This is a genomic window from Microcoleus sp. S36b_A4 (assembly GCF_036700645.1).
Classification (GTDB): Bacteria; Cyanobacteriota; Cyanobacteriia; order Cyanobacteriales; family Microcoleaceae; genus Microcoleus.
This window is the reverse complement of the sequence record NZ_JAUBPI010000026.1, coordinates 1-57671: the sequence shown is the minus strand read 5'-3', so window position 1 is coordinate 57671 and position 57671 is coordinate 1. Positions and strand designations below refer to the sequence as shown.

Here is a 57671-nt window from a genome sequence, read left to right as displayed (position 1 = left end):
GGAGAAACCCTGTTTTTCAAGCGATATCCCTAGCCCTCACTTGTCGTATGTTCGTGTAAAAACCCGGTTGATGCGTCCACTGTTTGACAAAATAGGTTTCCCAATCGTGCTAAAGAAGATAGAGTTTTACCGATATAAATTTAGTTAGCTGCCTGAGTTTTAAATTTGTTAATAAAAGGCGATCGCATGAAAAAGTTCCCAAAAGAGACTGCCACTTCGGGGCAAAGTATATGTAGCGTCCCTGCCCAAGTTCTGTATAAGTAATTACCGTAAAAAACTTCTTACACAAATTATCAAATTATCCTAGAAAGATCAAAGGAATACTCAAGGTTGAGCCGCCTATATCGTGCAAACCTTGACTCCTAAGCAGTAGCAGCAACTTCGTGGTATGTATCAAGCGATTTCGCGTACAAAAAATTTCATGTTATGAAGGGATCATTTTTCCTAAGTTTGCAATTCCAGATGACAATCGGTGTGCTGTTGGGGCCCGGCCGCCGATGATTGTAGCGGTATGTGGGCCAGTTTTCATGCAGCTAAAATTATGCGATCGCCAGCAAAACCCAACCTAGAATTAAAATCAGATGCCTTAACGAGAAGCATCTTCCGGTGGGAAGATATGAACGGTCGATTATTGCACAGCATCAGTCAAGAGCTCAGTACAATCAGCATCAATGCCAGCAAACACTTGTCGCTGCTAGTTGGCATCAACCGCAGCTATAGCCACATATACCTTGCCGAATTTTAAAATTTGTCAGGGTACATTATCGCCCGCGGCAGTGGCACGCCGCCCGGATGATGGGGGGAGAGATTAATCTGGAGAGTGAGTTGGGCAAAAAGTCAATTTTTACTGTAGAATTGCCTGCGATTGTCGCTGAAAAAGCAGCTAGTTAAAAAGAATTTCCCAACCAATAGTTGCTAGGGCTAAATCTGCGATCGCGTGGCTGATATAACTCGACCAAAGCGAACGGTAAGTCACATAAGAGTGCGACCAAATTATCCCGGCGGCGAAGACAGCTAATGAACCTAATAGCACAGCCTGCCAGTCGCTGTAAGCTGCTATTACAAAAATGTGGTGGAGGGTGAAAAATAGCGAACTCAGAAATATTGCTTTTGGGCCCGGTATGAGAATCTGGCACTTGTTGCAGACAAACCACCGCCAAGTAAATTCTTCAATCAGCGAGTTAACTAGCACAAAATATGCTTCTACAATCAAGTAAATAGTAGGGCTGCTAATACCTAATTGGTACGATTTTTCTTTAGCAACTACAGGATCGATCCACTGCTGACCGAAAAGGCTATAGATACCCAGAATTACGGCAAACATGAATATTCCCCAAATAGATCCAGCCAGCAATTCTTGGCGCTTGGGCAGGGATAAACTGAGCTTTTTGCGATCGACAAAAACAGACCACGCGATCGGAAAAACCAACAACCAAACTTGACACAAGACAGACAGTGTTTGTCCCCAGCTTCCCGGGGCAATATACAAGCCTGCTATGATACCGATACTAGCGGCAGGGACAAGCAGTGTTAAAGCCAATAGTGCTGAGTTGCGATCGCCCATGTCCAACATTTTTCACGCTTCATTACAAAATTGGATTAATACCAAAGGTAAAAAATTGCGACGGCGGAGAGATTATACCATTTTCAAGAAACAATGCAACTTTATGCCCAAATTCCCAACCCTTATGCAGTTAGTCATTCTCAAGGTTTTAATATAAAATCTAAAAGGGGAGGAGTTTTGTGCCGCTTATAAAAGTGGCGCTTATTTGTTGCAAATAAAAATATGCAGTTGCACAAAATTGAAGACTCGGCCGCGAAAGCTGTTCCGGTTGTAACAAAATCTTTATTCAAGCACAATTTGAGAATCTATTTGCATTTGCCGCTCCAAATACCATATTATAATCTAATCCCTAGTAGCTGTGTATTTTGGCTGAATGACGATCGCAATTGACTTTGGAACTAGCAACACCGTCGTCGCTCGCTGGAATCAAGTCCTCCAGCAGCCCGAAACTTTAAAATTACCGGGGTTGTCGGCAATCTCGGCTCAAAATCCGCCCCTAATTCCCAGTTTACTCTACGTTGAGGACGCTGCTCAAAGTAAAGTCATACTCGGTCAGCAAGTCCGCGACAAAGGCCTGGATTTGAGTGGAGATTCTCGGTTTTTTCGCAATTTTAAGCGGGGAATTGGCACTTCTGTTCAGGGTTTTGTGCCGGAACTTGACGGGCAACTTATTACTTTTGAACAAGTAGGTGAGTGGTATTTAAGCCAAATTGTGAACTCAATTCGCGAACTGCCTTTGCCGATCGACTCTTTGATTTTTACAGTGCCTGTAGATAGTTTTGAAGCTTACCGCCATTGGTTGGGCAAAGTGTCACAATCTCTGCAAGTAGAACAGGTGCGAATGTTGGACGAACCTACGGCGGCTGCTTTGGGTTACGGTTTAGCCGATCGCGAAAATCTGTTAGTAATTGATTTCGGCGGCGGAACTCTAGACCTTTCTTTAGTGCGTTTGGACGCTTCCACCGACAAAAAGCCCCTCGGTTTTATTCTTAAGTGGGGCGAAAAGTTATTAGCTGAATCTTCAGCGCAAAAAACAAAAGTTGCCCGGGTTTTGGCTAAAGCCGGACAAAATTTAGGCGGTTCTGATATTGATAATTGGCTAGTTGACTATTTTGTTAAAACAAAAGGGCTGGCAAAATCTCCGATTACAACGAGATTAGCAGAACGGTTAAAGATTCAGTTATCTTTAGTAAATCAGGCAGTTGAAGTTTATTTTGATGACGAAAATTTTGAGAGTTACGAATTAGAATTAGACAGAAGTCGTTTTGAATCTATCCTCGCGGAACATCAATTTTTTGACAAACTAGACGACTGCATAAATCAAGTATTGCAGCAAGCGCGGCGCCAAGGCTTAGAAATTGGCGATATTGATGCAGTTTTGCTAGTTGGCGGTACTGTACAAATTCCCGCTGTCGGGCGTTGGGTGCAGCAATATTTCGATCCGGCAAAAATTTGCTGTGACAAACCCTTTGAGGCGATCGCCCAAGGTGCTCTGCAACTGAGTCAAGGCATAGAAATCAAAGATTTTCTCTATCACAGTTACGGCATTCGCTACTGGAACCGCCGCGACAATTGCCACAGTTGGCACAGTTTAATCAAATCCGGCCAATCTTATCCGATGAGCGAACCCGTAGAATTAGTCTTGGGAGCTTCTTTAGAAAGTCAGCCAAGTATAGAATTAATTATCGGCGAATTGGGAGCGGAAACTGGTGGCACGGAGATATATTTTGACGGCGACAGGCTAATTACTCGCCAACTCGCGGGTCAAACATCGGTACAGCCCTTAAATGATAAAGAAGGTGCACGCAGCATCGCTCAATTGACGCCGCCTGGGTATCCGGGGAGCGATCGCATAAAAGTTTTGTTCCGCGTTGACGAACAGCGCTTTTTACGCATTACGGTGGAAGATTTGCTGACAAATGAAACTTTGTTAGAGGATAAACCCGTGGTGCAGCTAAGTTAAGCATTCCTGAACGCATAGGAGCTCAGAAACCGGGTTTTTTACGAAAATCCTTCGTTGCAGCCCGCCGATTAAGTGAAAAACCCGGTTTCTTTGATGGAGTGTGTCCAAAACTAAAATTATTAAAAGCAGATGAACTACAAACTAGAATGTCCACTCTCTCCAGAACTAGAAAAGTATCGCGACAGAATCGAAGCTACCATTAAACCTTACATCGAAATTCAAACCCAGAATAATGATGACGTTAATTGGTGGCAGAGTAAATTTGGGGGATTGCCCTATTTACCTAAAGGCTTTGAATATCCCAAAACTTGTGACGGTAAATATTTATTTTTGCTAGCGCAACTCAACTTTGATGAAATACCGCCTTTAGATGGTTTTCCCGATCGGGGTATCTTACAGTTCTATATAGCTGACGATGACCTATATGGTTTAAATTTGGACAATTCTGCCAATGCAGATAATCATACAATCGAAGACCAATTCAAAATAATCTATTTTCCTCAGCCCGACTTCAAAGTTGAAAACATCATTACCAATTATGATTTTTTGCCGGAACCAGAATATTTTCCTGTTCAGGGCTGTTACGGCTTGCAATTTACTAAAAAATATGCGCCGATTAGTACAAATGACTACCAATTTACCGAACTTTTAGGATCGGAAATTGAAGAGTTATTTATGAACTCTGAAATAGAGGATGAGTACCTAGAAATATCACAACCCGTTGGTCATAAAATAGGTGGTTATCCTGATTTTACACAAGAGGACGTAAGAAAATATAGTAATACATCTGAGCAAAAACAAAAGCTAGACATTCTTCTATTGCAAATGGATACCGATTGCAATGAGACAGTAGATATCATGTGGGGAGACACTGGTGTAGGTAACTTTTTTATTGATGAATCAGCACTCAGAGAATTAGATTTTAGTGAGGTTTTATATAATTGGGATTGTGCTTGAAGGCAGTAATGAAGTAAGCAAGCTAAAAAAACCAGAACTGATGAACTCCGATCGAATAAACCGGGTTTTTGACCGAATCTACGGCTGTAACGCAGTATTTCCCAAAAAAACCCGGTTTCTGACCATCGGTGCATAAGTTCTAATAATGTTCGACTATGCCCGATGCCCGATGCCCAATTCCCAATTCCCTAAACCTGAGATTTGTGCACAACCACGGGTGTTCCCACCGAGGCCCATTCAAATAGCCATTTAGCGTGATTGACAGCTACATTTGTGCAGCCGTGAGTAACGGGATTGCCAAACAAATTGTGCCAGTAAGCGCCGTGAATTGCCATGCCTCCGTCGTAATACATTGTATAGGGAACGTCGGGTACGTCGTAGTCCGGCCCAGTCATTCTAGTAACGCGGTGTTTGGTTTCAACGGCAAAGGTTCCCGTGCGGGTGGGAGTCGATGATTTGCCGCTGGAAATAATCACGGCGTAAACGGGTGTATTTCCTTCCCAAGCTATTAACCTTTGTCTTGACAAATCTATTTCTATCCAGCGTTCGCTGGATTGCTGCAACAGCATAATTTTATTGGCAATTATGTTGTGCTGTTCGCTGGCAAATGCGGTCATTGAACCGCCGCAGAATGTAGCAAAAGTGAGGGCGAAGCCGGCACAGAAAGTTCCAGCGCGACGGAAGTAAGTTGAGTTAATAATCCTGTTCATTTCTCACACCTCGTACTATTTTAGATTTTAGGTTTTAGATTTTAGATTGGCTTGTCCTATTTTAGATTTTAGATTTGAAATGTTGGATTGGGAAAGTGGACTTAACAAGTTGTTAAGTTTTGGGCGAGAGTTCGGGCAATTTGGACGATCGCCCGCCAATCGCGATTTTCCACTAAGTGTTTAGGAAATAAGTCTCCGGCTAAACCCACGGCGATCGCCCCGGCGTCAATAAATACTTTGGCATTTTCCAGCGTCACCCCGCCAGTGGGAATTAAAGGAATGTTTCCCAGGGGGCCTTGCAGGCTTTTCAGGTAAGCCGCGCCTCCCAAAGCCGATATCGGAAATACTTTAACGCAGGTAGCGCCTGCTTGCCACGCCGTCACAATTTCCGTGGGAGAAAAAGCACCGGGGACGATCGGCACTCCGGCGTCAACTGCTGTTTTAATCATCGCTAAATCGGTGTGCGGAGTAAACAGAAATTGAGCGCCGCAGTCTATTGCTTGTTGCAACTCTTTTAAGTTTAATAAAGTGCCGGTACCAATACTCAAAGTAGGAAATTCTGACCGGAGTTTGGCAATTAATTCAGCAGCTTTGTGCGTGTTCCAAGTGATTTCAATAAACTGGATTCCTCCTGCTGCTACCGCTTTTGCCATCTGGGAAGCGAGTTCTTTTTCGGAGGAGCGGATAACTGCGATCGCGCGGTGTTTTTTTAGTAGTGTCAGCCAAAATTGATGATTCATACAATTTTAGATTTTAGATTTTAGATTTTAGATTTCAGCGTGCTCAGTCGAAGGATTTTAAATTGGGCAGATCCCAAATTTGAAACTCCTATCATTCTGACTCGCATCTAATTTTAATACAGGTTGCTAACTTCGATATATGGCAAATTACAATATGTGCGACGTTCAATTTTTAACGGACAATCTAGGCAACAAAACCGCTGCAATTGTTGACCTCAAAAACCACATAGATTTTTGAGCTGACGGCGTTGCTGATTTACGGTAGGAAAGGGTAAATATGCAAATCATAGAAACCAGTATCTATAAAGCTTCTGGATTTTCAACTAATTTTTTCATACCCTGATTAAGCAACGCCGAGCTGACGTGCTGGCTGAATGCGGCGAACCGACAGACTTTCTGTTTTTATATCAATTCCTGTTGTATCGGAATGATGAAACCGCAGAGGAAACAGAGGATACAGAGAAAGGGAAGAGAGAGATGAATAATTCCGATGCCAACGGATTTGATATTAGTTGAGTCTTAAGGCTAAAAAATCGCCTTACTGCTTGACTTCCAGTACCCAGACGATATCTGGGAGGATGTTGAGGACTGTCGGATTATTGAATATAGAAAAGATGAAAGAAGATTTCCCTGGGAATAATTTAAGCCCCAGCTTGAGGGAAAGCGTATGTTGAATGTCTGATTGCTTGGCTATTCTTTAGATTAAATCTAAAATCCAAAATTTAAAATCTAAAATCGCTCGATCGCGCTCATAAAAAAATCGGGGCGATTCCAGACAATCCCAGAATCACCCCAATTATTGATTTCAAACTTTAGATTTCATCTAAAATCCAAAATCCACAATCCAAAATTGATTAGGCGATCGTCGCCATTTTCACATCGCTATTAGCTAATAAATTTTGCAATTCATCCGCATCCACAGTTTCCTTTTCAACTAGCATATCTGCCAAAGCATTAAGGACGTGGCGGTTGCCGACGAGTACATCTTTAGCGCGACGGTAAGCTTGTTCTACCAACAAACGCACTTCATCGTCGATCGTCGCTGCGGTTTCTTCCGAGAAATCGCGTTCAGCCATAATATCGCGACCCATGAACATATTGCCTTGTTGACGACCGAGAGCTACAGGGCCTAGCCGATCGCTCATTCCGAAGCGAGTCACCATTTGCCGCGCTACTCTTGCCACTTGCTGCAAGTCGTTAGATGCCCCAGTCGTTACTTCTTCTTCGCCGAAGACAATTTCTTCAGCAATGCGGCCGCCCAAAGCTACCGCCATTTGATTTTGCAAGTAAGACCGAGAATACAAGCCAGAATCCATCCGATCTTCGCTGGGTGTGAACCAAGTCAAACCGCCAGCGCGGCCGCGGGGGATAATGCTAATTTTCTGCACCGGGTCATAATCGGGCATCAGCGCGCCGACTAAAGCGTGACCGGCTTCGTGGTAAGCTACCAAAGTTTTGCGCTTTTCGCTCATCACGCGGTCTTTCTTTTCCGGGCCAGCGAGCACGCGGTCGATCGCGTCGTTGACTTCATCCATCGAGACTTCGGTCAAGTTGCGACGGGCGGCTAAAATTGCTGCTTCGTTGAGTAGGTTGGACAAATCCGCACCTGTGAAACCGGGTGTCCGGCGGGCGATTTTTTCCAAGTCCACGTCTTTGGACAAAGTTTTGCCGCGGGCGTGAACGTTGAGAATTTCTAGGCGGCCTCCGAAGTCGGGGCGATCGACTACAACTTGGCGATCGAAGCGACCCGGACGCAGCAGCGCCGCATCGAGCACGTCGGGGCGGTTTGTGGCAGCAATCAAAATGATGCCAGTATTGCCCTCAAAGCCGTCCATTTCTGTCAGCAACTGGTTCAGGGTTTGTTCCCGTTCGTCGTTACCACCGCCCAAACCAGCGCCCCGCTGGCGGCCTACTGCGTCAATTTCATCGATAAATACGATACAAGGAGCGTTCGATTTAGCTTGTTCAAACAAGTCACGGACGCGGGAAGCACCGACACCCACGAACATTTCCACAAATTCTGAACCGGAAATCGAGAAGAAGGGAACGCCTGCTTCTCCAGCCACTGCTTTTGCCAGCAGGGTTTTACCAGTTCCGGGAGGGCCGACCAGCAGCACGCCTTTGGGGATTTTTGCTCCGACTGCGGTGAAGCGGTCTGCATTTTTCAGGAAGTCCACGACTTCTGCGAGCTCTAGCTTGGCTTGTTCGATGCCCGCCACGTCGCCGAAAGTTACCTGAGTTTGTGGCTCCATTTGGACTCTAGCTTTGGATTTGCCGAAGTTCATGGCTTGGTTGCCGGGCCCGTTTTGCGCGCGCCGCACCAGGAAAAACAGTCCGACCAAAAGCAAGATCGGGAAGAACAGGCTGCTGAGGGCTTTTACCCAGAAGCCTTCGTCGCTTTGGGGCAGAACTGAAATATCTACGTTATTTTTGGTCAGGATGTTGATCAGTTCGGGGTCGTTCGGCAGGTTAACGAGTACCTTGTTTCCGTCCTGGGCTGTGACCAGGGCTTTGCTGCGATCGGAACTGATATTTATTTTGTCTACTCTCTTGCCTTCGACTTCCTGAATGAATTGACTGTACTTCCAAACTTCGCGGCTTGGGGGCTGTTTGTCAAAAAAAGCCGTTGCTAAGGCAATGACTACAATAGCCAGCAGTGCGTACAGGCCAGCGTTTCTCCACCGTTTATTCACCGAGGTCGATCCTCCTAATTTTTAGTCCCTGTGATTTGGGAATTTTTATTTATGTTCATCAATCTTAACGTAATTGTAACTTGTTTTTGTGTGGTGAGGAATCCCGGCCATGCTGCGGCGGTCTGATGTGAGGTCGTGGAAACCGAACTGCCCTGAGCGTCGTCAGGAGATGCGGGTGCTGTCTTAATCGTTGAATTTTCGCCTACACTATAAGACAGAATTTGTCAATAGATTGTCTCTCGATCGACTGATAAATTAACTTGTTCGCAGTTGCACGCTCTTTGCACCGCGTGGCATTGAAACGCAACTTCTGTTTAGACCGACAATGTGACCGGAAATTTGGGTGCAAGCCCCTTCTTCAGTGGCCGGCTTTAATTATTTTATTGAAAAAGCGTCCCGACGTTCGCTCATGGTTGTGGTAGAGTCAGGTAGGAGGATAGAGCAAATGTTTAATTTAACCTACGAATTCAAACTTAAACCAACAACGGGACAGACAGCAATCTTTGAGGATTGGCTAGAACAATGCCGTCGCGTGTATAACTACGCATTAGCTGAACGTAAAGACTGGTTTAAGTCTCGTAGTTGTCAGATTAACGCTTGCTCTATCCGATCTGAATTCATCATAGGAGCTGAAACAAAACGACCAACTTATGCCAGCCAGTGCAAAAGTTTAACTACGGCTAGGGCAAACATACCTGCTTTGGCTGCTGTTCAGGTACACGTTCTACAACAGACACTGAAAAGACTTGAAAAAGCTTTTGTAAGTATGTGGGAACAAAAGCACGGTTTCCCTCGCTTTAAGAAAGCAGGAACAATGCGATCGTTTGTATTCCCACAATTGGGGGTTAACCCCGTCCAAAATCAAGCGGTGAAGCTTCCTAAGATTGGTTTGGTTAAGTTTCATCAATCACGGACTATCCCTGATGGTGCAACGATGAAGCAAGCAAGGATAGTCCGTAGGGTTAGCGGTTGGTACGTGATGTTAACCCTACAATGGGACGTTTCAGCGCCAAATCCAATGCCCCACGGTGAAGGTATCGGAATTGATGTTGGATTAACTAATTTCATAGCAACTTCTAACGGTCTTTTAGTCAAGCGCCAAAGATTTTTTAAAGACGCAGAACGCAAGCTTAAATTGCTGCAACAACGTGTCTGTAGTAAAAAACTAGGTTCTAACAATTGGCGTAAAGCTCAAAAAAAAGTCGCAAAACAGCATGAGTACGTTGCTAACAGTCGGAAAGATTGGCATCGTAAATTATCTCATCAAATCTGTCAAAACGTAGGAATGATTTTCGTTGAGGATCTGAATCTGATTGGGCTCTCTAGGGCGATGCTAGGGAAACATTGCTTAGACGCAAGCTGGGGTCAGTTCTTCACGATCCTAGAGCAAACTTGTTTGAAATATGGCGTGTACTTTCAGAAGGTAAGCGCCCACAAGACAAGTCAGACTTGCCCTAACTGCCTAACGGAAACGGGTAAAAAAGAGCTGTCAGAACGTACTCATTCATGCTTGAATTGCGGCTATACAACCGACAGAGACGTTGCAGCAGCCCAAGTAGTTCTAATTAGAGGACTTGCAGCCGTAGGGCATACGGTCAAGATGCTTTCTGAGGGTAAATTCGTCGGAATCCCTGCGAAGAAAGAATCTCCATGCCTTTAGGCTGGGGTATGTCAAGTATAAATTAAGATGCACCGATCGCAATTCACCGATCGCCAATAGCCCAAGGAAAACTCAAAATGTCAGATTCGCAAGATACTTTCATTTTCAACGGTCAACGGCTCGCCTACAACCGGCTCAAGCACAACAACTATCCCGCCTCGGAGAGAGCGGTAGAAATACCAATAGCCTACAACTTTATTGCCGGATTGAAGGATAAAAGCAGACTGCTGGAAGTGGGTAACGTGCTGCAATATTACCCCGAACTGCTCCCGACAGATATTGCCGAAATTCAAGCTAGAAGAATTATCGACAAATACGAAACTGCTGTGGGAGTAGACAAAATTGATTTAATGGATGCCGATCCTGAAGAGAAGTATAGCGGTATAATTTGCATCTCTACAGTAGAACACATAGGACAAGGATCTGACCCAAGTGAAGCTTACGGTGAAGAGCAGGAAAAATATGATTGGCAAGGGCCTTTAAAGGCGATCGCCAAAATCTACGATTTGCTGTCAGATCACGGTAGAGCGCTGATTACAGTACCCTTCGGTAAATTCCTCGAAAGGGGGTGGTATATCCAATTCAGTCAAGATTACTTAAATCTCTTATTTGAGCCATACAATATTCCTAAAAATGCGGTCAGTGCCAGTTATTTAAAATTAGTTAAAGTTGACCCATCCCAGCCGCAGCCTTCAGTTTGGGAACAAGCAAATCCCGAAGAACTTGTTAGCGCACAATACAATGCACCTTTTCCTTTTGCCAATGCGATCGCCGTCCTAGATATTACCAAAATTCCCGCAACTCGAGGGGCATTGACTCAACCCCCAACCGCCGACAAACAGCCGCTAGTATTTAGTAGAGTAACAAGCAAGCTGTGCGTCAACCGAGACTTCGAGACAGATTACTATGAGCATTGGATAGACAAACTCCAAGCTTCCAAAACTATTCACCGCAAAAATTGGGAGTGGGTTGTCATGTCTCAAGCTTTGAATGAAAGAGGATTTCTCAAACCCGGAAAAAAAGGCATGGGTTTTGCGGTTGGTAACGAACCGCTACCGTCAGCATTCGCTTCTTTAGGGTGCGAAATTGTCGCCACCGACCAAAATTACGACATTCCGGAAGCCCAGGAACACTGGGCCACAACAGATCAACTTTGTCGCGGCAAACAAGCACTTAATGAAAAGCAAATCTGCCCGCCAGAAACCTTTGACAAACTTGTCAGCTTCCGCGAAGTTGACATGAATAATATCCCCGAAGACTTAAAGCAAGGTGAGTTCGATTTTATTTGGTCTTCCTGTGCCTTTGAGCATATAGGTTCGATCGAACACGGACTCAGATTTGCCAAAGAATCTCTGAAATGCTTAAAGCCCGGCGGTATGGCAATTCATACAACAGAGTTCAACTGTTCATCAAATGAAGGAACCTTAAACACAGACAATTTAGTATTCTTCAGACACAGAGACATTCAGCGTTTAATCAGCGAACTAACAGCCGAGGGATATCGCGTAGAACCTCCAGATTACTGGATGGGCGACAGCAAATACGATTTGACGCCGATGAAAGATCTTAGCAATCAATGGGCACCGCACCTGAAAATAGAATTGGGCGGTTACATTGCAACTTCCTTGCTTTTAATAATCCACAAACCCCAGGAAATATCTGCCGAATCTTACCCGCCAGTCTATGCGTATAGCGAAAAACAGCAGGAGTTGATCAAGATTTTTTATGACATATCCGTACTGGGATACGGACACTACGATTCGCGTTCTCGAACCGGTGTTGCCAGAGTCATCGAGAATATCGCATCGGGTTTAATTGCCTCGAAAGAGTTGGATTTATCTTTTTGCGCGACTAATTCTTGGTACGCCGTGAAGTCTTGCCTGGATTACTTGCAGACTCAGCCGAATTTTCGCGGGATACCTTTGGCTCACTCCAGCTTTTTCAAAAACTTTGAAAGCAAATTAATGGAGCTTTACAAGATGTTAGAAAACCGGGAAAAAATCTTCCCGGAACACAGCCAAGAACCCCAATCCAAACTTCTAACAGACAACTTAAAAAAATACCTCTCAAATTCGATCGGCATTTCAAAGCAACGCAGCCATTTAATCGACCAGGAGAGCTTGAGCGAAGCCGATATTTTCCACGCGACATTCTATCAGATTCCCAACCAAGCACGCGAGTGCAAAAAAGTCAAAAAAATTGCCACTGTTTACGATTTGATTCCCATCCTATTGTCGCAGTTATTTATCGGTAAAAATGATGAGGATTATCAGAGAATGCAGGCATCTTTAAACAGCTTAACGGCCGAGGATTACATTCTCTGCATATCTCAAGCCACCAAAAACGATTTGCTAAATCACGTCAAACTCAACCCGGAAAGAGTTTTGGTAACTCATCTCGCGGCAAATACCGCTTTATTTTACCGCTGTAACGATGCGGAAAATATGGCATCTGTCAAGCAGAAATACGGCATTCCCGACGCACCGTATATCTTGGGTGTCAGCACATTAGAACCTCGGAAAAACCTCGAACACGTCATCCGCTGTTTCGCAAAAGTCGTGCAGCAACAAGGTATCAAAGACCTCAACTTAGTTTTAGTCGGTGCCAAAGGTTGGGAGTACGAAAAAATATTTCAAGAAATTGCTAACTTCGGTCTCTCAAAAGACCGTATCATTATAACTGGCTATGTAGCTGATGAAGATTTAGCCGTCATCTACAGCGGTGCGATGGTTTTTGTTTACCCGTCGCTGTATGAAGGTTTCGGTTTGCCGCCTTTAGAAGCAATGCAGTGCGGGATTCCTGTGATCACCTCGAATAATTCATCGTTTCCCGAAGTAGTCGGCGATGCGGGAGTTATGCTTAATCCGACAGATGCTGACGGACTTTGCCACAGCATCCTAACACTGTACCGTACACCTGCTTTGCGGCAAGAAATGTCTTTAAAGTCGCTAGCACAAGCGAAAAAGTTTAGCTGGGAAAGGTGCACTCAGGAGACAATTGCTGCTTACAAAACAGCTTTGTCTGGTTGAGAAATCCCAGCAGGTTGACTGCTTAATTCCAGTCTGTCATTCGCAAGTGTGGCGAAGAATCTCAACCTTTTTCAACACCGCCATTGAGTGCGTAAGTCCTGTAAGTGTACGAAGCGAGTTAACCGAGTATGTCAATTGCACGGGAGAATCAAATTAAAGTTATTTACGATATCTCTGTCCTCGGACAGGGACACATGCACCAGCGCGCTAGAACCGGCATTTTTAGAGTTGTTGAAAGTATTGCTGAGAATTTAGCAAACTCGAAAGAATGCGATTTGTTATTTTGTGTCAGTCAGTATTTGCATTTGTTGGATGCGAGTTTCGATTATCTGGAAACGAATCCAAAATTAGCGGGTATTCCCCTGCTGCATTCGAGCTTTGCCAGGGTTTTTTACAGGCAGCTACTCGATGTTTACAATATGCTGGGTCTTCAAATCCAAGCAAATGAGGCGGGCAATGCTGTCGCGGAAAAAGCTGTTTTTGACCATTTGAAGAACAATTTACAAAATGCCGTTCAAATCATGGGTGGTTCCTGTGTTCCGGTAGATGCTAATAATTTAGAGTCAGCAGATATTTTTCACTCGCCCTACGATGAAATCCCTGTTTGGGCAAAGCAAACAAGTAAAGCTCAGATTTTTTTGACTATCTATGACTTGATTCCTATTTTGTACCCGCAGTTTCTGCTGAGCGAGCAAATCCCTTTACTTTACAAAAAAACCTTAGCAAGCATCTCTCAAAAAGATTGGGTGATTTGCATATCGCATTGTACTAAGAATGATCTTTGCAACTATCTAAAAATTGACGAATCGAGAGTTATTGTCACTCACTTAGCTGCGGAACCGAGTATATTTTATCCTTGTCGCGATGCTGCAAAGATTGCCTCGATTCGCAGCAAATACGGGATTCCTGATACGGGTTACATTTTGAGTTTGGGTACGCTAGAACCTCGGAAAAATATAGACCACGCTATCCGCTGTTTTGCTCAACTGATTCAGGAACAAAAAATCAAAGATTTGTATCTGGTGTTAGTGGGGACTCCGGGGTGGAAATATGACAAAATTATGGCAGAAGTTTCCAAGCAGGGTTTATTGAAAGAGCGGATAATTTTTACTGGATACGTGCCAGAATCAGATTTGGCAGCTCTTTACAGCGGTGCTTTAGCTTTTGTATATCCTTCTTTTTACGAAGGTTTTGGTTTGCCGCCTTTGGAAGCGATGCAGTGCGGAGTACCGGTGATTACCTCAAATACATCTTCGCTTCCCGAAGTAGTTGGGGAAGCGGGAATTATGGTAGATCCAAAAGATACCGACGCGCTTTGTCATAGTATGCTAGAAATCTACAACAAATCATCGCTGCGAGAAAGTATGTCTTCCAAATCTTTGGCACAAGCTAAACTTTTTAGCTGGCAAAGGTGTACTGACGAAACTATCGCTGCTTATCGAACTGCTTTATCGTAATTTTACAGGAAACTCACTAATCATGAAAATAGTTATTGACGGCATATTTTTTCAAAGCCAGCAAAAAAGTGGGATTGCTCGCGTTTGGCAGTCTTTGATGGAAGAATGGGTAAAAAGCGGTTTCGCTGAGCATATAGTAATGCTGGATCGCGCAGGCACTGTACCGAAGATTGCCGGCATTCAATATCGCTCGATTCCGGTTTACGATTACAACAAAACCGATGCTGACAAACAAATGTTGCAGCAAATGTGCGATCGAGAAAATGCAGATTTATTTGTTTCTACCTACTATACAACACCCATTTCGACGCGATCGGCATTTGTCGCCTACGATATGATACCCGAAGTTACGGGAGGCGACCTGAATAATCCCATGTGGCGAGAAAAACATCATGCTATCCGCCAAGCATCTTCCTACATCGCCATTTCCCAAAGCACGGCCCGCGACTTAGTAAAGTTTTTCCCCGAAATATCTCCCGCATCAATTACTGTCGCTCACTGCGGCATTCAAAAACATTTTTATCCTTCTAATCTAGCAGAAATAGAAGCATTTAAAACTGCACACCGGATTGATAAACCCTACTTTTTGATAGTGGGAGAAAGATTGGGATTCAACGGTTATAAAAATACGATCGCTTTTTTTCAAGCTTTATCGAGACTCAGCAGCAAGTCGGGATTTGATGTTGTTTGTACTAGCGGTCAACCTTCGCTAGAACCTAAATTACAACCGTACACTGCTGGTGTAAACGTCCATCTGCTGTATTTGGGCGACGCTGAATTAAGAGCAGCTTACTCGGGTGCGATCGCCCTCATATTTCCCTCAAGATATGAAGGTTTCGGACTGCCAATATTGGAAGCAATGACTTGCGGTTGTCCCGTCGTCACTTGCCCCAACAGCTCGATTCCAGAAGTAGCAGGCGAAGCAGCATTTTATGTAGGTGAAAATGATGTTAATGCACTGGGAAATGCCCTGCTTGATGTGCAGAAACCGGATATTCGCAACTCGTTAATTGCTGCCGGACTTGGACAATCCCGCAAATTTTCTTGGTCAAAAATGGCAACAACAGTTAGTTCAGCGTTGATGCAAGCCTGCGGGAGCGAACATAAAATCTCGGCAAAATCGCCGCAAAATTCAATCTTATTGTCAAGCATTATCGAGGAATACCAGAAAAATTCCGCTGATTTATCTGCACTAGAAAATGTCCGCCAAGCTAGAAAACAAATTGCTGCAATTTGGCTTAGCTTACCAGCCGAACAAGTTGCAAATGCCTTTGCCGGCGAAGCAGGCAAACAGCACCAAGCGCTGCTGACCAGCGACATTAGATATGAACCGCTAACTGATACAGAAGAGACTTTGGTGAGCGAATTAGTCGCCAATGTGGCGAAAGGATTTAACGAGCCAAAAGCCATCAATTACCTGCTCGCAGCCATGCTGTACCGACGGGCAGACCAATTGCCGATCAAGTACGATCGCGCTACAGTGCCTAATTGGTTCGCCAACGAATATCTCAAATTCATGTTTACTTGTCCGAACGTATTTCAAACCAGAGGAGAAGCAGACACTTACTATCAATTCATCCAAGGCTGGATTGATTACTTACATACTAATTTGTTCAAAAATGCAGATTCGCCACTTTGGCAGAATATTGCTTTGTTGTTCGCGCAAGTTGCCAACTTTATCCCGCTTTATTTTACCACGGCAAACCTACGCGATATTTACACCAAACGGGCGGAAATTATTGAGTTTTCGCTCAAAAATCGCGGCAGTTCAATTGATTGTATATTCCCGGCGCGATCGCCAAATCGGACAAAAATCCGTGTGGGCATCATCAACGACCATTTCGTGCCGCAAACCGAAACCTTCGCCACAATCCCGGTTTTCGAGCATTTAAACCGCAACGAGTTCGAGATATACCTGTACGCGCTCAACACCAGCGGCCACCAATTAGAACAATACTGTCAAAGTCGCGCCGACAAACTGGTTGCACTTCCGAAAGACTTTGCATCGCAAGTCCAAACAATCCGCGCCGACGACTTAGATATCCTGTTTTTCGGTACGAATTTAACAGCTATTAACAAACCGCTGACTTCACTAGCAATGCACCGTTTAGCGCGGGTACAAACTACATCTTTCTGTTCCCCGACAACCACCGGAATCCGGCACATGGATTACTACATCGCAGGTCAATTTACTGCGCCGGATGCTAGTTATCAAGAACAATATCGCGAACAGTTGGCTGTTCTTCAAGGCAGCGGTTTTTGTTTCACATACGCAACAGAATCGGAAGTAGCTACAGTTAAACCTACCCGCCAAAGTCTGGGGATTTCAGACAATACAACCGTTTTTATCTCCGGCGCTAACTTCTACAAAATTCTGCCGGAGTTGAGGGAGAGTTGGGTGAAAATTCTAGCTGCTGTACCCGATTCAATCTTGATTTTATATCCCTTCGGGCCGGCTTGGACTCGGACTTATCCAGCGACACCTTTTGTCAACAATCTGAACGCTGTTTGCGCTAAATACGGGGTCAATAACAACCGCTTACGGTTCGTAAAACAACTGCCTAGTCGCGCGGATGTGAAAGAATTTTTGCAGCTAGCAGATATTTATCTCGATTCCTATCCTTATGCTGGGGCAACATCGTTAATTGATCCTTTGCAAGTAGGATTGCCGGTGGTGGTTGTGGAAGGAAATGCTTTGCGGTTCCGCCAAGGTTCGGCGATGCTGCGGGAACTGCAAATGTCTGATTTAATTGCGTATGACGAAGCATCTTACATTCAGCTAGCCGTTACCCTCGGCACTAACCCGCAATTGCGGCAGCAAAAACGGCAGGAAATTCAGCAAAAAATGCAAGCTAATCCGGCTTGTTTTGATAGTGTTGCATACTCTGGGGCGATCGGCAAATTATTCCAAGAACTGTTTTGCCAATGGCAAACCAGCCACCTGGAAGCATCGCGAAACTTACAGGATAGCATTCCCAAGCAGCCTGATTTGGACGAGATTCTCTCGAATGCCCTCAAGCTTTACCAACGAAACTCCTCAAACATCTCAGCAATATCCGAACTGCGTCAAATCCGCAAACAAATCGCTGATTTTTGGCTGAACCTTCCCACTGAAAACCTCGAAACCGCTTACAAAAGTGCTTCAGGTAACAGCTATAAAATTCTGCTAAAAAGCGATTTCCAACGTCAACCGATGATCGAAAGCGAACAAATATTTTTGCAGCAATTAACCCAGATTAGCAAAGGATTAGTGCATCCCAAAGCTGTCAACGCCTTACTCGCGGCGATGCTGTATTTCCCGCCGGAAACTATGCGAATTCCCGCCGCTCGCAACCGTTTACCGCACTGGTTAATTGGGGATTACGAACAAGTTTTTGAAACGGAAGCCGCCGTCAAGTCTGATTCAACTTCTGACTTGCTCGCTCAATACATTCAAGCCCCGCAATTTGTGAATCAACTGTTAGGATGCGTCAATCTTTACCGCATTGATCCGTCAGACGAATCGGTACTTTTGGAACTCCGCCAAATCAGGAAACAAATGGCTGATTTTTGGCTGACTGTTCCTTCGGAGAAACTAGAAAATTTTTACCGAGGACAAGTTCGCAAGGGATATCAAGCAATTCTTAGCTGCGGCTTGCAAGCGGAATCGATGACTGAAGTCGAACAGCAGTTTTTGCACAAATTGACTGAAATTAGCAAAGGGTTGGTGCAGCCTCAAGCTATCAATGCTCTGCTGGGGGCAATGCTGTATTTTGTACCGGGTAAAATGCGGGTTCCCGATGCTCGCACCCGCTTGCCCCAGTGGTTGCTTGAAGATTACGAAAAGGTGTTTGAAAGCGCATTGGCGACCACAGAACAAACAGTGATCCAACAAGATTATATGCCGCAGTTTCTCAATGAATTAACTGCTGCCGTCAATCTCTATGAAATTGACCCGACGGATGAATTGGCAATAGCAGATTTGCGGCATATTCGCAAGCAAATTGCCGATTTGTGGCTGAGCGTTTCCGGCGAACAAGTAGAAGTTTTGTACCGGAGCGATTTGGGTAAGGGTTACAAAGCAATTCTGGGCAGCGGGTTTATTAAGGAGCCGCTGAATGAGAGCGACCGCGAGTTTTTTAACTTGTTGGTTGTTGAGTTGAGTAAAGGGTTTGGAACGCCTAAAGCTGTGAATAATTTGTTGGCGGCGATGCTGTATTGTCGCCCTGGACAGTTGCGGGTTCAGGATGCGAATACTTGTTTGCCTCCGTGGTTGTTGGAGGATTACGAGCAGTTTGTTGGGGGTGCCATCGAGCTTGCTGTTAAGTAAACGGCTCTACAGCAGATTGCAGGTGCATGGAGTACAATTTAAATCTTAAGCACCTGCGAAACTCGTTGACAAACTGTCGCTGCTGCACTACAATCCTAACCAACCTCGAAGAGATTGCTCAAGTCGCTCAGCATCAGAATCCGCTAATTTGCCAATTGTCGTTACAACCAAGCTTTCCTGCACTGTATACAAACCTCGCTTGACTGCTGTAGCCACATTTAACCCTGCTGTTGACCATTCAGCAAGTACGAACTCACCCTCAAGTAAGGATGCAGTTTTGCTTGTCAATGGCACAATCATAATGTCTTGAGATACGTGCGGTGCACTCACAACAATTGCTGGTCTTACCTTAGAACTAGACAAGTCTGAAAAGGGATATCTAACTAAAATTATGTCATTTTTAGAGGAGCTGGGCATAAACATCATCCTCAGTATTGTCCCAAACTCTATCTAGTGATGTTTGACTCGCTTGAAGCCAAAACTCAGCTTCTTCATCAGGTAAGAGTGTTACTAATACTTTTGCCCCTTCGGGTAAATCTGATAACTCCAGCAGTTCAATTTTCCCTTGTCGAACAGTAGCCCAAAGTGTTTTCAGCATATCCACCTCATAAACTGTGCTTTATGCAATTTGCACATTTCTGGTACATTGTCGCACTGAGCGACTAATTACAACCTCACATACATAGATCGAGGAAGTATTTAAGCCTGATTTAGGATCAATTTAACACAAGTTCTGGCTGCTGAGTCTCAAACAAAGGGCGAGTTACCTGACGCAGCAGCACTGTTTCTAAACTGCCTTCTACTACATTTGCTGCTTCTATTTCCAACTCGCCCCACAATAGCCGATCGCCTTGATTGGGCATTTTACCTAAGTTGTGGATCACGAATCCGGCGATTGTTTGGTAAGCTTGGTTACTCGGCAGGTTTAACCCGAGTTTTTCGTTAACTGCTGTCACTTCCCATACGCCAGAAATTAGTGCCGAATGAGCATCTTTTTGGACGAGAGTTGCCTGGGAAGTTACCAACAGCGGTTGAGACTCTTTACTGGTAATCCAACCAGTCAGCAGTCGCACGGTACCGTTGAGAATTGCTAGCAGCGGCCACAGTAATTTTGAGCAGAGTTCGAGGGTCGGCATCAGCAGCAAAGCGGTACGTTCTGGGGCGTGGGTTGCTAATACTTTGGGGATTAGTTCTCCTAACACTATTTCTACGTAAGTTACTAAGATAAAAGCTACGGGAACTGCGATCGAATGAGCAGTCAGCACGGCCGACAAATGACCGATCGGCAATTTGTCGATCCACGGTTCGATCCAGTGTACAGTCGCTCCCTCACCCAACCAACCCAACAGCAAACTCCCTGCTGTTGTGCCAGTTTGAGTCACAGACAGGTAATGCGGTATGTTGTTCTGAGCTTGGTGGACGAGTTCAGCGGTTTTAGCGGTTGGGCGATCGTCCAACTGGGCAAGTTGGCGGATTTGATGGCGATCGGCTGATACTAATGCTAGTTCAGACGCCACAAAAAAGGCGATTAAAAGTGTTAAGCCCACCAACATTGCTAATCTCAGCGTTGTTTGAGCGACTTTTATTTCCAGGCAAGTAAGGTTGTTCAAGATAGATATCTAATATGATAGAGGTTTTAGGTTAATTCTTTTATTTTAGCTTGCGACTCAGATAGGTTTATCCCCCGACATTTCGGATATCCCCACTACCTTTATTCGTAGGTGCGCCTCGGCGCACCTTACCCGTCGAAATTGTGAACTCTTTCTCTTCTCTTCCTTCGCGCCCTTGGCGTTTTGGCGGTTCGTTTTAACTGAGATATTGCACCCTTCTCAATTACTTGTTTAGGAACAGGCATCTTGTCTGTTCCACAAGAGATGAATTTTCTTGTGGAACAGACAAGATGCCTGTTCTTGACAATGGTGCAAGATGTGAGCTAAAAAAAGAATCTAATTCACAACACCGGAACTCATTGCTGTATCAACTCTCCCTTATTTCCCGGATCGAGTTAATTTCCGTAAAAGTCTGCACCGGATCGGACTTCAACCCGCCTTGAATATAATTCAACTTCACTTCTTCTAACAAATCCGACAGCAGCGACTGCAATTCCGCGAGAGTTTTCTCATCTTGCAATTCCCGCCGCAAACTTTGATTAAATTCTTGGCTGAAATTATCGAGAATTTTTCTACCTTTATCGTCTTCATAAGTAGTAGCTACCACATCAACAGCAGTTTGAGCCAAATAATTCGCTAACTGTTCCGTCATCTCCGTCGGCAAAATATTAATCGGAGAGAAAGTTTGCAGGATTTGATAGAAATCCGACTGTTTGATTGTTGTTTCCAAATTGTGGTGCAGCAAATCTTCCAAATCCGGTTGCACCTGCGGCAAAACTTTGTAAATTGTCAGATCCAAAATCCGCTTGGTAATTTGTTCGATCGTATTTTCTTGATTGACGTGAAGGTACGGCTGCTGCGCCAGCAACATCTGCGCCACGTCGCCCTGTTTGATCGAACTTTTAGCTTGATTGATAAACCGCACCATCATGTATTCCGACATCGTATTGGCTAAATAAGCCACCGGTTCGTAGGTAACTTGAGTAACTACGCGATCGAGATTTACCAAACCCGACTTGTGCAGCCGCACCAATACCGGCAGAATCCGCCACCCCTGCCAAATCGGGATCACCAGAAACACTTCGTACCAGCGCCTCAGCACAAAATTAAACCAAGTTACCCCCGGTTTACGGCGGGTGTGGAACAGACTTTTAATCAAAAATTCCGCCCCAAAAAAACCGATAAAAAACGTATCAATTCGCCAAAACTGGTCAGCGCTTTTCAAATATTCGGGATTTTGCAAACTCGAATTAATGCCTTTAATCGGGTCATAAATTTTAACTAAACCCGGAAAATAGCTCTGATAAACAGGACGCAACTGAAGGTAACTGAAATGGAAAAGCACCAGCAAAAAATTGACCACCGCTACTAATGCGCTCATTTTGGCCCAAGAAATTGCTTTTTTGGACATTTTTCCCTCGGTGTTGTTAACTGTTGTGTGGGAATCTGACATAAAAATAATCTTTTGAATTTGCTACTCGATAAATCTATCTTGTGGCTGAGGCTAAAAAACTCTTAACCTAGTATAATTCCTTATACTCCAAGTATAAGGAAACCAAATGCCGTGAAATTAAAAACAGTTATATCGCTGCTCAAAGAAACTTTTACTGAATGGCAAGAAGATAAAGCCCCAACCTTAGCCGCCGCCCTAGCCTATTACACAGTCTTCTCCCTGGCCCCGCTGCTAATTATCGTAATTGCGATCGCCGGTTTAGTCTTTGGTGCAGACGCAGCCCAAGGTCAAATCGTCGCCCAACTCCAAAGCTTAATCGGGAAAGATGGCGCCGAAACCGTCCAAGAACTAATCCTCAAAGCCTCCGAACCAAAGTCGGGAATGATTGCTACTTTAGTCGGTATCGCTACACTTTTGTGGGGGGCTTCCAATGTGTTTACTAATCTCAAAGAAGCCCTCAATACTATTTGGAATGTTTCACCGCCTCCCGGACGCGGGATCTGGGGATTTCTGCAAGATCGCGTATTGTCTTTTGCAATGATTTTAGGCATAGGCTTTCTACTGCTAGTATCTTTAGTAATTAGTGCCATTTTAGCCGCCGTTAGCTATTGGTTGAACGGCTTGCTGCACTTACCAGTCGGCATTTGGCAGGTTGTGGACTTTGTTCTCTCCTTTGGCGTAGTTACGCTGCTTTTTGCCTTAATTTACAAACTTTTGCCCGATGTCAATCTTGCCTGGAATGATGTTTGGATCGGCGCCGCCATCACCTCAGTGCTATTTACGATCGGCAAATCATTAATTGGAGTTTACCTAGGTGGTAGCGGTATTGCCTCTACCTACGGTGCTGCTGGCTCGTTCGTGATTATCTTACTTTGGATCAATTATTCGGCTCAGATTCTCTTCTTAGGTGCTGAGTTTACTCAAGTTTGGGCTAACCGCTACGGTTCCCTGATGCTGGCAAAACGCAAAAATTTGCTCAGCATTCAAGCTGAGGAATCCTCCGGGCCCAAACACCGGTAGAATTCTTAATATTAGATACAAAAAAATGCGATCGCTCGCTTTTGAGCCAGCCGGATGCCAGTACCTTGAAACCTATGTCAGTTGGGACGGCGAGGCCTGTCGAATCACTAAATTTTAGACTCAACCCATCGCCAAATCTGCCCGTGAACTTGACCGGGCGAACACTTAGTAGTATCACTGGATATGGTTGAAACCAGTTTATCTTGATCCCTATCGCTGCCCTTCGGTGATGACCGAAAAATTTGAAGTTTGCGATCGCCCCGAAAGAGATTTGTTTCCTTGCCAGTCCCCAATTTCAACGGTGAAACCAATCTCAAGTCCACAAACTGGGATATTTCAACCTGAACTGATATCAGGAGGTACTTTTGTACGCATCAAAACATCTGGGAAGCCACCTGCTCCCTATGTCAGACATGGAGCTAATTCGCCTGTGGGTAAACCGCAAATCCCCCCGCAACCGGCGCTTTAGCTGGCAGGCGGCCAACCATTTTCGAGTCTTTGTCGCAAAACCGCTGGCACAAGTTACTCTGACAGATGTGGAGACTTTCGCCGGAGCGATGAGAGCTCGGAAACTTCCACCGCGTTTCTACCAGCAAACCTTGCTAGCGCTGAAATCGCTGTTCGCCTTCGGCCAGCAAACGAAAATTTTGCCCGCAACACTCCCCCTTCACCGGTGGCCGATTCTGCGCCGGAATCACTCCAAACTCCTTCGTTTTCAACTCTCTTGGGGTTTCTTAATCTGTTTGTGCTTTTTCTTAGGTCGAATGACGCCGAGGCTGTTGTGGGGACAATCGGTCTCGGCAGGAAGCTCGCCCGCCCCGAAACGCCTGCAGGAAGTTGCGGCGCTCGATTCACCAGACAAACGAGAGGATAACATCGATCGCGATCGATCGCCCAAAACTGCAACCCTGAATTCACCAGAGCCCAGACAGGATAGCAGACTCGATAGCATCAGCCCGGAACGTCGAGTCAAAGCCTTTCTCGACACCATCGCAGCCGCCGAAGGAACCGCTAGCCCCGACGGCTACCGCACCCAGTACACCGGTACAAAATTTGTCAGCTTTCAAGATCATCCCAGGGAAATGAGGTGCGGCCGCCGCTATGGTAAAAAACTCTGTTCCGACGCAGCGGGGCGATATCAGTTTCTCAGCACCACTTGGGACAGATTTGCCAAAAAATTTGGCGTCCGCGATTTCAGCCCAGAAAATCAAGATTTGATGGCTATAGAGTTAATCCGAGAAAAAGGTGCATTAGAAGATATAGAAGCGGGTCGATTGGAGCCCGCAGTAAGAAAACTCGCTTACATCTGGCCTTCTTTTCGGCGTTATGGCGGTTCCGTGGAATCGTCGATGCCCAAACTCGAAGCAATGTACCTGCAAAATTTGGGGATTTACCGACAAGGATTAGTTGTTAGCAATTAGTCAACTGTTCAAGGACGAGTGGAGATTAGAGTTTGGGAATTTTGGATGAAATTTTGACATCCAAAATTGAAAATGGGGCCGTTATGGGTGATGTCTATTCTTCAGAAATTTAAAAATTAGGCTAATTTTCCATCTTCCATGTGAACGATGCGATCGGCAATATCCAAAATTCGGTTATCGTGGGTTACTAACAAAATTGTACAACCCTGTTCTTTGGCAAGTTGCTGCATCAAATTCACCACTTCGCGACCGGATTTGCTGTCCAGCGCGGCTGTTGGTTCGTCAGCTAAAACAATTTGCGGTTGACTGACCAAAGCGCGGGCGATCGCAACTCTTTGTTTTTGTCCTCCCGACAAATCATCTGGATAATAGTTAATCCGCTGTTCCAATCCTACTAACTCTAGCATTTTTGCAGAGCGATCGCGCATTTGAGAACGCGACAAATTCCCGTGAACTTCCAAACCCATTTGCACGTTTTGCAGCGCTGTCAAACTGCGGTGCAAGTTGTGCGCCTGAAAAATATAACCAATCTTGCGCCGCGCCTTTACCAATTCGTCTGCACTCGCTTTGCACATTTCTTGACCGAGAATTTTGAGACTTCCCGATTGACCGGATCTCAGCCCGCCAATCAAAGTTAAAAGCGTTGTTTTTCCCGAACCGGAAGGCCCCGTCATTAGCACAATTTCACCTGCATTAATATCGAGATTAATGTCAAAAAGTACCTGTTTTCGCAGTTGACCTTGACCGAAGTAGTGGTCGAGTTGGTGCGCGGAAATTATAGATGCAGGAATCTGTAATGCGTTGGTTGTCGGGTAGAGAGTAGTAGAGTTCATAACTTTTTGGTTTGAGGTTTGAGGTTTTAAACTTAATCGCTTTTGCCGCCGATAATGCAGAGGGAAAACAAGAGAATGATTACAAAAAATATGGGTGTATTCAGGACTTTATACAAAATTTTGCTTTAATACCCCCTTTATTCTTTATTCTCTTAGAGAGGGACTTAGTTTGTCTAGTAGCGGTTTCAACCGCCGAATCCTATAAACTGATTCATTTTCCCTTAAAACATATCTGCCGGATCGGCGGCTTGCAGCTTGCGAGTAGCAATTGCTCCCGAAATAGTGCACATAATCACGTTCAAAAGTAATACTATAAATGCTCTAAGCAGCGTCATATAAAGCGGTAAATTTGTGGCTTGGCGGGTTAAAGAGTAAAGTCCGAAAGAAACTCCTACTCCTGGCAAAAAACCGAGGACGGAAAGAATTAGAGCTTCTTCAAAAACGATGCCCAGTAAATAAACATTGCGGTAGCCCATCGCTTTAAAAGTAGCGTATTCTCCCATGTGGTCGCTGACATCGGTTGAGAGAACTTGATAAACAATAATCACACCAACTACAAAACCCATCGCGACGCCTAAATTAAACACAAAGCCGATCGCAGTATTCTTAGCCCAATAGTTTTTCTCAAAATCGATAAATTCTTGTTTGGTTAATACCTTGACATCCGGCGGCAAATATGCTTTCAAAACTTGTTGAACTTCCACGGGGTCAGCACCCGGTTGCAGTTGAATTAATCCGGCATTAACACTCGCGGCATTTTGTCTCGCAAACAGGCGCAGGTAATTTTGATCGCTAGTCATCAAAATACCATCGGCGGCAAAAGATGCTCCAACTGTGAATAAACCGCTGACGTTAATCGTGCGTCGCTCGACCTCAGCTTTAACGGCTTTGCCTCGATCGATTTGGGCGATCGTTTTTTGGTAATCTCCCCTAGAAGCTCGATCGAACAACACGGTATCCGGCAATTTAATCGCGTTCAAATTTTGGTTAACTTCGGGAAGCGCAAACGCAGGGCGATTCGGATTGAAACCCACCACCATCAGCGACGTTTCGCGCCGAGTTTCGGGATTTTTCCAGTTAGCAATTTTCACGTAAAGCGGCTCGGCTGATTTCACCCCCGGTACGTTCATTGCTTGATACAATCTGCGTCTGGGGAAGGAAGACAAATTAATCAAATTTCGCGCTTGGGGGTGAATCAAAACTAAGTCTGTTTGCAAGCTTTGGTGCAGCCGCGTATTGCTGGTGTAAAGGGCATTTTGAAAGCCTAACTGCATGAACATCAAAACGTCAGCAAAGGCAATTCCTGCTACTGCAACGGCCATTCTGCCTTTGTCGTGACTCAGTTGCAGCCATCCGAGGGAAGTTCTGCGTCTTAATTGTTGTAAGGGTTTTATGAGTCCAAGCATAGGATTTTAGATTTTAGATTTTGGATTTTGGATTGAAGAAAGCGACCCTGCGGTTTAAGACTTCTTAATCTTTAATTTCCCCGATCGCCACTTTGACTTGCAAATTGGTGAATCCCGCTACTTTCTGGCTGGAAGCTTGATCTAAGCGCACTTTTACTTCGACAATTCGACTATCAATATTCGCAGAAGGATCGGTGTTAACAATGTTTTGTCGCTGCACTTGCAAACCAATATGTTCGACAGTTCCCCGCAATTCGCCTGTCAAAGCATCGCTAGTAATTTTGGCGGTTTGTCCGAGGCGTACTTTGTCCACATCGCTTTCGTAGATTTCCGCAACAGCCAGCATCTCGCGAGTTTGTCCAAGTTCGACAATGCCGTCGTTTCCCACCCTTTCCCCCGGATGCGTATGAATTTTCAGGACTTGGGCGTCTCTGGGAGCACGGATGTAAGCTAGATCCAGATTGGCTTTGGCTTGTTTGGCTGCAGAAGCGGCGGAACTGACTTCGGCGGCTGCTGCTGCTATGTCAACGGGGCGTACTTCGGCGATGCGATCGAGATTTGCTTTGGCTTCGTCGATTTGCTGTTGTCGAGATTGCTCAACTTGGCTGAGTTTGGCTTGCGCTTCGTTAATTTGTTGTTGGCGGGATTGCTGAATTTGGTTAAGTTTGGCTTGCGCTTCGTTAATTTGTTGTTGGCGGGATTGGCGAATTTGATTCAGTTTTGCCTTTCCTTCGTTGATTTGCTGTTGGGCGGTTTCGGCGGCGAGGCTTTTGCTGTCGCTAGTTGAGGCGGAAATTGCTCCCTGTTCATAGAGTTGGGAGTAACGCTGATCCTCGCTGATGGCGTTGCGGAGTTCGGCTTGTAGACGGGCAATTGTGGCTTGTTGGGTTTGAATTTCACCTTGTTGTTCGGCCCTGATGCGGGCAATTGTGGCTTGTTGCGCTGCAATTTCGGTGCTGCGATCGATTTCTAGACGGGCAACGATCGCCTGTTGCGCTGTGATTTCGTTGCTGCGATCGGCTCTTATGCGGGCAATAGTGGCTTTCTGGGCTTGGATTTCGCCGTTTTTGGCTCCAGCTTTGACTTTTGCTAGGTTTGCCTCGGCGACGCGCACTTGTTCTTGAGCTTGGTCTAGGGCCGCTTGCAGGCGATCGCGACTGTCGAGAATTGCGATCGCCTGGCCTGTTTTCACCCTGTCTCCCTCTTTTACCAACAGTTGATCGATCCGGTTTCCTTCCGCAGCACCGGAGGCGGAGACTTTAATTACTTCTCCTCTGGGTTCGAGTCGCCCCAAGGCTGTAACTGTTGTTAATTGGGATGCTGTGACGGCTGCTGCTGCGGCTACTGCGTTCGGATCGGGTATGCGCGATCGCCAGATCGTATAGCCTGTGGTTCCTGCTGCCCCCAGGGTTGCTACTGCTGCCACAACTAGGAGTTGTTTAACTAGGGATGGATTTGAGGATAAGCTGTCTGCTGTTGGTTGGTGTACCATGACATACCTCTTTTTGAGGAATAAAACTAAACCGTTTAGTTCTGATATGTTTTAATACTAAACCGTTCAGTATAATAATGTCAAGATCCCAAATAAAAATTACAGAAGCAAGGTATGGCAAGGACAAAACCGATCGAACCAGACGCAGCAGCAAGTGACAAAACCGAGCAAATCCTGCAAGGTGCGATGCAAGAATTTTTAGCCCACGGCTACGCGGGGACGAGTATGGACAAGGTAGCGAAGACGGGCGGAGTTTCCAAAGCCACGGTTTACAGCTATTTTACAGATAAAGAAGGATTATTCGCGGCTTTGGTACAGCGGCTGGCGCGAGAAAAAGTCCATTTTACAGTTCTGGATGAAGAACCGGCCGTAGCGCTGCGATTCGTTGCCACAACTCTATTAGAGCAGGTGACGCAGGAACCTGAATTTCTCAATTTTGTGAGGTTAGTGATTGCGGAGTCGGGGCGTTTTCCCCAGTTAGCGCAGACTTTTGTGAAAAACTTAGCCAAACCGGGGATCGATCGGCTTACTCAATATTTCGCATCGCATCCAGAGTTAAAATTGCCAGATCCGGAGGCAACGGCGCGGATTTTTATTGGATCGCTGGTATATTTCCAGTTAACGCAGCATATGATGCACGGCAAAGATATTATCCCAATGGAGCGCGATCGACTGATCGAGGGTCTGCTGCATTTGATCTTATCCCCGCAGTCCAATTCCTAAGTGCGATCGACAAAATTTAGGAATTTTATTTGAGAGCGATCGCAGCCATAAAGAGCGAGATCCCTTTATGGCTGCGATCGCAGGTTCTATTCAGGTGTTTTTCCTAACCTGTCCCTCAATTCCTCCGCAGATAACTGCGGCAGTTGTTCTACAAACAATGTCAATTCTGCCACAGGCAATGCAAATAAATTAGTAACTGCTGCAGGCAGAAGATCGCCCAATTCAGGCGATCGTATTTGCAAGACACTTTCAGCTAACAATTTAACCGCTGCTTCCCGCCCTGTTTCATCGACTGTTAACATCGATATTGCCAGCAACAAAACTGTAAATTCCGCCGCCAACTTGGATATTGGAGATAGAAAAACTGTCATTTTTGGACTTGATTCTCCAAATCTAACTCGCAGAAAATTTTCTAATATTAAGCGCTGTTGTTCTTGTCTGCCTCGTTCTAGTCCTTGTTCTAGCCCTCGTTCTAATCCTTCTTCTAGTCCTTGTTCTAGTCCTTCTTCTCTAGCTTGTTGCTGTGCGGCTTGTATTTGTTGTTGAAAAAGTGGTGCAATGGCCATAATTAACTCCCGCTCTTCTGGCTCTAATACTTGTGGCGCATCGGTTACTAAAATAATTGGGTTTAAAGCCCCGTCCTTGTAGGACGGCTTTCTGTGTTATACTTACGCTGACACGACAAGCGTAACTATGTTGGTATTTGAGGCAAAACTTGAGGGGACGAAGCAACAGTACGAGAGGCTAGACGAAGCCATCCGCACCGCTCGCTTCGTTCGCAATAGCTGTCTGAGATACTGGCTCGACAACTTGGGAATCGGCAAGTACGAGTTAAGCGCCTACTGCGCTGTCCTAGCCAAAGAATTTCATTGGGCTGCTAAACTCAACTCTCAAGCGCGTCAGGCTTCTGCCGAAAGAGCTTGGTCTGCAATTGCGCGGTTCTACGACAACTGCAAAAAAAGCACACCAGGGAAAAAGGGCTTCCCGCGTTTTAAAAAACATCAGACGCACGACTCTGTTGAATATAAAACAACAGGCTATAAGTTGTCGGATGATAGACGTACTATCACTTTCACTGATGGGTTTGAAGCCGGAAGTTTTAAGTTGTGGGGAACTCGCGACTTGCACTTCTACCAATTAAAGCAGCTTAAGCGCGTGCGTGTTGTTCGTAGAGCCGACGGTTACTACGTTCAGTTTTTGATCGACCAAGAACGACTAGAAAAGAGAACGCCAACTGGTAAAACACTAGGTTTGGACGTTGGTTTGACTCACTTCTACACAGATTCAGACGGTCAAACAATTGAAAACCCGCGTCATCTGAGAAAGTCCGAGAAAGCTCTCAAACGACTGAATCGGCGTCTTTCGAGAACAAAAAAAGGCTCCCAAAATAAAGCCAAAGCAAGAAACCGATTAAGTAGAAAACACCTCAAAGTAAGTAGACAACGTAAAGATTTTGCCGTGAAATTGGCAAGATGCGTAATCCAGTCTAGCGACTTGGTTGCCTACGAAGATTTGCAGGTGCGAAATATGGTCAAAAATAGAAAGCTAGCTAAATCTATTTCGGATGCTGCATGGTCTGCTTTCCGTCAATGGTTGGAATATTTCGGCAAAGTGTTTGGAGTGGTAACAGTTGCTGTACCACCGCACTACACTTCGCAAAATTGTTCTAACTGTGGGGAAATCGTCAAAAAGTCTTTGAGTCAAAGAACGCACCGCTGCCAACATTGCGGTGTTGTACTCTTACGTGACTGGAATGCCGCAATCAACATACTTGAGTTAGGACTTCGTACCGTGGGGCACACGGAAACGTTAAACGCCTCTGGAGACATCGACCGCTGCATTGGTGAGGCAACTCCTCAATGTAAGTCGAGTCGTGGAAAGAGGAAGCCTAAACAGTGATGTTTAGAATCCCCGACCGTTTACGGCGGGGAGGATGTCAATAAATTTGACTGTAACCGATACAGCAATTCTAGCGCGATAATCCGCAACGGATCGTCTGTTGCTAAAGCGCTTAATTGGGAAATAGCCCTTTGCTGCACTCCCCCTTTGCCCAAAATCCTCAACCACAGCGTGTCTGGAGTTTCTGGCAACTGGTGAATAGCCACAATTGCAGTTCGCAAAGATTCCCCCAAAAAATAAATTCCCTGCATCCAATTCTCTGTGTCTGGTATCGCATTAAAGCTATCTACCAATGCTTTCGATGCTGTGGGCATCAATCGATTTTAGATTTTAGATTTTAGATTGAAGAAAGTGAAGTAAACATCGATTTCTCAGACTTCCGAAGTCACATCGCGGCCGATATTAACCGTTCCGAGTGGCGACAGCAATTCCTCCAGGTATTCTTTGGCAAAGAGATCGTGAATAAATCGCGTCATAGAAATTATTTCAAACGCTAAATAGATTTTTTAGCCGTTTTCTCACCCATTCTACAGGATTTTCATCCTCTTCTGCTGCATCTACCAATTCCATTTCTCGCAATAATTGCTGTCTCTCGCTGAGTTCTTCTTTGTGTTTGACTATTTCTTGAATAATCTGTTCAGATAAATCCGGTCGTTCAGTTAAAACTTTCTGGAAACCTTCTTTATTGATGGCAAACAAAATTGTTTCTTCCAAAGCTCTTACCGAAGCAGTTCTGGGGATGCCCAACATCAAAGAAAGTTCCCCGAAAAACTGACCAGAACCGAGGTTATTCAGATGTTTGTCAATAGCTTCTACAAAAACTTCTACTGAACCTGAAAGAATCATGTAAAAAGCATCTCCGGGGTCGTTTTCGTGAAACAAATATTCTTGCGATCGCAGCCGTTTGCGGTATCCAACTTCAATCAATTGCCGCAATTCCAGATCGGTCAGATTTTCAAAGTATTCCACCTCTCGCAGCAAACAGCTAAGCGACGATGGCTTTTTCAGTTTCTCTGCAAAAATTGGCGGTTTTTGCTCATTTTCCGAGTAACTGTTCGGGAGGTCAATTGCAGTTTCTTTTTTGTTGAACATTGACAACAGAACTTCGGGGTTTTGCAAATAAATTTCTCTGTCATTGAACGGAAATTCTATCTTTTGGTGGCGGAAATTGTATTCAATTGCAAAATTTAAAGAACTTTTAATTATTTCTCTTTCAGTCGGCTTGTCCGTCCAAACTAAAAGTTCAAATTTAAAACTATCATCACCAAACTCGACAAACAATACTTTCGGATTGGGCTCGTACAAAACTCCTGCTTCTTTGTAAGCAATATTTAACAGAGTTTCTGTCACTAACAGCGGGTTACTATTCTCCGCTACTTCTACGGGAACTCGCAGACAGAGTAGGGAGTTTTCGTAACTCCAGTTAACAATTTTGTTGCTAATCATTTTGCTGTTGGGAACAATGACGCTAGAGTCCTCAGTGGTTTGGATGATGGTCGATCGAATCGAGATTTTTTTGACGATTCCCATTAATCCTTCTAATTCCACAAAGTCTCCAACTTTCACAGGTCTGTCTAAAAGCAGCGTTAAGCCACTGACAAAATTAGTTGTTAAATCTTGGATTCCGAAGCCAATTCCGACTCCCAATCCCCCCGCAACTACTGCAAAAGAAGCGAGGTTGAAACCGATGCTTTGGATGGCGACTATCACCCCCAAAGCTACTATCAAATACCCAATAATTACTGCGATCGCTTCCCGGTTTCCCTCGTCAATTCCCAGTCTGACTAGCAAGCGTTCCTTAAGAAAGTTTGTAAAAGAGCGTGCTATGACAAGGATAGCCATAAACAATACAATCAGTTCCACCAGTGACTGCAACGATACTGGATTTTCACCTATTTTAAATAGGGTAGCTGTAAATATTTGCGATATCTGTGTCAATACTTCTTCGGGAATTGTATTCAATTTAAATTCAGGAAACAAGGTTTTTTGTGTGGTCATTTTTTAAGGAAAGTAGTAAAAAATAAAGTTCTCAGTACCCAATGTAAAAATAAAATACTGAGATCGTTATCCTAAATGTTAACCTGTTTTTAGAGTAAAAAAAGTGAAGTCGTTAGATAGAGATGTGGTTCCTCATAATACGCAGTTATCCCTCTTGCCAATTTTTCGGATACCTGGTCTTCGCAGGCCTGCGGTTAGTGTGCCACTTTTTCGCGAGCCGAGAGCCGACTCATCTATTGTTAAAGCGATCGCTCTACTAACTTTAGTCAACATTAACTCGATTTGAGTTTATCATACTCTCCACTATTTTTTTTTGAAGTCCCGTTATCAACTTAAGCAGGGATTATTCAATGACTATTTAAGTGGACAAGTCAAATATCCAAGTATTACAATGATTTTGACTGGTGGGAGAGATATTGCTATTACTCTGCCAGTTGCTTCCCTCTTGTGTATATCTAAATGAAAATTTAACGCATCTAGCTAAAATTGATAACGTTCCAAGAATACTTGGCATTCTACTGACATGGGGGAAAAACTATAATTTAATCGCATTTGTCAATCCGTAATTTTACTTAAAATACTGCTTGTTGAGGAGTGGAAAATTGGCGATTTGGGGGTTGGTGGGCATAAATATGGCGATCGCCATGATTGCTCGATCGCCCAAATCTAAGTTTTCCCCCAAATCTGAGTAAATGCTGAGCATAATTCCTGATTGACAAACGCTGCCCTAGCTTATGTTGTCACCAATGTACTACCCATAAAATTGATTAGGAATAGAATTGATGAGCAATAGAACTGCTTGGCGATACATCCGAAGAATTAACGGAAATATTGTCGCAAGGGATACATATATCGCCGATTGAAAGCCTAATGGTCGCCCTACTGAACGTTTTATTCAGTACCCAAATAGGAAAAAAGGAAAACCTTACGAACCCATAATTGGAAAGAAGTTCTAGAATTATAGCTGAAATGCACGAGCCAACATGAGCACATTCCCACCACATAAAAACCAACCGCCCCAGCAAGAGAACACAACAGCACAGGTATTGCGACAGGCTCACTTCGACGCTTTTTTTGCAGGTGCCAATGCCGGAATGCTGATTTTTGACCGCCAACTCCGGTATGTCCAAATTAACGAAGTTTTGGCCCAGATGAATGGCGTTTGTGTGGCAGACCATATTGGTAGGTCAGTGCGTGAAGTGCTGCCAGAATTGGCTGCGACTGTGGAACCAATGCTGCAAGGCATTCTGGATACGGGCAAGGCAATTCTCGACTATGAATTAGTGGGTGAAACGCCGAAAGAACCGGGCATCCTGCGCTACTGGCAAGCATCTTACTATCCTTTGTTGGACGAAAATGGCATCGTTTTTGGTCTTGGTGGGATTGTAATTGAAATTACCGATCGCAAGCGGGCAGAACAAAAGCAGGCACGACTGACGGCAATTTTGGAAGCAACTTCCGACTTAGTAGGAGTTGTGGATGCGGCTGGGCATAGCGTCTATCTCAACAAAGCCGGACAGGAAATGCTGGGGATGTCTCTAGAGGAAGCACGATCGCCGTTTACTATAGATTCTGTATTAGCTCCCTCGGCTAAAGCAAAGTTCCACAACGAAATAATTCCCACCGCCTTGCGAGAGGGTAGGTGGGCTGGTGAAATCCTATTTTTGTCACGGGATGGGGAAGAAATTCCAGTCTCCCAGGTTTTGATCGTCCACAAAACCGAAGCGGGTGAAGTCGAGTTTATTTCCACTATTGCGCGGGATATTAGCGAACAACAAGCTGCGCTGCGCGATCGCAAAAAAGCAGAGGAAGAGCGGCAATTGCTTGTTACAACGATCGAGAATAGCCGTGACTTTATTGGCGTTGCCTCGATGGATGGTCGCCCTATACTCGTGAATCAGGCTGGTCGGGATTTGGTGGGACTCAGTAGTTTGAACGAAGCCAAAACCAAACACATTACCGACTTCTTCATGGCAGAAGATTTGGACTTTGTACAGCAGTCTATTATGCCTGCAATAATGCAAGAGGGAAGTTGGCGGAGTGATTTCCGCTTCAGACATTTCGTGACAGGTCAACCCATCGCCGTAGATTACACCCTATTTCTGGTAAACCATCCAGAGACTAATGAACCCGTAGGGATTGCCACTATTACGCGGGATATTCGCGATCGCAAAAACGCAGAAGATGTCCTAAAACAAAGTGAAGAACGATTTCGTTCTTTGATCGAAGCTACCGCTCAAAGTATTTGGATCGGTAATGCTGAGGGCGAATTGGCCAGCGAGCAACCTACTTTAGGTGCATTTACAGGACTGACATTTGATGAGTACAAGGGATGGGGCTGGCTAGACACGATCCACCCAGACGATCGCGCTCATGTTGCTAGTATATGGTCGGCTGCCGTGGCCAATCGCTCGCTCTATGAAGATGAATTACGTATGCGCCGCTATGACGGCGAATATCGGTACATGAGTTGTCGTGGTATACCACTACTGAATGCGGATGGTTCAATTCGGGAATGGATTGGGGCTAATACAGATATTACCGATCGCAAACAAGCTGAAGAAGCTCTGCGCGAACAGCAAGCTGCGCTGCGCGATCGCAACGTCTTGCTGAGCTCTATCTTGGAAAGTACGCCAGACATAATAGTTGTTAAAGACCGGGAAGGCCGATACGTTGCCCTTAATTCCAATGGGGCAAAATCCTTTTACGGTAAACCCATTGAGGAGATCCTGGGTAAAGACGATTCGGAACTCCTTCCCCCGGAGGCCGCCGTTGCAATAATGGCAAAAGACCGCGAGATCATGGAAGCAGGCACTACTGAAACCTACGAAGAAGATGTTTCTAATGGTAAGATCACCACTTCTTTTTTAACGACAAAAGCCCCTTGGCGGGACGCTCAGGGCAATATTCTCGGCATGATCGCCATAGCACGAAACATTAGCGATCGCAAACAAGCTGAAGAAGCTCTGCGCGATCGTAATGCACTGCTAAACTCTATTTTGGAAAGTACACCCGACTTCATTGTCGTTAAAGATCGAGAAGGGCGTTATGTTGCCATTAACTCCAATTTGGCAAACTTCTTGGGCAAGCCAAGTGAGGAAATCATCGGCAAAGATGATTGGGAATTACTGCCTAACGCTGCCCGTGAAATGATGGCAAAAGATCGTCAAATCATGGCAACAGGAATCACTGAGAGTTACGAGGAAGATATCTCTCTTGATGAAACCCCTAGGACCTTTTTAACTACAAAAGCTCCTTGGCGGGATGCTAATGGCAATATCCTCGGCCTGATCGCCACAACACGAGATATTACCGATCGCAAACAAGCGGAAGAAGCGTTGCGACATAAAGAAACTCAGTATCGCAGTATTTTTGAGTCGGTGAACGATGGCATTATCATCACAGAACTAGAAACCGGAAAAGTAGTCGCCATCAATCCGGCGCAAGCCAGAATCCACGGCTACACTTATGAGGAGTTCACTCAACTACCACCTGGAGGCTTCATACACCCAGATAGTTACCACCTATTTGTGGACTTCTTAGAAACTGTGAAGGCAGGTAAGCAGTTCTTCTGTCATGCCATTGATATCCACAAGGATAACAAGTGTATTGATGTGGAAGTTACAGCAACCCCCTATTGGCAGGATGACAAGCTGTATGCGTTATCTGTGGTGCGAGATATTACCGATCGCAAACAAGCGGAAGATGCGATCAAACAAAGCGAAGAACGCTATCGTTCGCTAATCGCTGCTACGTCCCAAATGGTCTGGATAACGGATGCAGAAGGAAGATGCCCAGATCTACCAACTTTCAGAGCTTACACTGGACAAACCGTAGACGAAGTGGTTGGTTTTGGCTGGTTAGATGCAATTCACCCAGACGATCGCGAACCAACAGTTCAGGTCTGGATGGAAGCAGTGCAAACGAAAAGTAGGTATGACATAGAATATCGCATCCGGGGTGCAGATGGAAACTATCGTTATTTTCAAGCTAGAGCGGTGCCAATTCTGAATGAAGATGGCAGCATCCGGGAGTGGATTGGCACTTCCAGCGATATCCACGATCGCAAACAAGCGGAAGATGCGATCAAACAAAGCGAAGAACGCTATCGTTCGCTAATTCTTGCTACGTCCCAAATTGTCTGGACAGGCGATTCTGAGGGGCGATGCCCGGATATGCCGACTCTGAGAGCTTACACCGGACAAACCGTAGAGGAGGTGGTTGGTTTTGGCTGGTTAAATGCAATTCACCCGGACGATCGCGAATCAACCGCTCAGGCGTGGATGGAAGCAGTGCAAACGAAAAGCCTGTATGACATAGAATATCGAATCCGGGGAGCGGATGGAAACTATCGTTATTTCCAAGGTAGGGGCGTACCTATTCTGAATGAAGATGGCAGCATCCGGGAGTGGGTTGGCACTTGCACCGATATCCACGATCGCAAACAAGCAGAATTCCTAATGGCAAAAGCTAAGGAAGCAGCCGAAGCAGCAAGTCGCGCTAAAAGTGAATTCCTTGCCAATATGAGCCACGAGTTGCGGACTCCCCTTAATGGCATCATGGGATACGCCCAAATTCTTCAGCGTTCCAAATCCTTGAATCAAGAAGAGCGATCGCGCATTGATGTTATTTATCAGTGCGGTTCCCATTTACTGACCTTAATCAATGATATTCTCGACTTGTCGAAGATTGAAGCACAGAAAGTGGAACTCATGCCTACGGATTTTCATTTCCCGGCGTTCCTGCAAGGTGTCGCAGAAATGTGTCGTATCCGAGCTGAACTAAAGGGAATTCAGTTTCATTTTCCATCAAGCCCCGAACTCCCGATCGGTATTCATGCGGATGAAAAACGCTTGCGACAAGTGTTAATTAATCTTTTAAGTAACGCTATTAAATTTACGGATGAGGGTGCTGTTACTTTTATAGTCAGCTTTGCCACAGAAGAAAAAATTCGCTTTGAAATACGCGATACAGGTACCGGCATTGCCCAAGATCAACTCCAAGCTATCTTTCAGCCCTTCGAGCAGGTAGGAGATCGCAGGCGGCAGACGGAAGGTACGGGATTAGGACTGGCAATTAGCCAAAGGATTGTAGAACTAATGGGCAGTACCATTCAGGTTCAAAGTGAGATGAATGTTGGCAGTATTTTCTGGTTTGATGTCAATCTATCTCAAGCCGATGAATGGGTGAAAACTTCTCAAATTGACCATCGCGGCCAGATTATCGGCATCAAAGACCGCCAGCCTAAGATTGTGGTTATTGATGACAAATGGGCTAACCGTTCCGTAGTTAGCAATTTGCTCAGTCCGCTAGGCTTTGAGGTGTCTGAAGCAAACGATGGGGAGGAAGGCTGGGAAAAAATTCTGGAGGTACAGCCAGATTTAATCGTTACCGACTTACTAATGCCCGAACTAGATGGCTTCGAGCTAATTAAGCGGGTTAGAGAATCGGACAACTTCAAAGACATCATCATTATTGTCTCTTCTGCCAGCGTATTTGAAGCCGATCAATACAGAAGTTTAGAAGCAGGAGGCAACTCTTTTATTCCCAAACCTGTTCAAGCCACGGAACTCCTGCAAAAATTACAACAGTATCTTGATTTAGAATGGGTTTATGAAGCTAATGAAGATCCCCTGGCGATCGGCTCAGACACCGATGAGCTAATTGCCCCGCCAGCTAAAGAAATGGAAATTCTATACGAACTGGCTATGAAAGGAAATTTCCTAGAAATAGTTAAGCAGGCGGTATTACTTGAAGAAATAGATCCCCAATATATTCCCTTTGCTAAAAGATTGCATCAGATGGCAAAGGACTTTCAAGACGAAGAGATTTTAACGTTTATTGAGTCCTACAAGTAAGGTTTATGAATTCAGAAACTCAAGCAAATGGTACGATTCTTATAGTTGATGACAATTCAGCTAACTTGGGTGTCTTATCTGATGCCTTAAGCCAAGAAGGATTTGAAATTCGGGTTGCCAAATCTGGCAAAATGGCACTAGAGCGAGTCAAATATGCTCTCCCCGATCTAATCTTGTTAGATGTCATGATGCCAGAAATTGATGGATTTGAAACCTGTCGTCGATTACAGGCTAATCCAGAAACTAAACAGATTCCCATTATATTTATGACTGCGCTCTCGGATACGGCTAATAAAGTTGAGGGGTTTAAGCTTGGGGCTGTAGATTATATTACCAAACCTTTCCAACAGGAGGAAGTATTAGCTCGCGTCAAGCTGCATTTAAAGCTTCATGTTCTTGCTGATAAATTAGAAGAAAAAAACATCTTATTGGAGGAAAAAGTTAGAGAAGTCAGCCAAGCCTACGATGATTTACAACAAATGCAGCTTAAGTTAATCCAAAGCGAAAAAATGTCCGGCTTAGGGCAAATGGCGGCTGGGATTGCTCATGAAATAAATAACCCTATAAATTTCATCTCTGGCAATCTGGGTTATGCCCAAGAGTACGCTCATAACTTACTAAATATTATACACCTCTATCAAGAAGATTATGTAAACCCCACCCCTCGAATTCAAGCAGCTATGGATGAAATAGAACTAGAATTTGTGGAGGAAGATTTTATAAAAGTTCTTAACTCAATCAACTTAGGAACGCAGCGCATTCAAGAGATTGTCAAGTCTATGCGAATCTTTTCTCGCCTCGATGAGGCAGACGTGAAAGCAGTAAATATTCATGAAGGAATTGATAGTACACTCACCATCCTGCATCATCGTTTAAAATCAAAACCAGAGCATCCTGAGATTGAAATAATAAAAAATTACGGTCATATTCCACCAGTAGAATGCCATGCTGGGCAATTAAATCAAGTGTTCATGAATATTATTTCCAATGCCATTGATGCTTTAGATGAATCTAATCAGCAGCGTTCGTTTGCAGAAATCAAACAACACCCGAACCGCATTCAAATTTCTACAAAAGTAATTCACGAGAATTGGGTTGCTATTCATATTAGTGACAATGGTCGGGGAGTTTGCGAAAGTTTACTACCGAAACTATTTGACCCTTTTTTTACCACCAAACCTATCGGTAAGGGAACTGGGTTGGGGTTATCTATCAGTTACCAAATTATCGTTGAAAAGCATGGGGGCAGATTATACTGCCAGCCTACAGAAGGAAAGGGAATAGAATTCGTCATTGAAATTCCAATTCGGCCACAAGCCATTCAAGCTGCTTAGTTTCCCGATGCAATGTCTCTTATGAACTTTGGTTAATTTCTCGCTGATAGCGGGGACGGCAAGGTGTTCCCGTGCAAACAAAGCTAGCTGGCATATTTTTAAAGACGCTGCTGCGAGCTCCGATTAAAGCGTTAGCACCGATTTCTACACCAGGGCCAATGAAGCAGTCGGCGGCAATCCAAACGCCGTTATTGATGATCACAGGTGCTGTGATTAAGCCAAAGGCTGGGTCTTGAGTGTTATGAGTGCCGGTGCAGAGGTAGCTTTTTTGAGAAATGACGCAGTGTTTGCCGATCGCAATTCGATCGAGACTGTACAATACAACATCATCTCCGATCCAACTGTAATCTCCGATTGCAATTTTCCAAGGATAGGTAAAACGAGCCGTAGGGCGGATAATCACACCACAACCTATTTTAGCTCCAAATAACCGCAGCAAGCCGCTTCTGATGCGATTAAAAGGGTGTGGAGTGAGGGGAAATGCGATCGCCTGCACGAACCACCAAACCAAAATTACCCAAGTAGGCTTTCCTCGATCGAACTTTGATTGATCGTACTTCCGCAAATCAACCAAAGATTCGCCTGTCAAAGTATTTGGCTGATTGTCGCTAATTGGACGATCGTTTATTTGAGAATTTGGGGAATTTGCGATCGGATTTTCCGGATCTTGGTTCGGATTTGGTATATAATCGGTCATTGATAGTTAATTTAATGTTTAATTTAAAATCGAGTTTAACCTTAAGGACTGCTGCATGACATTTCTAGTTAGGGATAATTTTGACTCGGAAAACGCCAAGGATATCGCACAATGCGAGAGTACAAATCCCAGAATTGGCAAAGTGCGACTTTTACAAACAGCATTGGTACTGCTTAGCAGCTTTTTTGTAGCAGAGTTAATCGCCGCACTTAATTCTCATAGTTTGTCCCTATTAGCAGATGCGGGTCACGTTTTTTCAGATGTAGCAGCTTTAGCAATAACTTTGACAGCGACTTGGTACTCCTCAGTAAAACGCAAAAGTAAATCCGTAGATTGTACGATCGCACAATCCTCAATCCCTGAACGAGGAGAAATCATTGCTGCTTTAATTAATAGTATAAGTTTAGTAGCGATCGCCCTTTGGATTGCAGCAGAGTCGATCGCCCGTTTGCAGTCCCCAACTCCCGAAGTAGAAGGACTGCCGATGTTAATTACCGCCATAGTTGGTTTAAGCATCAACTCGATTAATGCTTGTTGTTTGCATTCCTGCTGTCACGGTGACTTGAACCTCAAAAGCGCCTTTCTGCACGCAGTCGCCGACATATTTTCCTCGCTTGGAGTAATTTTAGCTGCGATCGCTGTGGCTTGGTTGCACTGGAATTGGGCTGACGGCTTGATTAGCTTGCTGGTGTCAGCATCAATTATTTTATTAACTCTACCATTGCTAATCGAAAGCATCCAATTGCTGCTAGGAAAAGTATCAGCAATATCAGCCAGTCAACCGCCTTGTGATTGCGAAAAAGTGAGCGCCGAAAAATTGCTTTTTCCATCCCTCGAAGAACTTATTAAATGAAAATGTCTCAAGCCACTCGCTATGGTCTGGCTTTCCTAATTCCCAATTCCCCCATGTCTCCAAAATATTAAGGCAATTTAACTTCTGTCTCCTGAGTGATAACTACTGGTGACGACAAAGGCGGCTGAGGTTCTGCCACATTCAACTGACCGCCACAACAACGCAATTCGTAAAGTTTTGCATTAATTTGATACTCATATTGACTCAATAACCTTGCATAAATATAGCCAGCTTTTCCATCCAAAAAGCCGAGCTGAATGAAGTAAAATAAAATAAATCTGAGCATGGGTTTAAAAGGCAGCCGCACCCAAACTTTTTTTAGAAAGCGTTTCCGCTGCACTGCATCTCCAAATAAGTGAGCGCCAATAGTACCGCTGTCGTCGCGCCCTTCAATAATATTGTAATAAACGCGAGCTTCCCAATTAGAATAGCGGTTGTGCCGTTCTATCCAGTGAAATAAATCGCGGTAATCCTCGTGGATCATGTCATTTTTTAAGTAGCCGACTTGACCCGCTAAAATTACGTGTTCGTGAACTTCGTTGTCGCCAGTATTGGGGACGGATTCAGTGCCGAGGTTTTCGTAACGGCCTTTTTGATGCTTGAACAAACGCAAATTCCAGTCGGGATATCGGCCACCGTAACGCAGCCACTGACCTAAAAATAAGACTTTGCGGTTGAGGTAGTAGCCGTCAAAATTGGGGTCTTCGATCGCCTGCGCGATTTCGTCCCAAAGTTCCGGCGGAATGCGCTCGTCGCAATCGACAATTAATACCCATTCGTTGCGAAAGGGCAGATTGTCCAATGACCAATTTTTCTTTTTCGGCCAGCGGTTGTCAAAGTAAAACTGCACAACTTTTGCGCCGGTGCTGATGGCAATTTCTACCGTGCGATCGCTACTTTGGGAATCAACCATGAAAACTTCATCCGCCCTGGCAATGCTGGCCAGACACGCAGGTAGATTAAGTTCTTCGTCTTTTGCCGGAATGAGAACTGAAACCGGAATCTTGGATGAACTAGATGTCATAATCGAGTGCTTGAACCTGAATGCGGTCGAGTTTTGGTGGATGAAGTGCGATCGGTACAGCCGCGCCAACGAGTTGAGCAGCGAGGGATATTGCCTATAGCCTAATACCTAGTGGTCGATTTCGGTGCAAAAATCAGGCCGCGGATGGCTGCGCTCAAATAACCGATTTGACCCCAGGCAAAAACGAAATTTTCAAAACGCAGCGCCGGATCTCTAATATATTTAAAAGACTTCCAGACACCCCTCAAGATTCTTTCACCCCCCCGCCCAAGCTGAGCAATACCGGCTCGATCGGACAATTGTTCGCGATAACACTCGCTGATGCCTTGCCACCACCCGCGCTCTAGAAACCAAGCTTTGTTGAGCCTTTCTGTCGCGACATGGTGCAGCACCTGGGCATCAGGTAGATAAACTACTTGCCAACCTAGCTCTAATGCTAATTCTGTGGCGCGCAATTCTTCATTTGACAGCAATTTTGTGCCGACTCTACCGAGTTTGGCATCGAAGCCGCCAATTTGTTCGAGAAAAGCGCGCCTGATCGAGTAGTTTACCCCCCTGGGAGTCAAACCGGGAGCAGTCAGGTACAGGCAAGTATCGCCTAAATCATATGCTCCCAAGTTCTGGGCCAATCCCGCTGACAGCCATTGGGGCGGGGAGACTCCACAAGGCCAGAGCACATTGACTTTGCCACCAGCTACGGCGAGTTTTTGATTGCTTTGATAAGCCGCGTGCAGTACCCTGAGCCAATTCGGCTCAGCAATAGCGTCGTCGTCGAGATAAGCTAATATTTCACTGCGAGCTTGCTTAGCGCCGGTATTCCGGGCTACTGACAGACCGATTTCCGGTTCCCAGACGTACTTGAGGCGCCGATCGCCCTGTCTTGCTTCTACCACCTCGCGGGTGCGCGAAATCGAACTTTCGGGGCTGGCATAATCGCTAGAAGCGTTATCCACTACTACTACTTCAAAGTTGTCGGGAAAATCCTGTACCAGCAAGCTGTCGATCGCCCCACCTAAATAGGCGGCGCGATTGTGGGTGCAAATAATCGCTGATATCTGAGGATGATCTGGCATAAATAACAGCTTGGGAAATACGGGGGTTCTCGATCGACTTACTCTGATATTGTCTCATCAATGCTATTATCGCTTAAAAAGCATTTGGTAGTTGGCCGTTTAAATCATAATTGGTAATTGCTAATTGGGAATTGGCAATTGGGAATTATGTTTAATCCTTTGTATGTGACCACGCCCAAAGAAGGGAGACAAGCCTGCAACATTAGTCGTGAGCAGCCCAAAAATTTTAACCAAACTTCAATCTCCCAAAATCATTTGTTGTGGAGTAAATCTAAAATCTAAAATCTAAAATTTAAAATCGACTGACTAATGACTAACTCAGAACCCACCACATCTAGACAATTAATCTTAGTAACTGGGCCGGCCCGAAGCGGCAAAAGTGAATGGGCCGAAACTCTGGCGGCGGGTTCGGGAAAACAAGTAATCTATGTGGCTACCGGTCAGGTTGATGAAGCCGATTTGGAGTGGCTTCGTCGCCTCGATCAGCACCGAAATCGCCGTCCTGTTGATTGGACAACTCTAGAAGTGCCGATCGAATTATCGGCTGTTGTGCGGGCCAGCAAGCCCTCAGATTGCTTGTTAATTGATTCTCTGGGAACTTGGACAGCAAATCTTTTGGAACAAGAAGCGGCTGTTTGGGCTACTACGCAGCAAGATTTGCTCGCTAGTTTGAAGTCGGCGGCGGCTGATGTAATTTTGGTAGGGGAAGAAACCGGATGGGGCGTTGTGCCTGCTTATCCGGCGGGGCGGCTGTTTCGCGATCGCCTCGGTACTCTCGTGCGCCACATCGGGGCGATCGCGGATAATGTTTATCTCGCCACCGGAGGTTACGCCTTGGATCTAAGGGCTCTGGGTACCCCGCTGCCACCCGTAGCGAAAAATTAACAGCCGGAGTCGCGATCGACAAGAGAGAAAAAATATCGGTTTCCCGATAGACAATTTTAACTGAAACTCAGGTATAATTTTAACTAAGATTGACAACTCAAGAGTCACATAAATTAGTCAAAAAACATACTCCCTAGGGCGAAGCGCAGAATAATTTGACATGAGGAATAGCCAAATTGGGAAAATATGTAAAAGATAAAGTGTCTCTTAAGAAAGAGTGAGGATTTCCCATTAAAATCTAAAATAATCAATTAGTTGAAAGGTTGACTAAAAGTTATGGCATCAGATAGTGAAGTAAGAAAATATATTGCTTACTGGTTTCAGTTAGGCAAAAAAGTATTAATTCGCAACGGTTCCGAAGCGCTGCTGCCCAAATCGGTAAATGCGGGCGATCGTTACAGCCAGGAATTTGAAGAGTGCTGGCAAAAAATCATCTCCCGCGACAGCGGAGACTGTTACCTCGAAGGCACAAACGAAACAATTGCCAAACTGCTGACACCAGCTTGGGAAATCAGTCCCTGCGCGCGCTGCGCTATGCCCGTAGTGTTCCAACAAACCGGAATGCCCCCGGAGTTTTGTCCCTGTAACGACTTACCGAACTGGCCCGATACCGAAATGCCCCAACCTCGATCGCCCGTCAGCAGCCAATCGCAACTATCAGGCATTCGCGATCGACTCCAAAGATCCAGCGGGGAGTAAGTATATAAGAAGGAAGAAGGGTCTTCTTCCTTAAATTGTTACAATATATTTACAATGCTTCACACTAGGTCTGATTTATGAATGTCAAGACAGTATCGCCAGCCTCCCCGCAAACTTATGCAAATTCAGGGACTCAGGCTGTACTCGGCAATCTCCAAGATGCAAATACAATTCCCCTGCAAGCAGTACCAGTATCACTAGAGACGGAGGTCGCCACTCCCGAACCGCTCAAATCAGCCAGAGACATAGCTTTCGAGTTAGCCGGAGATGCTGTTCGGTACGATCCAGTGGCGATCGCAGCCCTGTACCGAAATCGACCCCTACAAGTTTGGGGAAGGCTGTCGAGCGTTGTTTGGACATTTTTTAGCTTTGCCTTCAGTGTGTGGTTCGACGGCAAAACAGGTCGTACCGCCACCAACGAAAAGCGTCGCGCCGTCCGACTGCGGGAAATTCTCGGCCAACTCGGCCCAGCTTTCATCAAAATCGGACAAGCACTTTCAACACGCCCCGACTTAGTACCGCCAGTATATTTAGAAGAACTAACAACGCTGCAAGACCAATTGCCAGCATTTCCCAACGAAGTAGCATATCAATTCATCCAAGAAGAATTGGGAGCCCACCCCAAAGACATCTACGCAGAAATCACCCCCGATCCGATCGCCGCAGCATCTCTCGGACAAGTTTACAAAGGCAAACTCAAAACCGGAGAAACAGTCGCAATCAAAGTCCAGCGACCAGGTTTAGCCGAAAACATCGGCTTAGATATCTACATCCTCCGGCGTCTTGCAGTTTGGGCACAAAACAACTTCAAAATAATTCGCAGTGACCTCGCAGCCATTATGGACGAGTTGGGCGAGCGCATTTACGAAGAAATGGACTACACCCACGAAGGTCAAAATGCCGAACGGTTTGCCCAACTCTACGGCCACATCAAAGACATTTACGTTCCCAGCATCTACTGGGAATATACCCGCCGTCGCGTCTTAACAATGGAGTGGATCACCGGCATCAAACTCACGAATTTAGAGGCCGTTAAAGCTCAAGGAATCGACGCTCCTTACTTAATTGAAGTGGGGGTGCAGTGCTCTCTCAGACAACTTCTCGAACACGGTTTCTTTCACGCCGACCCGCATCCCGGCAATCTTTTGGCAACTCCTGACGGTCAATTAGCTTATCTCGATTTCGGGATGATGAGCGAAGTTAAACCTTATCAGCGATACGGCTTGTTGGAAGCGGTGGTGCATTTGGTGAACCGCGACTTTGAAGGTTTAGCAAAAGATTACGTGAAGTTGGAGTTTTTAACTCCCGACACCGATTTAACGCCAATTATTCCAGCTTTGGCGGGGGTATTTAACAATGCTTTGGGTGCTAGCGTTGCCGAACTGAATTTCAAAAGCATTACTGACGAACTCTCGGCCGTAATGTACGAATATCCTTTCCGAGTTCCAGCTTACTATGCTTTAATTATTCGATCGCTCGTTACGTTAGAAGGGATTGCCATTAATGTCGATCCAGAATTCAAAGTGTTGAGCAAAGCCTATCCTTACGTTGCAAAACGGCTGTTGAGCGACCCCGCACCGGAATTGAGAGCATCCCTGCAAGATTTGCTGTTCAAACAAGGCGAATTCCGCTGGAACCGCTTAGAAAACTTGCTCAACAATGCCCGCGAGAGCGACGATTACGATGTCAGCAAAATCTTGAACCAAGCATTAGAATATTTATTTTCCGAAAGAGGAGATTTTATTCGCGATCGTATTGTCCTGGAATTAGTCAAAAGTCTTGACACACTTTCCAGCAATGCTGTTGCTAACGCCAAAGCAGTCGTCGGCGAATGGTTTGGAGTCAAGGCAAATCAACCTGTGGTTTCACCGACGGAACAAAAAAACTTAGAACACATCAAGCGGATTTGGGATATTTTGCAATCAACTCCCGGCTTTGACACGATGAAAGTATTGCAGCTACTTCCGCAGTTGTTGGTGAAACCGGAAGTGCAGAATATGGGGCAGAAAGTAGTCGGTGGTTTAGCTCAAAGAGCCGTTGCTAGGGTTATTCGTGAGTTTTTGCTTTCGCAGGAACCGGAGGCGATTCCCGTGAATGGAAGCTACCATAAAACTTCGCCTCAGTTGTCTTTGCCTGCGGCGAAGTAGTGGGATTGGGAGGTTTTTTGACCGCAGATATTAGCAGATAAACACAGATGAACGCAGATGAAATTTCGTCTGCGTTCTTTTAATTAAGTTAATGCTGTAGGGGCTGGTAATATCGTTTCCGGTAGCATCGGAATTATATCATGTCCGATCGATCGACCTCGATTTTTGTAGGGGTTTCCCTCACCAAGAATATCTGCCAATAATTGACAATCTCAAAAACCCGCCCGATCGGCATATTATAATTAATTGATCGCACATGATATTAATAGACATTGGGTTCCCAGAGATTTTCTGGGCATTTCTACATCGCAGAGTTAATCATGGGTAGTGTCGCTTGAACTCAGAAGATCGATCGACAAATCAGGTAAAATCCAAAATTGCGTTAAGAGGTGATAATGGAACCTCTGAGCTACCGCCCCTGAGCTACCTATGGTGGAACTATGAATGCAGTCGAAATCGAAGAAGCAGTTTCCAGGCTCGCTGAAGCGCCCTTTGACTCGGAAGAGTTCCCCTTTGCCTTCCTCGAAGCCTTTGGTAACAAGCCGACGACTCTCAAGCGGCTCAAAAGCAAAAGCGGTGGCTCAAACCAATCGGATCTCGGTGGCGTGCTCCAGCGCAACAATATCCATGTGAAGGTTTGCCCGGAAGGCGAGGTGACAAACACCCTCACGGCGTTGCGGGATAGTGCGGCGACGGCTCGGTATAAGGTTAAGTTTATCCTGGCCACCGATGGCAAAAGTTTTGAGGCGGAAAACCTCGCTGATGGGGAGATAGTCGCTTGCGATTACCCCGACTTTCACAACCATTTCGGTTTTTTCCTGCCCTTGGCGGGCATTACGACAGTCAAGCAGATCCGCGAGAATGCCTTTGATATCAAGGCTACGGGGCGCCTCAACCGCCTGTATGTCGAGCTGCTGAAGGAGAACCCGGAGTGGGACAAGGCCGATCGCCGGGAAGCGTTAAATCACTTCATGGCGCGACTAATCTTCTGTTTCTTCGCCGAGGATACGAATATCTTTCACAGCAATGCCCTCTTCACTGCCACCATCGAACAAATGAGTGCCAGTGATTCGTCGAATACGCACGAGGTGCTGTCGGAGATGTTTCGGGCGATGTGTACGCCGCTTAAGGATCGGGAGGCGGCGAAGATTCGGAATTGGGCAGATAGATTCCCCTATGTGAATGGAGGGCTGTTTTCGGGTGGGGTGGCGGTGCCGCGTTTTAGCAAGATTGCCCGATCGTACTTACTTCATGTTGGGAATCTCGACTGGACAAAGATTAATCCCGATATTTTCGGCTCGATGATTCAGGCGGTGGCGGATGATGAGGAGCGGGGTGCGTTGGGGATGCACTATACGAGTGTGCCGAATATCCTCAAGGTATTGAATCCGCTGTTTTTGGATGATTTGCGGGAGCAATTGGAGGCAGCGGGGGAGAATGCCCGCAAGTTGCTGAATTTGCGGCAACGGATAGCGCGAATTCGGGTTTTCGATCCGGCTTGTGGATCGGGGAATTTTCTGGTGATTGCGTATAAGAAGATGAGGGAAATTGAGTGGGAGATTAATCGTCTTCGGGGCGAGGGCGATCGCAAATCTGAGATTCCGCTGACGAATTTTCGGGGAATTGAATTGCGTCACTTTTCCTGTGAGATTGCGCGGTTGGCGTTGATTATTGCCGAGTATCAATGTGATGTGATGTATCGAGGGCCAAAGCTGGCGCTGGCGGAGTTTTTGCCGCTGAAGGATGATAACTGGATTACCTGTGGGAATGCGTTGCGGTTGGATTGGTTGAGTCTTTGTCCGCCGACGGGCGCGGGGGTGAAGGTGCAGCGCGAGGATTTGGATTTGTTTGGCGAGACGCGGGAAGTGGCGGAGATTGATTTTGAGAACGAGGGGGGAGAAACCTATATCTGCGGAAATCCGCCCTATTTAGGTAGCCGAGAGCAAGAACGCCATCACAAAGATGACTTGCATCAGATTTTTAACGGAAAACTATCTAATTGGAAAGCTCTTGATTATGTGGCGGGGTGGTTTTTTAAGGCAGCAGAATATAGTCTGTCAACTCAGACAGTAACTGCGTTTGTAACCACGAATTCTCTTTGTCAAGGTCAGCAAGTTCCACTTTTGTGGCCTATTTTATTTGAGAGGGGTATAGAAATATCCTTTGCTCATACAAGCTTTAAGTGGGCTAACCTCGCCAGTTACAATGCCGGGGTGACTGTAATAATTGTTGGTCTATCGAATTGCATTCAGGAAAAACGTAAACTTTTTTCGGTTGATCGTGAAGGCGTAGTAAAAGAGCAGGTAGTATCATCTATCAATCCATATCTTGCACCGGGGCAGTACGTCCATCTCTCCCCATCACAAAAAAGGTTAAACAGTTTATCGGAAATGGTGAAAGGGAACTATCCTATTGATGGTGGCTATCTCTTGCTTAGTTTAGAGGAAAAGCAAAGCCTTGGTCTAAGTAGAGATCAGGAAAATGAATTTATCCGACCCTTCTTGGGGTCTGCTGAGGTGATCAGAGGTCTGCAACGTTATTGCATATGGATTGGGAAAAATGATCTCACTCGATCTTGTGAAATTTCGTCTATTTCAAGAAGAATTGAAGCCGTCAGAAAAATGCGGTTAGAAAGCAAAAAAGAAGCAACTAGACGAGCCGCTGAAACACCACATCGTTTTGGTGAAATACGACAAACAGGTGAAGAAGAGTATGCAATTGCTTTACCTATTCACTCTTCTGAAAATCGTGATTATCTACCAGTTGCACTCCTGAAAAAACCAACAATTGTTTATGGGAGTGCCTTCGCTCTCTACGATGCTCCGCTTTGGAATATGGCGCTGATCGCCTCCCGCCTTCACCTGGTCTGGATCGCCACCGTCTGCGGCAAACTAAAAACCGACTTTCGCTACTCCAACACCCTCGGCTGGAACACCTTCCCCGTCCCCACCCTCACCGATCAAAACAAAGCCGACCTCACCCGCTGCGCCGAAGATATCCTGCTAGCGCGAGAGCACTATTTCCCAGCCACGATCGCGGATATGTACGATCGCGATCGTATGGATACCGAATTCCCTCTGGTTAGGGAAGCGCACGATCGTAATGACGAAATTCTGGAACGAATCTACATCGGTCGCCGCTTCAAAAACGATACCGAACGCCTCGAAAAACTGTTTGAATTGTACACAAAAATGACCAGTCAGCCAGCGCCCCTCAACAAGTCTGCCAAACGTAAAACCAAAGGAGAAAAATGATGATGGCAAAAGATTTAACTTCATCGCCACTCGATCGCCAAAATATCCTCAACAATCGCTATGCCCTAGAAAAAATAGAAGAATACTTGGGATTAGGAGGCACTTACTATGAAGAAGAACTGCTATTTACCAAACAACAACTGATTGAAATTTTCGGTATCAGCGAAAGTACAATTGAAAAGTATCTATCCAGTCACAACGATGAGCTGAAGACTAATGGCTATAGGGTGCTACGAGGTCAGAAACTTCGAGAGTTCAAGACTTTGATGGATGCTACCGTAACTGATTACGGTACCAAAACCACAGTCTTAGGGGTTTTCACCTTCCGGGCGACTCTAAATCTAGCAATGGTGCTAGTGGAGAGCGATCGGGCCCGTGCAATTCGATCGCGCATCTTAGATATAGTCATTGACGTAATGGCAGAACGGGCAGGCGGACATACCAAATACATTAACCAGAGAGATAACAATTACTTACCAGCAGTCTATCAAGAATTTAGCTATCGTAAAACCTTTACCGATGCCCTTGATAATTACCTCGACATGGGTAAATTTAAGTATGGCATTTACACCAACAAAGTGTATCAGATTGTTTTCCGAGAGAAAGCCGAAGAATATAAGCAGATATTAAGTTTGGGTAAAAACGATTGTCCCCGTGATACCATGTATGCCGAAGTTCTCATCGCCATTGCCAGTCTAGAGAATGGTTTGGCAGCAGAATTGAAAGCCGAGTCAGAAAAGCTGGGACGAAAGCTGAAACAAAAAGAGGTTGATTCGCTATTTGAATCTGCAGAGGAAAACCCCTACCTAAAACCCATTATTGAAGATGCCCGCATCAAAATGGCCAGTCGCGATTTAGGGTTTCGGGATGCTCTGCATCAAAAATTAGAAGCGTATATCCAAAGTGTTCCAGAGAGCGACTTTGAGAAATTTTTAGGAGAAACCAGCCGTTCTTTAGAAGAGCAACTTTCCGATCCGGCTCTTTTGGCTGTATTTAAGCGATTGAAGGATCGGTAAGTTATGGCAGCAGCTTTTTTTTACTTTGACATTCACTATGCGATCGAGCTGCATGATTGGATTATCGAAAAATCAGGGGGCTTTCCGGGGTCTAATAATCCGAGTCTACTAGAGAGCGCATTAGAACATATTCAAAACGATCTCTATTATCCTGAGATTCACCACAAATTAACTCACCTAGTTTTTGCTGTCAACAAGTTTCATGCTTTTAACGATGGAAATAAACGCTCTAGTATTGCATTGGGAGCTTATTTTCTAAAGCTCAACGGTTATGATTTTTTAGTAATAAAATTTGTACTAGAAATGGAAAATATCGCCGTCTGGGTAGCAGAAGGAAAACTTTCTAAAGAGTTTTCATGTGAACTGATTGAGTCTCTTATTTTCGAGGAAGATTTCAGTGAAGAACTTAAGTTTAAGTTAGCGCTTGCTGTCATGGGCGATATTGATTCTAATGGTTAGCTTAGCTAGAGCAGAGTCGTTACCTCCCTTTTAGGGCGTAAAAGTGCTTATACCAATTTTAAAAAAGAATGCAACAGTATTCTTGTTCCCCCCCTTGGCAAGGGGGGGCTAGGGGGGGTCGAAGAGTGTTGCACGATTGTAGAGAAATGGTATTAAATGCAAATCCACATGACGAAGCTCCAAAGCTTAAAACCCTTATGAATGAAGGATTTAAGTGCTTAAAAGCAAATGGGAGTTACCCCGAAACCATGCCCCCCAACCTCCGCGCAGACCACGCTACCCCAAAGAAGTCGCTGCACGATCGTAATGACGAAATCCTGGAACGAATCTACATCGGTCGCCGCTTCAAAAACGACACCGAACGCCTCGAAAAACTGTTTGAATTGTATACAAAGATGACCAGTCAGCCAGCACTGCCAAAAAAATCCGCCAAACCTAAAGGATGTAAATGAGGAGAAGTGCGATGGCTGCGCCCCGGCTTGCGCCTACGAGCTACCAAAATGACCCGTTAAATACAGAATGTTAAAATCAGACTAGCCCCTTATAGCCAAACAAGCCAATGCTAACCCTAGACCAACTCATTTCAGAAGCCACTGCATTACCAGATGCAGCCAAGGCTATCCTCATTGACAAAATTGTGGAGAGCATGGAAAGACAAATCGATCGAGATATTTTATTAGAAGGCGTGCAGAAAGCTCAAGAACGCATTGCCGAAATTGATAGCGGCGCAGTTCAAACCATTCCCGGAGATATTGCCTTAGCCCAAATACGGCAACTTGCACAGCAATGAAATATGAATTTCACCCAGTCGCCCTGCAAGAATATGCAGAGGCTGTGCAATTTTTTGCCCAACAAGACAGACACCAGGATTTCATCGACACGATAGAAAACGCCATATTTAAAATTATTGGATCACCAGAGCGCTGGCCGATCGTTGAAGGTCAGATTCGTCGTTATTTGACCCTCAAATTTTCCTATGCCATCTTGTATCGAGTCTATCCCGATCGAATCGTGATTGCGGCGATCGTGAGTTGTCGTCGCGATCCAAGCTACTGGAAAGATCGCCTCTGAAAATAGACTTTAGCAATAATTAAAGTACAAACCTGTCAATAACCCATTCACCGCCCAAAAAATCATGACAGCCGCCGACAAACTCTACCAGCTTATCCAAGTCCTCCCAGACAACCAAATTAACGAAGTCCTCAACTTCGCCGAATTTCTCCACCAAAAACAACTCTCCCCCCGTCAAACTATCCCCCCCGGCACTCTCACCGGACTCCGGGGCATCGCCAAACGTCCCGGTTCAGCCCCTAGCGATGATGACATACAAGCAGAATATACCGACTATCTCACCCAAAAATACCAGTAAGCTTTTCCGTGAAAATTCTCATCAAATTAATATCGGATGCGGGAAACTCAGAGACTTCAGTCCTGAGAGGGAAGCGGCGCGAGGGACTTCAGTCCCCGTATTCTTTCTTTGAACAAGTTAATCACTATAAACAGAACTCTTAAACCAGCTCTAGCACAAAAATATCTAAAAAAATTCCGATGAGCAAACCGATCGCGATTCCCTCAGTTTCCGTCACCTACGCCCAGGATGGCACCTCCACCCGCCCCAACGCCCTTGGTATGCGCCCCATGCAAGAACGCGCCTACCAAAAGCGCGGCGAACAATACCTCCTGATCAAATCGCCCCCCGCCTCCGGCAAAAGTCGCGCATTGATGTTCATCGCCCTGGACAAACTAGAGAACCAGAACCTCAAACAAGCCATCATCGTCGTGCCAGAAAAGGCGATCGGCTCCAGCTTCCACGATGAGCCGCTGAGTCAGTTTGGCTTTTGGGCCGATTGGCAAGTTGAACCGAAGTGGAATCTCTGCGACGCACCGGGAAACGACGGCGGCAAAGTGGGCGCGGTGCAGAAGTTTCTAGCCAGCGGTGCCAAGATTCTGGTCTGCACTCACGCCACATTCCGCTTTGCCGTGGACAAATTCGGTATCGAAGTCTTAGACGATCGCCTGATCGCCATAGACGAATTTCACCATGTTTCGTCCAACCCAGACAACAAGCTGGGCGATCGTGTCCGCCAACTCATGGCCCGCGACAAAACCCACATCATAGCCATGACCGGCTCCTACTTTCGCGGCGATGCCGAAGCCGTCTTGCACCCCGAAGACGAATCCCGATTCGATACCGTCACCTACACCTACTACGAACAGCTCAACGGCTACCAATACCTCAAGCAACTCGACATTGGCTACTACTTCTACGCGGGTAGCTACACCGACGAAATCGTGCAGGTGCTAAACCCCAAAGAGAAAACCATCCTGCACATTCCCAACGTCAACTCCCGCGAAAGTACGAAGGACAAGATCCGCGAGGTGGAGCACATCATCGAGGAACTGGGCGAATGGCAAGGCACCGACCCCAAGACGGGATTTCAACTGGTTAAAACCGCCGACGGCACGATTCTCAAGATTGCCGATCTCGTAGACGACGACCCCACCAAACGGGATAAAGTCGCCACCGCCCTAAAAGACCCCACCCAGAAGAACAATCGCGATCGTGTGGACATCATCATCGCCCTCGGCATGGCGAAAGAAGGCTTCGATTGGATCTGGTGCGAGCACGCCCTGACGATCGGCTACCGCTCCAGTTTGACAGAGATTATTCAGATTATCGGTCGTGCCACCCGCGATGCACCAGGGAAAACCCGCGCTCGGTTCACCAACCTGATTGCCGAGCCGGATGCCGCCGAATCTGCCGTCACCGAGGCAGTGAACGACACGCTCAAAGCCATTGCAGCCAGCCTACTGATGGAGCAAGTGCTCGCGCCACGCTTCGAGTTCAAACCCAAGCGTCCCGACAATCAACCAACACCGGGCTTCGACTACGGGGAAGATGGTTACAATCCTGGCAAGTGCAACGTGGGCATCAATCCAGAGAGAGGCCTGATTCAAATGGAAATTAAGGGATTAGCCGAACCCAAGAGCCCGGAAGCCGAACGCATCTGCCGCGAAGACTTGACCGAACTGGTGACGGCATTTGTCCAAGATAAGCCCGCGATCGAGCGCGGCCTATTTGATGAAGAACTGGTGCCAGAAGAACTAACCCAAGTTCGCATGGGCAAAATCGTCAAAGAGAAGTTCCCAAATCTAGAAGCGGAAGATCGAGAAGCCGTCCGCCAACACGCGATCGCCGCCCTAACCCTTGTCCAACAAGCTAAAAAAACCATGAACGAAGGTGGTGGGCAGTACGCCACAAATCCTGGTGGTGGGGAAGCAGCGAAAAACACCTCACTCCTCGATGGGGTGAGGAAGTTCGCCCTATCGGTAACAGACCTCGATATGGATCTGATCGATCGCATCAATCCCTTTGGCGAAGCCTATGCCATCCTGGCTAAGTCCATGAGCGAAGAACGGCTGAAGCAGGTGGCAGAAGTCATTGCGGCTAAGCGAGTAACCCTTAGCGTGGAAGAAGCGCGGGAATTAGCCAAACGGGCGCTGCGGTTCAAGCAAGAAAAAGGCAGGTTGCCCTCTCTCACAGCAGTCGATCCCTGGGAAAAACGGATGGCAGAAGGAGTTGCCTTCCTGCAACGCAAAGTGAAGGAGGAAACTAATGCCTAAGTACACCACCGATGATGATTTGGAATTGCTCGGTGAATTGGGCATGGACATGACCCCCGAACCCTCCGGCCAGCGTTCTGCCAGAGAAGAGCGGATCATCGCAGGCTTTGAGGAGATCGAGCGGTTTGTGGAAGAATATGGCAGACTGCCCCAGCATGGGGAAGATCGCGATATCTTCGAGCGGCTTTATGCGGTACGGCTCGATCGCCTGCGAGAATCGGAGGAATGTCGCGCCGTCTTGGAACCGCTAGACTCACGCGGACTGTTAGATGCTGAGACTGATGCCAGCCTGAGCACAGTTCGCGATCTCACAGATGAAGCACTGCTGGCCTCCCTGGGAGTCGATGCAGCCTCAGAGAACGACGTTACCCAGCTCACCCATGTGCGATCGCGCAGCGAAATCAAAGCAGCCGAGGAAATCGCCCAACGGACTCCCTGTCAGGACTTTGATGAATTCAAACCCATCTTTGACAAAGTGCAACGGCAATTGCAGTCGGGGGAACGGCAAACCATCAAATACCAGGACTATGCGGCCGTCAAGGAAGGTGATTTGTTCATCCTTGATGGGCAGAAGGTGATGGTGGTCGATATGGGTGAGCCGTTTGTCAGCGACTATGGTCGATCGGACTGCCGGTTGAGGGTGGTTTATGACAATGCCACCGAGAGCGATTTGCTGTTGCGATCGCTCCAGCGTGCTTTAAATAAAGACAAGGCCAGCCGCCGCATCACCACTCCAGATTTCGGCCCCCTATTTTCCCATATTGAAGCAGCAGACGACTTACCGACGGGCTATATTTACGTGCTCAGGAGCCAATCGGATCACCCCTTCATTGCGGAGAATCGGTTTATTATTCACAAGATCGGCGTCACCGGAGGAGACGTAAAAAGCCGAATTGCCAACGCCAAGAAAGACCCCACCTATCTGCTAGCAGATGTGGAAATCGTCGCAAAATTCAAACTGGCAAATATGAACCGGAAGCGACTTGAGGCACTCCTTCAGAAGTTCTTCGCCAGCGCTCGATTGGATTTGGAATTACAGGATCGCTTCGGTATACCAGTGCAGCCAAGGGAGTGGTTCTTCGTTCCACTAGAAGCCATTGAGGAGGCGATCGAAAAAATCAAGGAAGGAACCCTCGATCAATTTCGGTACGATCTGGAAACAGCAAAGCTCACGCGATCGTAAGGCGCGATCGCAACAATAGCTAATATCAAATCCCGTAGCATAATTATTGATATCTCTCTTCTCTCCCTCTGTGTCCTCTGTGTTCTCTGCGGTTAAATCATGACCAGGCAACGGTCAACGATACAACCCGGATTTGATATTACAAACCGAAAAAACTGCAAAAAACCCGGTTTCTTGAAGAAACCAGGTTTTTATCTATTCGATCGCCCTCAACCAAATCTACAATTACTACAAGGTAGAAGTGCCACTTAAATCGCTACTTGTTGGTAGCTGAATGGGACTAGGATTCGCATTAAGTAAGAGGTCAGCTTCCTGACCAGAAGGATTAGCAGTAGGAGCGATCGCACTACCAACAGTCGTCGCTGTCAAAGGAATAATTGGCTGAGTTTGAGCGTTGGTTAGAGATGTTAACAAGCTGTTAGAGTCGTAGATGAGAATGTCATCATCGATGCCACTAAAGCTATTCAGTGTTGGAATTGAACCGCCATTCAGCAAGATGTCATCGGTGGTAGATGTGGCAGCATTTGCTGTCGAAATAAGTGGATTAGTAGCTGGGGGGGTGACAAAGAGGCCTAGGAGATAGACCGAATCAGGGTTGCAGCCCGCATACCTTGTTGATAAAAGCGAC

The 57671-nt window shown here is 45.7% G+C and carries 47 protein-coding genes; 28 read left to right on the top strand and 19 right to left on the bottom strand.

Translation table 11 applies throughout. From position 1 onward, the window contains the following. The first annotated feature begins 541 nt into the window (after positions 1–541). Positions 542–745, top strand: coding sequence for a hypothetical protein (locus QUA03_RS10965; RefSeq protein WP_333211988.1), 204 nt, complete (start codon positions 542–544; stop codon positions 743–745). Between the two features lie 138 nt (positions 746–883). Here QUA03_RS10965 and QUA03_RS10960 read toward each other — a convergent pair whose 3' ends face one another. Next, positions 884–1573 (bottom strand): type II CAAX endopeptidase family protein, encoded by a 690-nt coding sequence (locus QUA03_RS10960; protein ID WP_333211986.1) that lies wholly within the window; start codon positions 1571–1573, stop codon positions 884–886. Between the two features lie 364 nt (positions 1574–1937). Between QUA03_RS10960 and QUA03_RS10955 the strand changes: the two genes are divergently transcribed. Both QUA03_RS10955 and QUA03_RS10950 read left to right on the top strand, forming a co-directional pair. Next, positions 1938–3527: an Hsp70 family protein gene (locus QUA03_RS10955; protein ID WP_333211984.1), complete on the top strand. Its 1590-nt coding sequence runs from the start codon at positions 1938–1940 to the stop codon at positions 3525–3527. A 129-nt stretch (positions 3528–3656) separates the two neighbouring features. Next, positions 3657–4484 (top strand): DUF1963 domain-containing protein, encoded by an 828-nt coding sequence (locus tag QUA03_RS10950; protein ID WP_333211982.1) that lies wholly within the window; start codon positions 3657–3659, stop codon positions 4482–4484. A 188-nt stretch (positions 4485–4672) separates the two neighbouring features. On the opposite strand, the gene QUA03_RS10945 is transcribed toward QUA03_RS10950, so the two are convergent. After that, the gene (locus QUA03_RS10945) at positions 4673–5194 is read right to left on the bottom strand and encodes a L,D-transpeptidase (protein WP_333211981.1); all 522 of its coding nucleotides are present in this window, start codon (positions 5192–5194) and stop codon (positions 4673–4675) included. 101 nt (positions 5195–5295) lie between these two features. Further along, positions 5296–5934, bottom strand: a complete 639-nt coding sequence (locus QUA03_RS10940; RefSeq protein ID WP_333211979.1) for a bifunctional 4-hydroxy-2-oxoglutarate aldolase/2-dehydro-3-deoxy-phosphogluconate aldolase — start codon at positions 5932–5934, stop codon at positions 5296–5298. Between the two features lie 363 nt (positions 5935–6297). Here QUA03_RS10940 and QUA03_RS10935 point away from each other — a divergent pair, with 363 nt between their 5' ends. Further along, the gene (locus QUA03_RS10935) at positions 6298–6450 is read left to right on the top strand and encodes a hypothetical protein (protein ID WP_333211977.1); all 153 of its coding nucleotides are present in this window, start codon (positions 6298–6300) and stop codon (positions 6448–6450) included. A 338-nt stretch (positions 6451–6788) separates the two neighbouring features. Here the strand turns inward: QUA03_RS10935 and ftsH3 are convergent, their stop codons facing one another. Next, complete coding sequence (ftsH3, locus tag QUA03_RS10930) at positions 6789–8627, bottom strand: ATP-dependent zinc metalloprotease FtsH3 (protein ID WP_006633639.1); 1839 nt, start codon at positions 8625–8627, stop codon at positions 6789–6791. Between the two features lie 343 nt (positions 8628–8970). On the opposite strand from ftsH3, the gene QUA03_RS10925 reads away from it, so the two are divergent. The 4 genes from QUA03_RS10925 (at position 8971) to QUA03_RS10910 (ending at position 19082) form a co-directional block, all read left to right on the top strand. Continuing rightward, positions 8971–10287 (top strand): RNA-guided endonuclease InsQ/TnpB family protein, encoded by a 1317-nt coding sequence (locus QUA03_RS10925; RefSeq protein ID WP_445304844.1) that lies wholly within the window; start codon positions 8971–8973, stop codon positions 10285–10287. Between the two features lie 77 nt (positions 10288–10364). Beyond that, positions 10365–13316, top strand: a complete 2952-nt coding sequence (locus QUA03_RS10920; RefSeq protein WP_333211976.1) for a glycosyltransferase — start codon at positions 10365–10367, stop codon at positions 13314–13316. Between the two features lie 128 nt (positions 13317–13444). Further along, entirely contained in the window at positions 13445–14773 is a 1329-nt protein-coding gene (locus tag QUA03_RS10915) for a glycosyltransferase family 1 protein (protein ID WP_333211974.1), read from the top strand. 22 nt (positions 14774–14795) lie between these two features. Continuing rightward, positions 14796–19082 (top strand): O-linked N-acetylglucosamine transferase family protein, encoded by a 4287-nt coding sequence (locus tag QUA03_RS10910; RefSeq protein WP_333211973.1) that lies wholly within the window; start codon positions 14796–14798, stop codon positions 19080–19082. 87 nt (positions 19083–19169) lie between these two features. On the opposite strand, the gene QUA03_RS10905 is transcribed toward QUA03_RS10910, so the two are convergent. The 4 genes from QUA03_RS10905 to QUA03_RS10890 all read right to left on the bottom strand — a co-directional run bounded on the left by QUA03_RS10905 (position 19170) and on the right by QUA03_RS10890 (position 22145). Next, positions 19170–19499, bottom strand: a complete 330-nt coding sequence (locus QUA03_RS10905; RefSeq protein ID WP_333211971.1) for a type II toxin-antitoxin system PemK/MazF family toxin — start codon at positions 19497–19499, stop codon at positions 19170–19172. After that, positions 19483–19680: a hypothetical protein gene (locus QUA03_RS10900; RefSeq protein ID WP_333211969.1), complete on the bottom strand. Its 198-nt coding sequence runs from the start codon at positions 19678–19680 to the stop codon at positions 19483–19485. The genes QUA03_RS10905 and QUA03_RS10900 overlap by 17 nt, the downstream gene beginning before the upstream one ends. Before the next feature lie 118 nt (positions 19681–19798). Further along, a complete protein-coding gene (locus QUA03_RS10895; protein WP_333211967.1) occupies positions 19799–20692 on the bottom strand; it encodes a CNNM domain-containing protein in 894 nt (297 codons plus the stop codon). A 367-nt stretch (positions 20693–21059) separates the two neighbouring features. Further along, positions 21060–22145, bottom strand: coding sequence for a hypothetical protein (locus tag QUA03_RS10890; protein WP_333211966.1), 1086 nt, complete (start codon positions 22143–22145; stop codon positions 21060–21062). A gap of 111 nt (positions 22146–22256) precedes the next feature. On the opposite strand from QUA03_RS10890, the gene QUA03_RS10885 reads away from it, so the two are divergent. Next, on the top strand, positions 22257–23165 hold the full coding sequence (locus tag QUA03_RS10885; protein WP_333211964.1) for a YihY/virulence factor BrkB family protein: 909 nt from the start codon (positions 22257–22259) through the stop codon (positions 23163–23165). Positions 23166–23569: 404 nt separating this feature from the next. Beyond that, entirely contained in the window at positions 23570–24586 is a 1017-nt protein-coding gene (locus tag QUA03_RS10880) for a glycoside hydrolase family 104 protein (RefSeq protein ID WP_333211962.1), read from the top strand. Positions 24587–24702: 116 nt separating this feature from the next. On the opposite strand, the gene QUA03_RS10875 is transcribed toward QUA03_RS10880, so the two are convergent. From QUA03_RS10875 to QUA03_RS10865, 3 genes are all read right to left on the bottom strand, one after another. Next, positions 24703–25419: a DevA family ABC transporter ATP-binding protein gene (locus QUA03_RS10875; protein ID WP_333211960.1), complete on the bottom strand. Its 717-nt coding sequence runs from the start codon at positions 25417–25419 to the stop codon at positions 24703–24705. A 221-nt stretch (positions 25420–25640) separates the two neighbouring features. Further along, positions 25641–26825, bottom strand: coding sequence for an ABC transporter permease DevC (gene devC / locus QUA03_RS10870; protein ID WP_333211958.1), 1185 nt, complete (start codon positions 26823–26825; stop codon positions 25641–25643). A 64-nt stretch (positions 26826–26889) separates the two neighbouring features. After that, on the bottom strand, positions 26890–28317 hold the full coding sequence (locus tag QUA03_RS10865; protein WP_333211956.1) for an HlyD family efflux transporter periplasmic adaptor subunit: 1428 nt from the start codon (positions 28315–28317) through the stop codon (positions 26890–26892). Positions 28318–28431: 114 nt separating this feature from the next. Here QUA03_RS10865 and QUA03_RS10860 point away from each other — a divergent pair, with 114 nt between their 5' ends. Beyond that, positions 28432–29040, top strand: a complete 609-nt coding sequence (locus tag QUA03_RS10860; RefSeq protein WP_333211954.1) for a TetR/AcrR family transcriptional regulator — start codon at positions 28432–28434, stop codon at positions 29038–29040. Between the two features lie 86 nt (positions 29041–29126). Here QUA03_RS10860 and QUA03_RS10855 read toward each other — a convergent pair whose 3' ends face one another. Continuing rightward, positions 29127–29606 (bottom strand): hypothetical protein, encoded by a 480-nt coding sequence (locus tag QUA03_RS10855; protein WP_333211953.1) that lies wholly within the window; start codon positions 29604–29606, stop codon positions 29127–29129. Between the two features lie 127 nt (positions 29607–29733). Here QUA03_RS10855 and QUA03_RS10850 point away from each other — a divergent pair, with 127 nt between their 5' ends. Next, positions 29734–30939, top strand: a complete 1206-nt coding sequence (locus QUA03_RS10850; RefSeq protein ID WP_333211951.1) for a transposase — start codon at positions 29734–29736, stop codon at positions 30937–30939. Positions 30940–30959: 20 nt separating this feature from the next. Here QUA03_RS10850 and QUA03_RS10845 read toward each other — a convergent pair whose 3' ends face one another. The 3 genes from QUA03_RS10845 to QUA03_RS10835 form a co-directional block, all read right to left on the bottom strand. Continuing rightward, positions 30960–31256: a hypothetical protein gene (locus QUA03_RS10845; RefSeq protein WP_333211950.1), complete on the bottom strand. Its 297-nt coding sequence runs from the start codon at positions 31254–31256 to the stop codon at positions 30960–30962. Positions 31257–31425: 169 nt separating this feature from the next. Next, positions 31426–32937, bottom strand: a complete 1512-nt coding sequence (locus QUA03_RS10840; protein ID WP_333211948.1) for a mechanosensitive ion channel domain-containing protein — start codon at positions 32935–32937, stop codon at positions 31426–31428. A 568-nt stretch (positions 32938–33505) separates the two neighbouring features. Beyond that, positions 33506–33640 (bottom strand): hypothetical protein, encoded by a 135-nt coding sequence (locus QUA03_RS10835; protein WP_333211946.1) that lies wholly within the window; start codon positions 33638–33640, stop codon positions 33506–33508. A 280-nt stretch (positions 33641–33920) separates the two neighbouring features. Here QUA03_RS10835 and QUA03_RS10830 point away from each other — a divergent pair, with 280 nt between their 5' ends. After that, complete coding sequence (locus tag QUA03_RS10830) at positions 33921–38795, top strand: PAS domain S-box protein (RefSeq protein ID WP_333211944.1); 4875 nt, start codon at positions 33921–33923, stop codon at positions 38793–38795. 5 nt (positions 38796–38800) lie between these two features. Next, the gene (locus tag QUA03_RS10825) at positions 38801–40129 is read left to right on the top strand and encodes a response regulator (RefSeq protein ID WP_333211942.1); all 1329 of its coding nucleotides are present in this window, start codon (positions 38801–38803) and stop codon (positions 40127–40129) included. Positions 40130–40148: 19 nt separating this feature from the next. On the opposite strand, the gene hpsU is transcribed toward QUA03_RS10825, so the two are convergent. Continuing rightward, positions 40149–40826 carry a hormogonium polysaccharide biosynthesis acetyltransferase HpsU gene (gene hpsU, locus QUA03_RS10820; protein ID WP_333211941.1) on the bottom strand — a complete coding sequence of 226 codons (678 nt, stop codon included), beginning with the start codon at positions 40824–40826 and terminating at the stop codon, positions 40149–40151. 55 nt (positions 40827–40881) lie between these two features. On the opposite strand from hpsU, the gene QUA03_RS10815 reads away from it, so the two are divergent. Next, a complete protein-coding gene (locus QUA03_RS10815; RefSeq protein ID WP_333211939.1) occupies positions 40882–41679 on the top strand; it encodes a cation diffusion facilitator family transporter in 798 nt (265 codons plus the stop codon). Between the two features lie 67 nt (positions 41680–41746). On the opposite strand, the gene QUA03_RS10810 is transcribed toward QUA03_RS10815, so the two are convergent. Further along, entirely contained in the window at positions 41747–42664 is a 918-nt protein-coding gene (locus QUA03_RS10810; RefSeq protein WP_333212013.1) for a glycosyltransferase family 2 protein, read from the bottom strand. Here QUA03_RS10810 and QUA03_RS10805 point away from each other — a divergent pair. Next, on the top strand, positions 42591–42803 hold the full coding sequence (locus QUA03_RS10805) for a hypothetical protein (RefSeq protein ID WP_333212017.1): 213 nt from the start codon (positions 42591–42593) through the stop codon (positions 42801–42803). The two genes, QUA03_RS10810 and QUA03_RS10805, sit on opposite strands and share 74 nt — an antisense overlap. 1 nt (position 42804) lies before the next feature. Here the strand turns inward: QUA03_RS10805 and QUA03_RS10800 are convergent, their stop codons facing one another. Next, positions 42805–43776, bottom strand: coding sequence for a glycosyltransferase (locus QUA03_RS10800; protein ID WP_333211937.1), 972 nt, complete (start codon positions 43774–43776; stop codon positions 42805–42807). A 309-nt stretch (positions 43777–44085) separates the two neighbouring features. On the opposite strand from QUA03_RS10800, the gene cobU reads away from it, so the two are divergent. The 12 genes from cobU to QUA03_RS10740 all read left to right on the top strand — a co-directional run bounded on the left by cobU (position 44086) and on the right by QUA03_RS10740 (position 57043). Next, the gene (gene cobU / locus QUA03_RS10795) at positions 44086–44661 is read left to right on the top strand and encodes a bifunctional adenosylcobinamide kinase/adenosylcobinamide-phosphate guanylyltransferase (RefSeq protein ID WP_333211935.1); all 576 of its coding nucleotides are present in this window, start codon (positions 44086–44088) and stop codon (positions 44659–44661) included. Between the two features lie 276 nt (positions 44662–44937). Continuing rightward, positions 44938–45360, top strand: coding sequence for a hypothetical protein (locus QUA03_RS10790; RefSeq protein ID WP_333211933.1), 423 nt, complete (start codon positions 44938–44940; stop codon positions 45358–45360). 77 nt (positions 45361–45437) lie between these two features. Then, complete coding sequence (locus QUA03_RS10785) at positions 45438–47507, top strand: AarF/ABC1/UbiB kinase family protein (RefSeq protein WP_333211931.1); 2070 nt, start codon at positions 45438–45440, stop codon at positions 47505–47507. Positions 47508–47947: 440 nt separating this feature from the next. Then, complete coding sequence (locus QUA03_RS10780; protein WP_333211929.1) at positions 47948–50761, top strand: DNA methyltransferase; 2814 nt, start codon at positions 47948–47950, stop codon at positions 50759–50761. Next, positions 50758–51777 carry a DNA-binding protein gene (locus QUA03_RS10775; protein ID WP_333211927.1) on the top strand — a complete coding sequence of 340 codons (1020 nt, stop codon included), beginning with the start codon at positions 50758–50760 and terminating at the stop codon, positions 51775–51777. Before QUA03_RS10780 ends, QUA03_RS10775 begins: the two co-directional genes overlap by 4 nt. 3 nt (positions 51778–51780) lie before the next feature. Continuing rightward, positions 51781–52236 (top strand): type II toxin-antitoxin system death-on-curing family toxin, encoded by a 456-nt coding sequence (locus QUA03_RS10770; protein ID WP_333211926.1) that lies wholly within the window; start codon positions 51781–51783, stop codon positions 52234–52236. A gap of 248 nt (positions 52237–52484) precedes the next feature. Then, positions 52485–52688, top strand: a complete 204-nt coding sequence (locus QUA03_RS10765; protein WP_333211924.1) for a type IIL restriction-modification enzyme MmeI — start codon at positions 52485–52487, stop codon at positions 52686–52688. Between the two features lie 107 nt (positions 52689–52795). Continuing rightward, positions 52796–53026: an addiction module protein gene (locus tag QUA03_RS10760; RefSeq protein ID WP_333053276.1), complete on the top strand. Its 231-nt coding sequence runs from the start codon at positions 52796–52798 to the stop codon at positions 53024–53026. Further along, positions 53023–53307: a type II toxin-antitoxin system RelE/ParE family toxin gene (locus QUA03_RS10755; RefSeq protein WP_333211922.1), complete on the top strand. Its 285-nt coding sequence runs from the start codon at positions 53023–53025 to the stop codon at positions 53305–53307. The genes QUA03_RS10760 and QUA03_RS10755 overlap by 4 nt, the downstream gene beginning before the upstream one ends. 64 nt (positions 53308–53371) lie before the next feature. Next, positions 53372–53605 (top strand): DUF2281 domain-containing protein, encoded by a 234-nt coding sequence (locus QUA03_RS10750; protein ID WP_333211920.1) that lies wholly within the window; start codon positions 53372–53374, stop codon positions 53603–53605. 179 nt (positions 53606–53784) lie between these two features. After that, the gene (locus QUA03_RS10745) at positions 53785–55860 is read left to right on the top strand and encodes a DEAD/DEAH box helicase (RefSeq protein ID WP_333211918.1); all 2076 of its coding nucleotides are present in this window, start codon (positions 53785–53787) and stop codon (positions 55858–55860) included. Further along, the gene (locus QUA03_RS10740; protein WP_333211915.1) at positions 55853–57043 is read left to right on the top strand and encodes a GIY-YIG nuclease family protein; all 1191 of its coding nucleotides are present in this window, start codon (positions 55853–55855) and stop codon (positions 57041–57043) included. Before QUA03_RS10745 ends, QUA03_RS10740 begins: the two co-directional genes overlap by 8 nt. A 228-nt stretch (positions 57044–57271) precedes the next feature. Here QUA03_RS10740 and QUA03_RS10735 read toward each other — a convergent pair. Beyond that, positions 57272–57671, bottom strand: a 400-nt coding sequence (locus QUA03_RS10735; protein ID WP_333211913.1) for a hypothetical protein, incomplete at its 5' end; no start/stop codon positions are given.

Excerpts from the sequence above, each read along its gene's own strand:
- QUA03_RS10965 (WP_333211988.1), top strand. The coding sequence starts at position 542 with ATGCGATCGCCAGCAAAACCCAACCTAGAATTAAAATCAGATGCCTTA.
- QUA03_RS10960 (WP_333211986.1), bottom strand. The coding sequence starts at position 1,573 with ATGTTGGACATGGGCGATCGCAACTCAGCACTATTGGCTTTAACACTG.
- QUA03_RS10955 (WP_333211984.1), top strand. The coding sequence starts at position 1,938 with ATGACGATCGCAATTGACTTTGGAACTAGCAACACCGTCGTCGCTCGC.
- QUA03_RS10950 (WP_333211982.1), top strand. The coding sequence starts at position 3,657 with ATGAACTACAAACTAGAATGTCCACTCTCTCCAGAACTAGAAAAGTAT.
- QUA03_RS10945 (WP_333211981.1), bottom strand. The coding sequence starts at position 5,194 with ATGAACAGGATTATTAACTCAACTTACTTCCGTCGCGCTGGAACTTTC.
- QUA03_RS10940 (WP_333211979.1), bottom strand. The coding sequence starts at position 5,934 with ATGAATCATCAATTTTGGCTGACACTACTAAAAAAACACCGCGCGATC.
- QUA03_RS10920 (WP_333211976.1), top strand. The coding sequence starts at position 10,365 with ATGTCAGATTCGCAAGATACTTTCATTTTCAACGGTCAACGGCTCGCC.
- QUA03_RS10915 (WP_333211974.1), top strand. The coding sequence starts at position 13,445 with ATGTCAATTGCACGGGAGAATCAAATTAAAGTTATTTACGATATCTCT.
- QUA03_RS10910 (WP_333211973.1), top strand. The coding sequence starts at position 14,796 with ATGAAAATAGTTATTGACGGCATATTTTTTCAAAGCCAGCAAAAAAGT.
- QUA03_RS10905 (WP_333211971.1), bottom strand. The coding sequence starts at position 19,499 with ATGCCCAGCTCCTCTAAAAATGACATAATTTTAGTTAGATATCCCTTT.
- QUA03_RS10900 (WP_333211969.1), bottom strand. The coding sequence starts at position 19,680 with ATGCTGAAAACACTTTGGGCTACTGTTCGACAAGGGAAAATTGAACTG.
- QUA03_RS10890 (WP_333211966.1), bottom strand. The coding sequence starts at position 22,145 with ATGTCAGATTCCCACACAACAGTTAACAACACCGAGGGAAAAATGTCC.
- QUA03_RS10880 (WP_333211962.1), top strand. The coding sequence starts at position 23,570 with ATGTCAGACATGGAGCTAATTCGCCTGTGGGTAAACCGCAAATCCCCC.
- QUA03_RS10875 (WP_333211960.1), bottom strand. The coding sequence starts at position 25,419 with ATGAACTCTACTACTCTCTACCCGACAACCAACGCATTACAGATTCCT.
- devC (WP_333211958.1), bottom strand. The coding sequence starts at position 26,825 with ATGCTTGGACTCATAAAACCCTTACAACAATTAAGACGCAGAACTTCC.
- QUA03_RS10865 (WP_333211956.1), bottom strand. The coding sequence starts at position 28,317 with ATGGTACACCAACCAACAGCAGACAGCTTATCCTCAAATCCATCCCTA.
- QUA03_RS10860 (WP_333211954.1), top strand. The coding sequence starts at position 28,432 with ATGGCAAGGACAAAACCGATCGAACCAGACGCAGCAGCAAGTGACAAA.
- QUA03_RS10855 (WP_333211953.1), bottom strand. The coding sequence starts at position 29,606 with ATGGCCATTGCACCACTTTTTCAACAACAAATACAAGCCGCACAGCAA.
- QUA03_RS10850 (WP_333211951.1), top strand. The coding sequence starts at position 29,734 with ATGTTGGTATTTGAGGCAAAACTTGAGGGGACGAAGCAACAGTACGAG.
- QUA03_RS10840 (WP_333211948.1), bottom strand. The coding sequence starts at position 32,937 with ATGACCACACAAAAAACCTTGTTTCCTGAATTTAAATTGAATACAATT.
- QUA03_RS10835 (WP_333211946.1), bottom strand. The coding sequence starts at position 33,640 with ATGCTCAGCATTTACTCAGATTTGGGGGAAAACTTAGATTTGGGCGAT.
- QUA03_RS10830 (WP_333211944.1), top strand. The coding sequence starts at position 33,921 with ATGAGCACATTCCCACCACATAAAAACCAACCGCCCCAGCAAGAGAAC.
- QUA03_RS10825 (WP_333211942.1), top strand. The coding sequence starts at position 38,801 with ATGAATTCAGAAACTCAAGCAAATGGTACGATTCTTATAGTTGATGAC.
- hpsU (WP_333211941.1), bottom strand. The coding sequence starts at position 40,826 with ATGACCGATTATATACCAAATCCGAACCAAGATCCGGAAAATCCGATC.
- QUA03_RS10815 (WP_333211939.1), top strand. The coding sequence starts at position 40,882 with ATGACATTTCTAGTTAGGGATAATTTTGACTCGGAAAACGCCAAGGAT.
- QUA03_RS10805 (WP_333212017.1), top strand. The coding sequence starts at position 42,591 with ATGAAAACTTCATCCGCCCTGGCAATGCTGGCCAGACACGCAGGTAGA.
- QUA03_RS10800 (WP_333211937.1), bottom strand. The coding sequence starts at position 43,776 with ATGCCAGATCATCCTCAGATATCAGCGATTATTTGCACCCACAATCGC.
- cobU (WP_333211935.1), top strand. The coding sequence starts at position 44,086 with ATGACTAACTCAGAACCCACCACATCTAGACAATTAATCTTAGTAACT.
- QUA03_RS10790 (WP_333211933.1), top strand. The coding sequence starts at position 44,938 with ATGGCATCAGATAGTGAAGTAAGAAAATATATTGCTTACTGGTTTCAG.
- QUA03_RS10785 (WP_333211931.1), top strand. The coding sequence starts at position 45,438 with ATGAATGTCAAGACAGTATCGCCAGCCTCCCCGCAAACTTATGCAAAT.
- QUA03_RS10780 (WP_333211929.1), top strand. The coding sequence starts at position 47,948 with ATGAATGCAGTCGAAATCGAAGAAGCAGTTTCCAGGCTCGCTGAAGCG.
- QUA03_RS10775 (WP_333211927.1), top strand. The coding sequence starts at position 50,758 with ATGATGATGGCAAAAGATTTAACTTCATCGCCACTCGATCGCCAAAAT.
- QUA03_RS10770 (WP_333211926.1), top strand. The coding sequence starts at position 51,781 with ATGGCAGCAGCTTTTTTTTACTTTGACATTCACTATGCGATCGAGCTG.
- QUA03_RS10765 (WP_333211924.1), top strand. The coding sequence starts at position 52,485 with ATGCCCCCCAACCTCCGCGCAGACCACGCTACCCCAAAGAAGTCGCTG.
- QUA03_RS10760 (WP_333053276.1), top strand. The coding sequence starts at position 52,796 with ATGCTAACCCTAGACCAACTCATTTCAGAAGCCACTGCATTACCAGAT.
- QUA03_RS10755 (WP_333211922.1), top strand. The coding sequence starts at position 53,023 with ATGAAATATGAATTTCACCCAGTCGCCCTGCAAGAATATGCAGAGGCT.
- QUA03_RS10750 (WP_333211920.1), top strand. The coding sequence starts at position 53,372 with ATGACAGCCGCCGACAAACTCTACCAGCTTATCCAAGTCCTCCCAGAC.
- QUA03_RS10745 (WP_333211918.1), top strand. The coding sequence starts at position 53,785 with ATGAGCAAACCGATCGCGATTCCCTCAGTTTCCGTCACCTACGCCCAG.
- QUA03_RS10740 (WP_333211915.1), top strand. The coding sequence starts at position 55,853 with ATGCCTAAGTACACCACCGATGATGATTTGGAATTGCTCGGTGAATTG.